Source organism: Rhodanobacter geophilus (genome assembly GCF_040812275.1).
GTDB lineage: Bacteria > Pseudomonadota > Gammaproteobacteria > Xanthomonadales > Rhodanobacteraceae > Rhodanobacter_A > Rhodanobacter_A geophilus.
Genome location: NZ_JBFOHL010000003.1, coordinates 1 through 54390, shown reverse-complemented (window position 1 = coordinate 54390; position 54390 = coordinate 1). Strand labels below are relative to the sequence as shown.

Genomic DNA, 54390 nt, shown 5'->3' with positions numbered 1-54390 from the left:
GGTGCGTGGATGGCGTGCGTGCGGCGATCTCGCAGGGCATCGCCGAGCGGGTCCGCGACGCGCATGACGCGGCGCTGCTGCAGGCGTTCTCGGTGGGTGACACGCGCGGACTGAGCCAGCACGACTGGGAAGTGGCGCGCGCCAACGGCATCCCGCACCTGATCGCGATCTCCGGCTTCCACGTGGGCGTGGCGGCGGTGTTCGGCGTGTGGCTGGCCGGAGCGCTGTACCTGTTGTGGCCGGGGCTGGCGCTGCGCTTGCCGCGGGTGCAGGCGCAGGCGGCAGGTGCGTTGCTGGTGGCTGCTGTCTACGGCGCGCTGGCCGGTTTCGGCCTGCCTACCGTGCGTACCCTGCTGATGATCGCGGTGGTGGCGCTGGCGCGCTGCGGCCGGCGCGGCGGCCATGGTGCGCAATCGCTGGCGCTGGCCTTGATCGCGATCCTCGCCGTCGATCCGCTGGCGGTGCTGGCCGCGGGGTTCTGGCTGTCATTCATCGGAGTGGCGCTGTTGCTGCTGTGCCTGCAATCGCGCGGGCGCGGCCTGCGCGCCTTCCTGCACGAGCTCGGTGCGGGGCAACTGCTGATGACCGTGTCGCTGCTGCCGCTGACGCTGTGGTTCTTCGGCGAGGCTTCGCTGGTGGGCGCGCTGTCCAACCTGGTCGCGGTGCCGTTCGTGAGCTTCGTGATCGTGCCTTGCGCACTGCTGGGCATGTTGTGCCTGGGCCTGTGCCCGCCGCTGGCCACGCCGGTGCTGCGGCTGGCGGCGCAGCTGGCGCATGCGCAATGGTGGCTGCTGGAACGCATGGCGACCTGGCCGGGCGCGCACTGGCACCTGCCGCAGCTGACGCCGTGGGCACTGCTGCTGGCCACGCTGGGGGCACTGTGGCTGTTCCTGCCGCGCGGCGTGCCGCTGCGTGCGCTGGGTCTGCTGCTGTTCCTGCCGCTGCTGTGGCCGCCGCTGGCCAAGCCGGAAGCGGGGGCGTTCCAGGCCTGGGTGCTGGACGTGGGGCAGGGCTTGTCGGTGCTGCTGCGCACCCGCGAACACAGCCTGCTGTACGACACCGGTGCGCGCTATCCCTCGGGCTTCGACCTGGGCGAGGCGGCGGTGCTGCCCGCGCTCCATGCCCTGGGCATCACCCGGCTGGACACGTTGATGGTGAGCCATGCCGACAACGACCATGCCGGCGGTGTGTCCGCCGTGGTCACGGCGTTTCCGCAGGCGCGCCGCTATGCCGGTGAACCGGAGCGCATGCCAGTGCCGATGTCGGCCTGCCTGACCGGGCAGGCCTGGGAATGGGACGGCGTGCGCTTCCGCGTGCTGAATCCGGCACCCGGCGCGACCGGCAAGGGCAACGACCGCTCCTGCGTGCTGCTGGTGGAGGGCAAGGGCGGCAGCCTGCTGCTCACCGGCGACATCACGGCGAAGGTCGAGCCGCGGGTGGCGGCGGCGCTGGGCGGGAAGACGTCGCCGGTGCTGCTGGTGCCGCACCACGGCAGCAAGACCTCGTCCGGAACGGATTTCATCGCCGCGGTGCGGCCACCGTTCGCCATCGTCTCGGCGGGCTGGCGCAACCGTTTCGGGCATCCGAAGCCGGAGGTGATGGCACGTTACGCGGAGGCTGGCGTGCCGGTATTGGACACGGCCGACAGCGGCGCGATCGGCATCGAGTTTCCTGCCGGCACCCCGGCGCGCGCAAGCGCACGCTGGCGCCTGCGCGATCCGCGCTACTGGCGCGAGCGGCCGTAGCCATGGCGTTCAGGTACTGCCACGCCTGCCACGGAACCGGCCGGGCCGGCTGCTATGATGCGGCCTCTCCGTTTTGAACACCCGCTGGGGACGAACGTGCTCGATATCCTGATGGCTGGCGGTTGGGCGATGCTGCCCATCCTGGTGTGCTCGCTGGTGGCGCTGGCGATCGTGCTGGAGCGGTGCTGGACACTGCGGCGCAAGGCCGTGCTGCCGCCGGGGCTGGGCGAGGAAGTGCGCCAGTGGGCGCGCGCCGGCCAGCTCGACCCGAACCATCTGCAGGCGCTGTCGAACGGTTCGCCGCTGGGCGAGCTGCTGGCCGCGGCGCTGGCGGTGCGCGGGCAGTCGCGCGACATCATCAAGGAGCGCATCGAGGACACCGGCCGCCACGTGGTGCACGAGATGGAGCGCTACCTCAACACGCTGGGCACGATCGCGCTGATCGGCCCGCTGCTGGGCCTGTTCGGCACGGTGATCGGCCTGATCCGCATGTTCATGCAGGTGATGGCCGGCGGCATCGGCGACCCGGCGAAGATGGCCGGCGGCATCGGCGAGGCGCTGATCTGCACCGCCTCCGGTCTCACCGTGGCGATCCCCGCCTACGTGCTGCATCGCTACTTCCGCTCGCGTGTGGCCGGCTACTGCGTGCAGATGGAGAAGCAGGCCACCGCGCTGCTGGACGAGCTCACCCTCACGGCACCCACGGCCGCGCCTGCACGCGCGCGTCGTGCCGCGGCCGTGCCTGCCACACCGGGCGCGGGCTGAAGCGCATGCGCATCGGCAACGACCGCCGCCGGGACGAGTTCGAGATCAACGTGGTGCCGTTGATCGACGTGCTGCTCACCCTGCTGATGTTCTTCGTACTCACCAGCACCTTCATCCAGCACTCGCGCATGCAGGTCACCCTGCCCAATGCCAGCACGCAGGACCGCGACATGAACGCGCCTGCGCTCACCATCATGGTCGACCGCGACGGCCGCTACTGGGTGGGCAGCGACGCGGTGCCGGGCGAGGGCATCGACGCGCTGAAGCAGGTGATAGCGCGCAACGCGAACGGCGACCACGACCGCCCGGTGACGATCCGCGCCGACGCGGTGTCCTCGCACCAGAGCGTGGTGACCGCGATGGATGCGCTGGGCCAGCTCGGCTTCACCCGCCTGTCGATCGCCACCACGCCGACCAAGCCGGGCGAGGCGCAATGAGCGGCGGCAGGACCGCGATCTGGGACGTGCAGACCTGGCGCGTCTACAAGCGCCTGCTCGGATACAGCAAACGCTATTGGGCGGTGGGCCTGGTCGCGCTGGTCGGCATGATCCTGGATGGCGGCGGCCTGGCGGCTTTCACCAAGCTGCTCAAGCCGATGATCGACAATCTGTTCGTGCAGAAGGATCCCTACCTGATCTTCTGGATGCCGATCTGGATCATCGGCATCTTCTTCCTCCGCTCCTGCGGCACGTTCGTCAGCAGCTACGGCATGTCCTACATCGGCCGGCATGTGGTGCAGGCGATCCAGAGCGACGTGTTTGCATCCTACCTGCGCCTGCCGGCGGCGTATTTCGGCAGCGAACCTTCGGGCCAGCAGATCTCGCGTATCACCTACACCAGCGAGCAGGTGGCCTCGGCCTCCAGCGACGCGGCGAAGATCGGGGTGACCGACGGGCTCACCGTGGTCTTCATGTTCTACGTGATGCTGAGCACCAGCGCCTACCTCACGCTTTCCCTGCTGGTGATGGTGCCGGCGATCGCCTTGGTCGCCACCGTGGTGAGCCGGCGCTACCGGCAGATCAGCCGCCGCATCCAGGGGACGATGGGTTCGGTCACCGGCACGGTGGAGGAGGCGGTCGGCGCCAACCGCGAGGTGCGCATCTACGGGGGGCAGGCGCACGAAGCCGGCCGCTTTGACGAAGTGACCCGGCATACCCGTCGCCTCAACCTGAAAATCGCCGCGACCAATGCCGCATCCAGTTCCACCATCCAACTGGTGGCAGCCTTCGCGCTGGCGGTGCTGGTGTTCCTGGGCACCCGGCCGCAGGTACTGAACCAGATGTCGCCGGGCGTGTTCTTCGCCGTGCTCACCGCGATGGGCACGATGCTGCCGTCGCTCAAGCGGCTGACCAACGTGCAGGCCAACATCCAGCGCGGCATGTCGGCGGCGGAGGATCTGTTCGAGATCATCGACCTGCCGCCCGAGACCGACCATGGCGTCCGTGAGCTGGGGCGCACGAAGGGCGACCTGCGTTTCGAGGACGTGCGACTCACCTATGCGCGCAACGAGTTCGAGGCGTTGCGCGGCGTGGACCTGCACTGCGCGCCGGGCACGGTCACCGCCCTGGTGGGTCGTTCCGGCAGTGGCAAGAGCAGCCTGGTCAGCCTGTTGCCGCGCTTCAACGAACCCAGCGGCGGCCGCATCGTGCTGGACGGCGAGGACTACCAGGACTACACGCTCGCCTCGCTGCGCCGGCAGATCGCCTGGGTGGGACAGAGCGTGGTGCTGTTCGACGATACCGTCGCCAACAACATCGCCTACGGCGAGTTGGCCGGCGCCAGCGAGGCCGAGATCGTGGCCGCGGCGGAGGCGGCCAACGCGATGGAGTTCATCGCGCGCCTGCCCAAGGGCATCCACAGCCACATCGGCGAAAGCGGCAACCAGCTCTCCGGCGGCCAGCGCCAGCGCATCGCGATCGCCCGCGCCATCCTCAAGAACGCGCCTATCCTGGTGCTGGACGAGGCCACCAGCGCGCTGGACACCGAATCGGAGCGGCTGATCCAGCAGGCGCTGCAGCAGCTGATGCGCGACCGCACCACCCTGGTGATCGCGCACCGCCTCTCCACCATCGAGGGCGCCGACCAGATCGCGGTGATGGAGCAGGGCCGCATCGTGGAGCGCGGCACCCACGCCGAGCTGCTGGCGCTGGGCGGCCATTACGCCGCGCTGCACCGCATGCAGTTCCATGACGCCAGACTAGGCGCCGACTGAGGCGCACATGGCGCTCGCCGAAACGCTCGAATCAGCCTGGTACGGCAACGGCCGCAGCCCGTGGTGGACATGGCCGCTGGCCGGGCTGTACGGCGCGCTCACCGCATTGCGTCGGGGGTTGTACCGCGCCGGCGCGCTGCGCAGCGTGCGCCTGCCCGTGCCGGTCATCGTGATCGGCAACCTCACGGCGGGTGGAACCGGCAAGACGCCGCTCGCCATCGCGCTGGTGGCGGCGTTGCGCGCGCGCGGCTTCCGCCCCGGCGTGGCGAGTCGCGGCCATGGCGGCAGGCAGCGCGAGCCGATGCTGCTGGGCGAAACGCCCGATCCATCCGAAGTGGGCGACGAGCCCTGCCTGATGGTCGCCTGCGGCGTGCCGGTGGCGATCGGGCGCGACCGGCCTGCGGCAGCGCAACTGCTGGCAGCGAGCGGCTGCAACGTGGTGATCGCCGACGACGGCCTGCAGCACTACCGGCTCGCGCGCGACGTGGAGATCTGTGTGATCGACGGTGCGCGCCGTTTCGGCAACGGCCGACTGTTGCCCGCCGGCCCGCTGCGCGAACCGCTGCGCCGCTTGGCGCGGGTGGACTTGCGCGTGTGCAACGGTGGCACGCCGCAGGTTGACGAGTACCCCATGCAGCTTGCGGGTGGCGACGTGGTGACGCTCGATGGCGTACGGCGGCAACCGCTGCCGGCTTTCGCGGGCCGGCGTGTGCACGCGGTGGCGGCCATCGGCAATCCCGCGCGCTTTTTCGCCAGCCTGCGCGATGCCGGCATCGACGTGATCGAGCATGCGTTTCCCGACCACCACGCCTTCGCCGCCGCCGAACTGGACTTCGGCGACGACCTGCCGGTGCTGATGACCGACAAGGATGCAGTGAAGTGCCGCGGCTTCGCCCAGCCGCAGTGGTGGCGCGTGCCGGTGCGTGCCGAACTGCCCGCGGCGCTGGTCGATGCGGTGATCGCGCGCCTGTCCACGCGCGCGTAGGAGGGGCTTCAGCCGCGATGCCTCCACCACAATCCGCACCGCGGCGTCGCGGCTGAAGCCGCTTCTACAAGGGACGGCCGTCGAGCCAGATCTGCCGTACCAGCGAGCCGCCGATCCAGTAGCACAGCTCGGCAGGCTGCTTCGCGTGCCACGCCACCAGATCGGCGCGCTGGCCCACGGCCAGCGTGCCGCGGTCGGCCAGGCCCAGTGCGCGCGCCGCGTTGACGGTGACGCCGCGCAAGGCTTCCTCCGGCGTAAGCCGGAACAGCGTGCAGGCCAGGTTCGCGGCCAGCCGCAGCGAGAGCAGGGGCGAGGTGCCGGGGTTGCAGTCGGTGGCGATGGCGATGGGCACGCCGTGCGCGCGCAGCGCCGCCACCGGCGGCAGCTGCGTCTCGCGCAGCGCGTAGAACGCGCCGGGCAGCAGCACGGCCACGGTGCCGGCCTGCGCCATCGCGGCGATGCCCGCTTCGCCGAGGTGCTCCAGGTGATCGGCGGAAAGGCCGTCGAAACCTGCCACCAGTGCCGCCCCGCCCTGGTCGGAGAGTTGTTCCGCGTGCAGCTTCACCGGCAGGCCGAGCTGCGTGGCACGCTCGAACAGGCGGCGCGTTTCGGCGGGCGTGAAGGCGATGCGTTCGCAGAACGCATCCACCGCATCGACCAGGCCTTCGTCCGCGAGTGCGGGCAGCATCGTGTCGCACACCAGCGCCACGTAGTCGTCGCGGCGCTCCCGGTATTCCGGCGGCAGCGCGTGCAGGCCGAGGAAGCCGGTGCGCACGCTGATGCCCAGCGACTCGCCGATGCGCCGTGCCACGCGCAGCATGCGGCGTTCGGCTTCGAGGTCCAGCCCGTAGCCGGACTTGATCTCCAGCGTGGTCACGCCGTCGGCGAGCAGGGCGCGGGCGCGCGGCAGCGACTGGGCGAACAGTTCGTCCTCGCTCGTTGCGCGGGTGGCGCGCACGCTGGAGACGATGCCGCCGCCGGCGCTGGCGATGGTCTCGTAGCTGGCGCCGTTGAGGCGCATGTCGAATTCGTTGGCGCGGTTGCCGCCGAACACCAGATGGGTGTGGCAGTCGACCAGGCCCGGCGTGAGCAGCGCGCCGCCGAGATCCTCGACGTGCGTGGCCAGCGCGTCGGCGGGCAGGTCGCGCATCGACCCGATCCAGGCGATGCGCCCGTCGACGCAGGCCAGCGCGCCGTCCCCGATCAATCCGGATGGCGCGTCACCGGCGAAGCTGGCCAGCGTGGCGCGGGTCAGCAGCAGGTCCCAGCGGCGGGCGCTCATGGTTCCGGTTTCTCCGTGGCGGCGTCCGCCGGCATGGCAGGCTCGGCATAGGCACTGGTGGCGCCGGTGGCGGGAGGCGGTGCCGCGGCGGCCGCGCGCATGGCCTGCTGCTGCTCGAAATCGCGCACCATGCGTTCGGCGAAATCCTTGTACACCGGCGTGGGGCTGAAGATCGACGCGGCCGCGCGCGCGAGCAGGCAGGCGGCCATGATCGGTATCACCATCGCCTGGTTGTCGGTCAGTTCCATCGCGATCACCGCCGAGGTGAGCGGCGCGCCGGTGACGCCGGACAGATAGGCGCTCATGCCCAGCAACACCACCGCCGCGGCCGGGGCGTGCGGCAGGAAGTGCGCGATGTTGTGGCCGAGGCCCGCGCCCACCGCCAGCGCCGGCGAGAAGATGCCGCCGGGGATGCCGGCCCAGTACGACACCACGTTGGCGGCGAGCTTGGCGATGCCGAAACTCTCGCCGGGCGTGGTCGCCGCCTCCTGCACGAAGGCACGGGCCTGGTCATAGCCGGTGCCGTACACGCTGCCGTGCGAGAGCACGCCGATCACCGCCAGCGCCAGGCCGCAGCCGGTGGCGAACAGCACGGGGTTGCGCGAGCGCAGTCGCCCGAGCAGTGCCAGCGGGCCGCGGCGGCTGAGCAGGATCAGCCGCGCGAACAGGCCGCCCAGCAGGCCGCAGATCACGCCGCAGAGCAGCACCGCCAGCCAGGCATGGCCCAGCGGCAGATCGGTCTGCACCTCGCCGAAATACGAGTAGTTGCCCATGATGCCCAGCGACACCACGCCGCCCACGAACACGGCGGTGAGCAGCAGGCCGCTGAAGCGGTGCTCGAAGGTGCCGGCCAGTTCCTCGATCGCGAAGATCACTCCGGCCAGCGGCGTGTTGAAGGCGGCGGCAATGCCGGCGGCGCCGCCGGCGAGGATGAAGCGCGAGATCGCCTTCGCATCGGTGAAGCCGAAGCGCCGGCCCAGCGAATAGAACAGCCCCGCACCCACATGCACGGTAGGCCCCTCGCGGCCGATCGAGGCGCCCACGCAGAGCGCGAGCAGGGTCATCGCCATCTTGCTCACCGCCACCGGCAGCGCCAGCATGCGCGCGCGGAAACCTTCGTCTTCCACGTGCAGGGTGGCGATGGCCTGCGGGATGCCGCTGCCGCGCGCGGCACGCAGCCGCCCTTCGGTGGCCCACGACAGCAGGCCGAACACCAGCGGCGTGAGGATCAGCGGTATCCACACGCCATGCGCCAGGATGCGCAGGAACAGCTGGTATGCCCAGGTGCTGGCCTTGGCGAACACGATGGCCGCCAGCGCCACCAGCACCGCGCCGCTCCACAGCGCGATGCGGCGTTTCCACTGGTGCGGCGCGAAGAATTCGTGGCCCAGCACGGCCTGCAGGCGCGGGTTGGATGATTCCGGTGGCGGTTTCGGCGCGGTCATCCCGCGATTATCGCAGAGCGCGCGGCCGCTCCGTCAGCTCGGTTTCGGCAACCAGCGTGTCTCGTACAGGTCGAATCGGCGGTCCTTGAGGTTCTGCACCGCACCGGCGTTGCGGGCGCTGGCCAGGCTTTCCAGGTGCAGGTCGGCGAACAGCACGGTCTCGCTGTTCGGGGTGGAATCGGCGGCGATGCCGTCGCGCGCGAACGGGAAGTCGCTGGGCGTGAGGATGCAGCTCTGCCCGTACTGGATGTCGAAGTTGTTGACGCCGGGCAGGTTGCCCACGTTGCCGGACAGCACCACGTAGCACTGGTTTTCCACCGCACGCGCCTGCGCGCAATAGCGCACGCGCAGGTAGCCCTCGCGCACGTCGGTGCAGAACGGCACGAACAGGATCAGCGCGCCCTGGTCCACCAGGTGCCGCGCCACCTCGGGGAACTCGCTGTCGTAGCAGATCATCACGCCGACCGGGCCGCAGTCGGTCTGCACCGTGGCGGCGCTGTCGCCGCCCGAGACGTTCCAGGTGATGCGCTCGCTGGGCGTGGGATGCAGCTTCTCGCGCTCGTGGATCGAGCCGTCCCGCAGGCACACGTAGCAGACGTTGTGGATGTCGCCGTTGGCCTGCTCGGTGGGGTGGGTGCCGGCGATGATGTTGATGTTGTAGTGCACGGCCAACCGGCCGAACAGCTCCTTCACCTGCGGCGTGTACTGGCTGAGCTTGCGGATCGTCTCGGTGGCCGGCAGCTCGGTGTTCTCGATCGACAGCAGCTGCAGCGTGATCAGTTCGGGGAATACCACGAAGTCCGCGTTGTAGTCGGCGGCGATGTCGGTGAAGTACTCGACCTGGGTGGCGAACTCCCCGAACGAGGCGATGCGCCGCTGCAGGTATTGCACCGAGGCCACGCGCACCGTGGTGGGCAGCTGGCGCGCAGAGGTGGTCGAGGGAATGTCCGGCTGGTCGAGCAGCAACGGGTTGCGCCACACCAGGTGCACCGCCCAGCCCAGCGAATCGTGGTCCGAGGGCACGTAGTTGCGCAGCAGGCCGATCACCTCGAAATCGTTGGCCAGCTGGAAGCTCAGCGTGAGGTCGCGGCGGCGGCCTTCCTGCACCGCCTGCACGTAGGCCTCGGCGCTGCCGCAGCGCTGGATGTTGCGCGCCAGCCCCGGGATGCGCCCGCCGAACACGATGCCGCGCAGCTTCAGGTCCATGCACAGCCGCTTGCGCGCCTGGTACAGGCGCTGGCCGATGCGCATGCGGCGATAGTCGGGATGCACCACCACCTCGATGCCGTACAGCCAGTTGCCGTCGGGCTTGTGGCGCGAGGCCATGCCGTTGGCGGTGATCTGGACCCAGGTGTGCGGCGCCAGCGCGGTGGCCTCGTCGATGCGGAAGGTGGCGCAGTAGCCCACCACCTTGCCCTCGTACTCCACCACGAACTGGCCCTGCGGGAAGTGCGTCTGCTGGGAGCGCAGCATTTCCGCCGAATAGCCGTTTTCCGGCGTGTAGACGCGCGCGGTGAGTTCGGCCAGCGCCGGCACGTCGGCGGGCGCGGCCAGGCGCAAGCGCAATTTCGGAATGCGTTCGCCGGTTTTCCTTGCCATGCGCGCATGCTGCGATGGCTGCGGTGAAGCGGATGCGAGCGTGCCGGCTACAATGTCCGGATGGACACGAACATGCGCATGCGCCACCCGCGGCAGGTGAAGCGATGAACGGCTGGAGCGGTCGGGTCGACCTGCCGGAAGGCCCCGCCACGCGGCGCTGGCACCAGTGGGTGCGCGAGCCCGTGGCCGGCGCCGCCCCCGGCGTGGCGGTGCTGGGTTTCGCCAGCGACGAGGGCGTGCGCCGCAACGGCGGGAGGGTGGGTGCGGCGGAAGGTCCCGCCGCCTTGCGCGCGATGCTCTCCAACCTGCCGCTGCTGGACGACACGCCGCTGTACGACGCGGGCACCGTCGAGGTGGCCGACGGCGACCTCGAAGGCGCGCAGCAGCGCTATGCCGAACGGTTGGCCGCGCTGCTCGACGCCGGCCACCTGCCGGTGGGCCTGGGTGGCGGACACGAGATCGCGTTCGCCACTTATCAGGGCCTGGCGAAGCACCTGGGCCCGCGCCGTCCGCGCGTGGCCATCGTCAACATCGACGCGCATTTCGACCTGCGCCGGCAGGATCGCGGCAGCTCCGGCACGCCGTTCCTGCAGGCCATCGAACACGCGCGGGCGCTGGGCCTGCCGCTGGACTACTGCGTCTACGGCATCAGCGCCTCGGCGAACACGCGCGTGCTGTTCGACACCGCAGGGGAACTCGGCGTGCACCATGTGCGCGACGACGAACTGGGCCTGCTCGACCTGCCTGCACGCATCGCGGAACTGCAGGCGAGGCTGGCGCGCGTCGACGTGGTCTACCAGACCATCTGCCTCGATGCCTTGCCGCATGCGGTGGCGCCCGGCGTCAGCGCTCCCAGCGCACGTGGCGTGCCGCTGGAAGTGGTCGAGCCGCTGCTCGACGCGATCGCCGCCACCGGCAAGCTGAAGGTGCTGGACGTGGCCGAGCTGTCGCCACCGCACGACCGCGACCACGTCACCGCCCGCGTGGCCGCGCGGCTGATCCATCGCGTCACGCATGCAGTCAGGCGCCAGCAAGCTGCCTGAACGATGGCATGTCCGTGGCTGAGGGCGTGCTGAATCCCGGCCGCTCCGCGCCGCGACAGGCGTCACCGCAACGCGTGGCGGGACGTTTCCAGCAGCACGTCCACCACGAGGAGTGCGCCATGCGTCGTTTCCTGTCCACCTGCCTGATCGCCATCGCCCTGCTGGGTGGCTCCGTTGCACTGACCGGCTGCGTCATGGTGGCGCCCCGCCCGGCACGCGTGTGGGTGCCTGGCTATTGGGGCGGCGGCCATGTGTGGGTCGGCGGCCACTGGCGCTACCGCTGAGGCGTGCGCCGGGTGCGCGCAAGGCGTCGCGCTCCCGGCGCGGCTTCGGCCGCCTGCCTGCGTTCGCGCAGGAAGTCGATGAACACACGCAGCTTCGGCGGTACCTGGAAGCGGCTGGGGTAGTACAGGTGGAAACCGTCGAAGGACGGCAGCCAGTCGTCCAGCACGCTTTCCAGCCGGCCGTCGTCCAGTGCCTCGCGCGCGAACGGTTCCAGCACGCTGGCCAGTCCCGCGCCTTCGATCGCGGCACGCACGGCCAGCGGAATGTGGTTGACGGTGAGGCGGCCGTTCACCGCGATCTCGAACCAGCGGCCCTTGCGCGGGCCGTTCTTGTGCGCGAACTCCCAGCGGTAGATGGCGCGGCTGCTGACCAGGCGGAAATTGATGCAGTCGTGTGATTCCAGCTCGCGCGGCTGCTTCGGCCGGCCGTGCCGCGCGAAATAGTCGGGCGAGCCGACCACCACCGAACGCATCGGTCCGCTCACCGGCACCGCCACCATGTCGCGCTGCAGGCGTTCGCCGAGGCGGATGCCGGCGTCGAAGCCCTCGGCGATCAGGTCGCTGAGGCCGTTGTCGACGTGGATGTCCAGCTTCACGTCCGGCCAGCGCGCCATGAATTCGCCCAGCAGCGGATCGAGCAGGGCGATCGCCACCACGTCCGGCACGGTCAGCCGCAACAGGCCGGCGGGACGGTCGCCGTGCTGGCGCAGCGCGTCCATCGCCGCATCCAGTTCGTTCAGCGCGGGCGCGATCCGCTGCAGCAGCTCGTGGCCCGCCTCGGTGAGGCCCACGCGCCGCGTGGTGCGGTGGAGCAGGCGCGTGCCGAGCTGGGTCTCCAGCTGGCGCAGGGTCTGGCTCAACGCCGAGGCGGTGACGTCCAGCGCCGCCGCGGCACGGGTGAAGCTGCCGTGCCCGGCGATGGCGCGGAAGGCGCGCAGGGCGTAGTCGTCGCGCATGGCAGGCTCCCGGATTGATTAGCCACACTTCAAACAGCATGAAGATGCTGGCGGTTTTTCGCGGCAATCGCAAGGCGCAGACTGCACCCCGTCCACCACCGCGGGAGTTCGCCATGTCGCTCGACAAGTACTACACCCTGGGCCGTTCCGGCCTGCGCGTCAGCCGCCTCTCGCTCGGCACCATGACCTTCGGCGACGACTGGGGCTGGGGCGCGGCGGAAGACACCGCCCGCGCGATGTTCGACCGCTACCTCGACGCCGGCGGCAACTTCATCGACACCGCCGATCTCTACACCGAGGGCACCAGCGAGACGATGCTGGGCAAGTTCATCGAACAGGCCGGCGCGCGCGACCGCGTGGTGCTCGCCACCAAGTTCAGCTACAACGCCCAGCCGGGCAATCCGAACGCCGGCGGCAACGGGCGCAAGAACATCCTGCGCGCGGTGGAGGGTTCGCTGCGCCGCCTGCGCACCGACTACATCGACCTCTACCTGCTGCACACCTGGGACCGCGTCACCCCGGCCGAGGAGGTGGTGCGCACGCTGGACGACCTGGTGCGCGCCGGCAAGATCCGCCATGCCGGCCTGTCCGACGCGCCGGCCTGGTATGCCGCGCGGGCGCAGACCTTCGCCGAGGCGCATGCCTTGTCGCCGCTGGTCAACCTGCAGCTGGAATACTCGCTGGCCGAGCGCCACATCGAGCACGAGTTCGTTCCGCTGGGTCAGCAGCTCGGCATGGGCATCACCGCGTGGAGCCCGCTGGCGATGGGCCTGCTGTCGGGCAAGTACCGGCCTGGCGAGGCGGGCGGCGAAGGCGAGGGCAGGCTGGCCAAGGTCACCGCGGCGCCGGGCTTCGAGCGCTTCACCGAACGCAACTGGCGCATCGTCGCCGCATTGGAGCAGGTGGCGAAGCAGGCCGGCAAGCCGATGGCGCAGGTGGCGCTGAACTGGGTCGCCACGCAGCCGGGCATCGCCTCGGTGATCGTGGGCGCGACCAAGCTGGCGCAGCTCGACGCCAACCTCGCCGCGCTGGATTTCGAGCTGCCTGCCGAACTGCGCGCCCGGCTCGATGCGGCCAGCGCGCCGGAGCGCCCGTTCCCGTACTACATGTTCGCCGACGCGCAGCAGACCCGCCTGCACGGCGGCGTGGCGGTGGGCGACAAGCCGGCCGGCTATGCACCGCCGGTATTCGTCGATGCAGTGCCCGCGCGCGCGGTCCAGGCCGCACGCTGATGTCCCGCCGCGACCGCCAGCATCATTTGCCCGAGGAGCCCGTCATGAGCGCCACCACACGCCAGGTCGACGTCGCCGGCGCACGCCTGCACGTCGAGCACGCCGGTGCCGGCGAAACCGTCACCATGCTGCACGGCTTCCTGGTCGACAGCGGGCAGTGGGACCGCGAGTTCGCCGCGCTGGCGCGCGACCACCGCGTGCTGCGCTACGACGCGCGCGGTTTCGGTCGTTCGACCATCGAACCGGGCGCCTATGCCCATCACGAGGATCTTGCCGCCGTGCTCGATGCCCTCGGCGTGGAGCGCACCGCGCTGCTCGCCTGTTCCGGCGGCGCGGCCACCGCGCTGGACTTCGCGCTGGCGCATCCCGGCCGCGTGAGCGCGTTGATTTTCATCGGTGCCGGTTACTGGGGCCGGTTCGCCGACCGCACGCCCGCGGCACGCGCCTTCCTGCAGGCGCTGGACAGCTACGACGTGGCGGGCATGATCGACAGCTCGCTGCGCGCGTTCACCGACGGTCCGCGCCGCGGCGCAGGCGAAGTCGACGCAGAGGCGCGCCGCCATACGCAGGCGATGACCACGCAGGTGTTCCGCGCCGAGCCGAACTACTGGCGTCGCGCGGCGCAGGACCAGCGCATGCCGCAACCGTCCGCGCTGGCGCGCCTGCACGCGATCGAGGCGCCGACCCTGCTGGTCGTGGGCAGCGAAGACCAGCCCGAGGTGCACGAGCTGTCCGAGGAACTCGCCGCCGGCATCCGCCGTTCGCGCCAACTGGTGGTGCAGGCCGCCGGCCACCATGCGAATCTGGAGGCGCCGGACACGGTGCTGGCCGAGATTCGCGCGTGGCTGGCGCGGCATGCCGCGCGCGACGTGCCCGCGGCTGCTGCATGAGGCCGCGTGACCGGCACGAGCGGATCGTGGCCGTGTCGCCGCCCGCTCCGTCGGGCCGGCCGGTGCCAGCCCCGGATTCCAGTGCAGCCCCGGGATGCCCGCCGGCGTGCCTGCTCCGGCATCAAAAAAGCCGCGCCGGCGAGGGCCGGCGCGGCTTCCCGCTGCGCAGAGGGAGGAGGTTCTGCGTGGCGGATACTCGCCTTACTGGCCGCTCTGCGCGCCGCTGCCCGCCTTCTGCTGGGCCTTGAACTGCTGCCACTGCTGGCGGCGGGCCTGCTGCTGCGCCTTCATCGTGGCCAGCTGCGACTGCTGCGCCGGGGTCAGCACGTTGTAGATCTGCGCGCGGACGTTGGCCATCTGCTGCACGCGGGCCGTGGTGGCGGCGCCTTCGGCCTGGGCCAGCGAGGCCGCGGCCGCCTGGTAGCCCGGGTCGTTCGGGTTCATCGCCTCGAACGCCTGCTTCTGCTGGCGCAGCGCCTGGAACTGGCCCTTGTTCTGGGCGAAGCTGCTCTTCATGATCTGCTTGATGCTGGCCTTCTGGGCGTCGGTCAGGTTGAGCTTGTGCAGCGCCATCATGCCGTGCCGCTCGCCGTGGTGACCCCAGCCGCCGTGGCCGCCCGGGCCGGGGGCGCCCTGGGCCGCGACGGCGAAGCTGCCGATGGCCAGGGCCGAGCTGAGGGCCAGACCGAGAATGAGGTTCTTGCGCATGGTTGTCGCCTCTTGCGTTGGGGGAGTGGAACGTGTGGCTATTGGACGACATCCGGGCGTGTATGTTCTTTGCGGAAGCGTAAAGATGGGTAAAGCCCCCTGCCGCCAGACGCCGCGCGCCGCTAAATAACCGCCCATGTCACGCATCCTGATCGCCGATGACGACCGCGCGCTGTGCAGCCTCCTGTCCGAGTACCTGCAGCGCGAGGGTTTTGCCGTGGACCTCGCCCACGACGGCGGGGAAGCGCTGGCGCGGCTGCACAACGCGGCGCAGCGGCCGGACCTGCTGATCCTCGACGTGATGATGCCGGGCCGCGACGGGCTGGAGACGCTGCGCGAGCTGCGCATGAAATACCGCCTGCCGGTGATCATGCTCTCGGCACGCGGCGAGCCGGTGGACCGCGTGGTGGGGCTGGAGCTGGGCGCCGACGACTATCTCTCCAAGCCCTGCCTGCCGCGCGAACTGCTGGCGCGCGTGCGCGCGCAACTGCGGCGCAACGCGCCGGGCCCCGCCGCCGGAGAGCTGCAACTGGGCGTGCTGCGCCTGCTGCCAGGCGAACGCCGGGCCCTGGTCGGGGAACAGGAACTGTCGCTCACCGGCGCCGAGTTCCAGCTGCTGCTGGCGCTGGCGCAACGCGCGGGCGAACTGGTGGACAAGGCCGCGCTCACCCGTCTCGCGCTGGGGCGCGAACTGGAACGCTACGACCGCAGCATCGACGTGCACGTGAGCCGGCTGCGCCACAAGCTGGCCGAGGCCTCCGCGCAATCGCCGCGCATCGACGCGGTACGCGGCGCCGGCTACGTGCTGGTGGCGGGCGCGCCATGAATCCGTTCAAGAGTTCGCTGTACTGGCGCCTGCTGCTGTGGTTCTGCGCGGTGAACCTGCTGGTGCTGGTGCTGGGCGGCTTCCTCACCCAGCGCTTCGTGGAATACACCACCGAAGTGGAGATCGACTGGACGACGGTGGCGCAATCCGCCGAACAGGTCTACGACCAGGGCGGCCAGCCTGCGTTGGCGAGCTGGATCGGGGAGCAGCGTCACGCAGGCGTCTTCATCGAGGCCACGCTGTTCCAGGACGGACAGCCGCTGTTGCCGATCCGCCTGCCGTCATCGGTCCGCGACTCCTTGCCCGGCATGTTGTCGGCCGACCGCAGCGTGGTGCTGCGGCCGTGGCGCGGTCAGTACATGTATCTGGCAGTGGAGCCCGTGGTCGGTGCGGACGGCCAGCAACGGCAACTGGTGGCGATCAGTCGTTCGCACACGCGTCTGCGTCCGCAGACGCGCGAGAAGATCCTGCTTGGCGTGCAGCTGGCGCTGTCGCTGCTGGGCATCGGCCTGGTGGGCTGGTGGGTGGCGCGCAGCGTGGCGAAACCGGTGCAGGCGCTGCGCGAGGCCACGCGGCGCATGGCTGCCGGCGAGCTGTCGACGCGCGTGGACCATCCCGGTGGTGCTTCGCGCGACGAGCTGGTCCAGCTCGCCGGCGATTTCGACGCCATGGCCGAACGCATCGAGGCGCTGGTGGCGCACGACCGGCGCGTGCTGCAGGATCTCTCGCACGAACTGCGCTCGCCGCTGGCACGCCTGCAACTGATCCTCGACCTGGCCCAGCGCAGTACCGATCCCATGGCGGCGGAGCGCTACTTCCGCCAGGCCGAGCAGGAGATCGCCCGGCTCGACCGCATGACCGGCGACATGCTGGCGCTGTCGCGCATGGAAGGCGGCCTGCCGGGCATGGAACACGAACGCCTGGATTTCGCCGAACTGGCGCGCGAAGGGCTGCAGCAAGTGGCGCTGGAGGCGGAGGCGCGCCACATCGACCTGCAATGGCGGCCTGCCGACGGACCCGTCGAAGTGGTCGGCAGCCCCGTGCTGCTGGAGCGTGCGCTGGGCAACCTGCTCTCCAACGCGATCAAGTACAGCCCCGAGGGCGGCCGCGTGGAGCTGTCGGTATGTGCCGAAGCCGGGCAGGCCGAATGCCTGGTGCGCGACCATGGCCCCGGCGTGCCGGAGAACGAACTGGCATCGCTGTTCCGGCCGTTCTTCCGCGGCAGCAACGCGGTACGCGCCGACGGTCACGGCCTGGGCCTGGCCATCGCGCAGCGCGTGGCCAAGGCGCATGGCGGCGAGATCCTCGCCCGCAACGGCGAGGGCGGCGGCCTGGAAGTGCGATTGAGGTTGCCGCTGGCGACGGGCTGAAAAGTGCGGCCGGGGACATGCGCCGGCCGCCCGGTTTCCACGATCACGGACGATCGCGAGGGCCTGGTCCGGAGCGCTACGCAAACCCCGCGCGATTTGCCACACTCGCGCCTTCCCGACAACGACCCGCCGATGCGCCGCAACGCCCTCGCCGCCGTGGGACTGGCGCTGTGCGCGGCGCTGTTCTTCACGATGACCTATGTGCTCAACCGCAGCCTGGTGACTGGCGGCGGCCATTGGGCGTGGGCGGTGATCCTGCGTTACCTCATCACCTTGCCCTTGCTGGCACTGGCCTTGCCGTGGCGCGGCGGGCTGGGCGAGTTGCCGCGCGAGCTGCGTGCGCATCCGCGTGCGTGGCTGGCGTGGAGCAGCGTGGGCTTCGTGCTGTTCGGCATACCGCTGACCTGGGCCGCCGGCAGCGGGCCGGCGTGGCTGGTGGCCGGCAGTTTCCAGACCACGGTGCTGGCGGGGCCGCTGCTGGCACCACTGATCTACCGCGATGCGCGCCGGCGGCTGGCGTGGCGCACGCTGGCGATCGGTGTGCTGATCGTGGCCGGCGTGTTCGCGCTGCAATGGGGCCACGCCCGCGGCCATTTGCGCAGCGGCGACTGGCTGGCGGCGGGTGCGGTGGTGCTTTCCGCGTTCGCGTATCCGTTGGGCAACCGCATGCTGCTGTTGCATCTGGAAACCAGCGTGCATCGGGTGAACGCCCTGCAGCGCGTGTTCGGCATGACGCTGTGCAGTTGGCCGCTGTGGCTGCTGCTCGCGGCGATCACGCTGTGCACGATGGGTTTGCCGGCCTGGCGCGAAGTGCTGCTGGCCGGTGGCGTGGCCTTGTCCTCGGGCGTGATCGCCACCGTGCTGTTCTTCGCCGCCACCGATCGCGTGCGCACGCAGCCCACCGCGCTGGCCGCGGTCGAGGCGATGCAGGCCGCCGAGCTGCTGTTCACCACCGCGCTGGGCGCGGCCTTGCTGGGCGAGGCGTGGCCGCACGGCTGGGCGGCGCTGGGCGCGCTGGCGATCGTGCTCGGCATCGCGATGTTCGGCTGGGTCAGCGGCCGCGAGGCAGCCGGTGACGAAGCGGCCACGCGCGCGCTGCGCAGCGACCGCAGCGCCTGATGATGCTTCAATTGATTTCGTATTGAATCGTTTTCTTGCGAAAAATCGGCCGACGGGTTACATATCAGGCTTCGATCATCGAGCAAGGGGAACCGCCATGCGCCATCCACGCGCCCTGCGCCATTCGGGAGCACTCGGCCTGCTGGCCTGCAGCCTGCTCGCCGGCGGCACCGGCGCCGCGGTGGCGCAGACGCAGACGCTCGCCGATGGCGTGCAACTGCGCTGGAACGCGGACCAGTACGGCAACCACCGCTACACCGTCGCCGTGGACAAGGCCGCGGTGGCGGTGCAGGTGACGATTCCCTGGCATCGACGCGACCGTCATCCCGAAAGCGTGGCCACCCTCGTCGTCGGCCCGGACGGGCAGGCGGTGGCCAACGTGGTACGCGAGCGCATCGACCAGGCCGAGGGCGTGCTGGTGTTCGAGGCGAAGCAGGCCGGCACCTACGCGATCTACTACCAGCCCTACGTCAGCCGGGGCTCGCGCAACTACCCCACGGTGAGCTACCGCGCGCCGGCGGACACCGCCGACGCCGCCTGGGTGGAGCAGAACGGCCTGGCCGATCCGCGCCGCGTGGCGAAGCTGCCGCAGGCACGCGTGATCGGCTACGAGGCGGTGGATGACTTCGACGCCTACACCGACATGGAGCGCACCGCCACGCCGGCCGAAGTGCAGCACCTGCTGGCGGCGAACCCCGGATCGCCGTGGCTGCTGTTCCCGGAAACGCGCGAACACCCGGTCCGCATGTTCACCCAGCTCCCCGATCGCTGGGCCGGGCGCGGCGCGGGCGGCGCGCTGGCCGACCACGCGCTGCGCGGCGAATACCTGAGCTTCCAGGTCGGCCTGTGGACCGCGCGCGCCGCGGCGCAGGACGTGCGCGTGAGCTTCGGTGAGCTGCGCGGGCCGGACGGCGCGACGATCCCGGCCGCGCGGTTCACCTGCTTCAACCTCGGCGGCATCGACTATGCCGGCAAGCCGTTCGCCGACCGCCTCGACGTGGCGCAGGGTCGCGTGCAGCCGCTGTGGATGGGGCTGGACATTCCCGCCGACGCGAAGCCTGGCGTATATCGCGGCACGCTGACGGTCAGCGCCGACGGCGCGCCGCCACGGCAGGTGCCGCTGGCGATCACCGTGGGGACAGGCAAGGCCGTGGCGCACGGCGACGACAACCCCTTCAAGCTCACCCGCCTGCGCTGGCTGAATTCCACGCTGGCGCAGGACGACACGCTGGTGAAGCCGTTCACCGCGGTGGCCGTGCACGGCGACAGGCTCGGCATCCTGGGCCGCACCGTGACGCTGGCGCCCAGCGGCCTGCCGGCGCAGATCGACAGCCGCTTCGACGAGCGCATGACCGGCTTCGCGAAAACCCCGCGCGCGCTGCTTGCCGCACCGATGCGCCTGCTGGTGCAGGACGCCGGCGGCGCGCATGCATTGAACGCCGCCGGCATGCCCAAGGTCGGGGTCGATGGTCCCGGCAAGGTGCACTGGCAGGTGGCGGGGCAGGCCGGTGCGCTGAAGGGCGAAGTGACTGCCAGCCTGGAGATGGACGGCACGCTGAGCTACGCCATCGCGCTCACCGCCACGCAGGCGGTGAAGCTCGACGACATCCGCCTGGAAATCCCGCTGAAGAACGACGTGGCGCAGTACGAGCTGGGCCTGGGCCGCACCGGTGCGCCCGCGCCGGACAGTTTCGCGTGGAAGTGGAACGTGGAGAACAACCAGGACGGCGCGTGGATCGGCGCGGTCAACGCCGGCCTGGAATTCCACCTGCGCGACGAGCACTACCGCCGTCCGCTCAACACCAACTTCTACCACCAGCAGCCGCTGGTGATGCCGGCCTCATGGGACAACGCCGGGCAGGGCGGCATCGCGTTCGCGCGCGAGGGCGCACGCTATCTCGTCAAGGCATTCAGTGGCCCGCGCACGATGGCGGCGGGGCAGACGCTGCACTACGACCTCGTGCTGCGGGTGACGCCGTTCAAGACGATCAAACCGGCGCAGCACTTCGCCGAGCGCTACTTCCACGCCTACGCCGACCTGGACCAGATCAAGGGCGAAGGCGCGAACGTGGTGAACATCCACCACGCCACGCCGATCAACCCGTGGATCAATTATCCGTTCCTCACCGTGCCGACCCTGCACGGCTACATCAATGCGGCGCACCAGCGCGGCATGGAGGTGAAGATCTACGACACCATCCGCGAGCTGTCCGACCGCGCACCCGAACTGCCGATGCTGGAAAGCCTCGACGGCTGCCGCATCGGCGCCGACGGCAACGCCGCGCCCGGGCCGTGCAGCGAGATCATCAGCGCCGGCAAGGGCGGCGGCTTCTCGTGGCTGCAGGAGCACCTGGACGGCGACTACATCGCCGCCTGGCACGTGCCGGAGAACCGCGACGCGGCGGTGGTCGACGCCGGCCAGAGCCGCTGGCACAACTACTACATCGAAGGGCTGGACTGGCTGGCCCGCAACGTCGGCATCGACGGCCTCTACCTCGACGACGTGGCCTACGACCGCACCACCATGAAGCGCGTGCGCAAGGTGCTGGACGCGCATCGCCCGCATGCGCTGATCGACCTGCACTCGGCCAGCCAGTTCGACGCGCGCGACGGCTACATCAACAGTGCACTGCTCTACATGGGCCTGTTCCCGTACATCGACCGCCTGTGGTTCGGCGAGGAGTTCGACTACGAGCACACCTCGCCCGCGTACTGGCTCACCGAGATCTCCGGCATTCCCTACGGCCTGATGGGCGAGATGCTGCAGAACGGCGGCAACCCCTGGCGCGGCATGGTGTTCGGCATGACCAACCGCCTGCCGTGGACCGGTGGCGACCCGCGTCACCTGTGGCAGTTGTGGGATGCGTTCGGCATCGAGCAGGCCGACATGATCGGCTGGTGGGTGCACGACACGCCGGTGAAGACCGGCAACCCTGACGTGCTCGCCACCAGCTACGTGCGCAAGGGCGACAAGACCCTGGTGTCCATCGCTTCGTGGGCGCCGCAGCAGGTCGCCGTGAAACTGCACATCGACTGGAAGGCGCTCGGCCTGGATCCCTCGCACGTGCGCCTGCTGGCGCCCGCGGTGGAGGGCTTCCAGCCCGCCGCCACGTTCAAGCCGGGCGAGGCGATCCCGGTGGCACCGGGCAAGGGCTGGCTGCTGGAGCTCGACGCGGTGCGTTGAGCGTTGCCCCATGCGCGGCCGCGAAAGCCCGTGACGACCGGCACGGGCTTTCGCCCATCCCGCAGGCGTACACAGGAGCTTCCCCCGGTGCGTGTCCGCGCCGGCCTGCGCCACCCCACGCATCGAGGGCTGCCACGCATGAACCCGACCGGTCGAGCCATACTCTGCGGCGGCTTCATCGCCGGCACCATCGACATCGGCGCCGCGGCGCTGATCAACCATCTCGACCCCGCCATGATCCTGCACGCGATCGCCAGTGGCGTGCTGGGCAAGGCCGCGTTCCAGGGCGGCGCGCCGGCCGCCTGGCTGGGGCTGGGCCTGCAGTGGGCGATGTCGCTGCTGATCGCCGCGATCTTCGCGGCTGCCGCCACGCGCATGGCCTGGCTGCGCGGCCGCTGGCCACTGGCGGGGCTGGCGTATGGCGTGGCGATCTACGTGGTGATGAATTACCTGGTGGTGCCGCTGTCCGCCGCGCCGCTCAAGGCGCCGGCCGCGCCGGTGCCGGTCGTGCTGAACCTGCTCGCCATGCTGCTGTTCGGCCTGATCGTGGCGTTCTTCGCACGGCGGGTGCGCGGGATCGCCTCCTATTGATCCGGTCCGCGAATACGATGCCCGCACCGTTCGTCCTGAGCGTGGCGAAGCGGAGTGGAAGGACATCGGCGGCAACTATTTGCGGGCCGGATCAATAGGGACGCTGCAGGCTCTATCCTTGCAACATCCCCCCATCGATGTCGGCACCGCAGGATGGAAGCTTCCCCCGCAGACCGCGCGACGACCGGCCACGCCGAGCCGTCGGACTGGATCCACCACGGCACGCCCGCGTTCCGCCGCACCAACCTCGCGCTGTTCGCCGCGGGCCTCGCCACGTTCGGCCTGCTGTACTGCGTGCAGCCGCTGATGCCGGAGTTCAGCCGCGACTACGGCGTGAGCGAGGCGGGTGCGGCGATGTCGCTGTCGCTCACCACCGGCGTGCTGGCGTTCGCGATGCTGTTCGCGGGTGGGCTGTCCGACGCCTGGGGGCGCAAGCCGGTGATGGTGGCCTCGCTCGTGTCCTCCGCGGTGCTGGTGCTGACCAGTGCGGCGATGCCGGACTGGGGCTCGCTGCTCGTCGTGCGAACCCTGCTGGGTCTCACGCTGAGCGGCCTGCCCGCGGTGGCGATGACCTATCTCAGCGAGGAGATGCACGCCGAGTCGATCGGCCTCGGCATGGGCCTCTACATCAGCGGCAGCGCGGTGGGCGGCATGGGCGGGCGCCTCGTCACCGGCGTGCTCACCGACTTCTTCGACTGGCGCGTGGGCGTGGCCGTGGTGGGCGTGATCGGGCTGGCCTGCGCACTGGCGTTCTGGCGCGCACTGCCGCCATCGCGGCATTTCACGCGCCAGCCGCTTTCCACGCGCGCGCTGGCCGCGCGCTTTTCCGGCATGTTCCACGACCGTGGCCTGCCGTGGCTGTTCGTGGAAGGTTTCCTGCTGCTGGGCGCCTTCGTCACCGTCTACAACTACCTCGGCTACCGCCTGCTCGCGCCGCCGTACAACCTGAGCCAGGCCGTGGTGGGACTGATCTTCGGCATCTACCTGATCGGCAGCTTCAGCTCGGCATGGATGGGCCACCTCGCCGGCAAGCTGGGCCGGCGCAAGGTGCTGTGGACCGCGCTCGCCTTGATGCTGGCCGGCGTGCTGCTGACGCTGGCCGCGTCGCTGTGGCTGATCATGCTGGGCATCGTGGCGGTCACGTTCGGCTTCTTCGGCGGCCACTCCATCGTCAGCAGCTGGGTGGGCCGGCGCGCCGGCGCGGCGAAGGCGCAGGCCTCGTCGATGTACCTGTTCTGCTACTACATGGGCTCCAGCGTGGCCGGCGCCAGCGGCGGCCTGTTCTATGCCGCGCACGGCTGGAACGGCGTGGCCGCATTCGTCGGTGCCCTGGTGCTGGCGGGCCTTGCGATCGCGCTGGGGCTGGTGCGGCTGAAGCCGCTGGTGAACGTGGCCACGCCACCCACGCCGATGAGCAAGGGCGCGATGCCGTGAAGGCGCCGCTGCCGTCATTCCGGCGAAAGCCGGAATCCAGTGAAATATGCGTGCGAAGCACACGAGACAGCATTGCCTGCTTCGCACGGGCCACTCGACTGGATGACCAGCTTCGCTGTTGTGAAGCACCTCCGGCCTGCACCGGAATGACGGCAGGCGACCGTCAGCGCTCCGCCGGCTTCAGCATGCCCTTCACCGCGTCGTAGTCGCCGTCGTTCGCGGCGGCGGGGATGCCGAGCAGGTGGGTCATCAGCGGGTAGACGTCCACGTTCGGGAACTCAGGCACGGTGAGGCCTTGGCGGAACGCCGGGCCGTGCGCCACGAACAGCGCCCGCATGCGCGGGTCGGCGTTGTCGTAGCCGTGGTCGCCGATGCTGACGTGGCCCTTGTGCTTCGCCTGGTAGTCGGCCGTGGTGATGCGCCAGCCGGTGTCGGCCAGGCAGACCAGCCGCGGCACGCGCGGGTTGCTGCCGTAGTGGAAGCGGGCCGGGATGCGCGTCCTGTCCCAGCAGCGCATGTGCTGCTGCGGCTGTTCCAGCTTGCGCTCGATCGCGGCGAAGCCGTGGCCGGGCTTCGGATTGAAGCCGGCGAGGATGCCGAGGCTGACGGTCTGCACCTCGTCCAGCGGGATCAGCTGCTCGATCAGCACGTTGTTTTCCAGCGGCACGCTGGCCATGCCGTGGTCGGCGAGCACGACCAGGTTGATCTTGCCGAACAGGCCGCGCTGCCTGAGGCCATCCACCAGTCGCGCCAGCGCGGCGTCGGTGTCGCGCAGCGCCTGGTCCACCTGGGGCGAATCCGGGCCGTGCGCGTGGCCGGCGTGGTCGACCTCGTCGAAATACAGGGTGAGGAAACCCGGCCGCTGCCCGGCCGGCAGGTCCAGCCACGCCAGCACCTGGTCCACGCGCTGGTCCGGCGTCACCTTGCCGTCGTAGGGCCTCCAGTAATCCGGGCGCCTGCCGTGGATGCCGGCCTCGCTGCCGGGCCAGAACATGGTGGCGGTGCGCAGGCCGTGCGCGTCGGCGGTCTCCCAGATCGGCGTGCCCTCGGCCCACCAGCGGCCGTCGCCCACCGCCTTGCGGTTGCCCAGCGAGAACTTGCCGAGCACGGGATCGACCATCGTGTTGTTGACGATGCCGTGGTGGTCCGGGTACAGGCCGGTGACCAGGGTGTAGTGGTTCGGGAAGGTCAGCGAGGGGAACGAGGGCTGCATCGCGTCGGCATGCACGCCGGTCTTCGCCAGCATCGCCAGGGTGGGCGTGAGGCCGCGGTCCAGGTAATCCGCGCGGAACGCGTCGATCGAGATCAGCAGCAGCGGCGCGGGGCGTGCGGCGCCCGCGGTGGCGGCCGGTACGGCGCTGGCGGGAGCGGGTGGCTGCGTGGCGCAACCGGCGCTGAATGCCACCAGCGCGGCCAGCAGCAGGCGAAACGGGAATTTCATGCAGGAATCCATACGATGCGAACGTCCTCCCATGATCGCCCAGACGCCATGACCATCGCACGTCACCCTGGTGAAAAAATGCATCGCCTGCCGTCGTGCCTGCTGCTGGCCGGCCTGTTCGCGGCCGCCGGCGCGGCGGCGGCGCAGACGAAGCCGGCGAACGCCCAGTTCCAGCAGGCCGTGCGCCAGCAGCAGGTCAGCGACCAGCTGCAGAAGAGCCAGCAGCAGGAACAGCAGCGGCAGAACGTGGCGAACACGCAGCAGCAGCCGTTGGCGCAGGGCGCCACCGCGCGCAGCCAGCAGGACCAGGCCAATCGCGCGCAGCAGGATCGCGCGAACGCCCGGCAGCAGGATCTCGTCAACCAGTACCGCGACGCTTCCACGCTGCCGGCGCCATCGTCGCAGTCGACGGATTCATCGGCGAAGCAACGCGGTCACTGAGCGGATGCAGGCGGCGCGGCGAACAGGTCGCCGTGCGCGATGCGTTGCTCGAACGCGAGCAGGAAGCGCTTCACCGGCAAACCACCGCCGAAACCGGTGAGGCTGCCGTCCGCGCCGATCACGCGGTGGCAGGGCAGCACGATCGGCAGCGGGTTGCGGCCATTCGCGGCGCCCACCGCGCGCACCGCCAGCGGCTGGTCGATGCGCCGCGCCAGCTCGCCATAGCTGGTGGTGACGCCGTAGGGAATGCGCGCCAGCGCCTGCCACACCGCGAGCTGGAACGGCGTGCCCAGCGGATGCAACGGCAGCGCGAACGTTTGCCGCGTGCCGGCGAAGTATTCCTCCAGCTGCACGCGGGCGAACGCGAGCCTGCCGGCGTCACGTTTCCAATGCGGTGCCGGCATCTTCTGGTGGCGCCCACTCTCGAACCACACCTCGCGCAGGCCTTGCGCATCGGCGACGAGGCGCAGCCGGCCGATCGGCGTGGGCAGCTCGTCGTACCAGATCGTTTCCTGCGTGCTCATGCAGCCGCCCCCTTGCGTTTCGCGCGCGGCGCCGGCGCCGCGTCGGCGCTGCCGCGCCACAGGTGGATCACCGCATACGCGCGCCACGGCCGCCATGCCTCGGCCAGCGCGGTCAGTGCCTTCGCGCCGAGCGCATCGCCGCCGCGCGCGGCCGCCCGGCGCAGGATCAGGTCCGCGGCGGGGAACGCGTCGGGATGGCCCAGCGCGCGCATCGCCATGTAGTGCGCGGTCCAGTCGCCGATGCCGGGCAGCGCGACCCAGCGCGCCACGAATTCGTCCAGCGATTGCTCGGCGCGGAAATCCACGCGGCCATCCAGCAGCGCGCGCGCCATGCTGCGTATCGTTTCCGCGCGTGCGCCGGTCACGCCGAGCTCGCGCAGGTCCGCATCCGCCAGCGCCTCCGGCGTGGGAAACAGCCGGTCCAGGCCCGGCAGCGGCGCCACCGCCAGCGCCACGCCGTGGCGCTGCACCAGGCGCGTGGCCAGCGTGCGCGCCGCGGCCACGCTCACCTGCTGGCCGAGGATCGCGCGCACCGCGACCTCGAAGCCGTCCCAGCTGCCCGGCAGGCGCAGGCCGGGGCGCTTGCGCAGCAGCGGGCGCAGCGTGGCCTCGCCGCGCAGCGCGTCGGCTATCGCGCGCGGGTCCGCATCGAGGTCGAACAGCCGGCGCACGCGCGCCACCACGCCGAGCATCCGCGCCGGTTGCGGGCAATGCAGTTCCAGCTTCAGCGCGTGCTCGCCGCCCGGCCACGCGGAAACGCGCAGCCAGCCCGGCGCGTCCGCCGGGCCGAACACGCGTGCATACGTGGCCTCGTCCACCTGCTCGATGCCGGGCAGCGCGCGGCCGCGCAGGAAGGCCAGCAAGGACGCGAAATCGAACGGCGGCCGATACGCCAGCCGCAACGTCAGCGCATCGCTTTTCGCCGCGCGCGGCTGGCGCCGCAGCTCGCGCGGCGCGATGCGGTTCGCCTGCGCGAACGCGGCGTTGAAGCGGCGCAGGCTGCGGAAGCCGGACGCGAGCGCGACTTCCGTCACCGGCATCGCGGTCTCCGTCAGCAACTGCTTCGCGAACAGCAGGCGGCGCGTGGTGTGCACGCTCAGCGGCGGCGCGCCGAGCCGTTCCGTGAACAGCCGGCGCAGCTGCCGCGCACCGACGCCGACGCGCGCGGCGAGCTGGTCCAGCGAACCTTCGTCCAGCGCACCGTGCCCGATCAGCTTCAGCGCGCGCGCCACCACGTGGTCGCCGCGTTGCCACACGTCGTTGCCCGGCGACAGCTCCGGGCGGCAACGCAGGCAAGGCCGGAAACCGGCCGCCTCCGCCGCCGCCGCGCTCGCGTAATAGCGCACGTTCTCGCGCTTCGGCGACGGCGCGGGACACACCGGCCGGCAATAGATGCCGGTGCTGCGCACGGCGGTGAAGAACAGGCCGTCGAAGCGCGCGTCGCGGCTGAGGCGGGCCTGCTCGCAGGCGCGTGGGTCGGGCAGGGCGATGGTGTTCGGATCGTTCATGACTGCAGGCTAGCACCGCCGCGGCGGCGAAACTCGCCGTTTTCGGACATCAATGCCACGGGCCTTGCGCCAACCGTGAACAACCATTGCGCGAAGATCGCCTTCCAGCCGACCGGCCGACCGACCTGGGTTGCGTCGATCCTCAGCTGCCTGAAGCCCCTCTCCCTTTGGGAGAGCGGTTGGGGAGAGGGGTTGGGGAGAGGGGTTGGGGAGAGGGCCAGGGCTGCGGCGGCACGCGCCGTGCAAATCGGCAGTCCTGCCGATTTGTCTCCCGGAGGGAGAAGGGGAAGGCTGGCTGAGGATCGACACTAGCCAGGATGCAAATCGGAAAGCGTGGACCGGGGACTTTGAACAACCTCAAACCTCGCAACAACCCGTCCCGCATTGACACCAGGCGCAGCCTGCCGAACGATCCGGGACGGCGATCCTGCCGTCCCACGGGGATGCACGCATGACACCTGCTCGTAACAACGCCCACAAGCGGTTCGCCATCGCGCTGATCGCGCTGCTGTCGGGATGCCTGCTGCTCCCGGCCTGCACCGTCCCCACGAAGCCGGTGACGCAGAAGTGGGTCGCCACGTGGGGACAGGCGATGACCTCGCAGTACGCACGGGTCGCCGGCCACGGCGGCAAGCCGGTGCGGGATGCCTACGGGCAGCCGGTCGAGCGCGCCCCCACGGTCGATCACCTGACCCTGCGCCAGACCGTGAACGTCAGCGCCGGCGGCGAACGCGTGCGCATCCGGCTGTCGAACTACTACGGCCGCGCACCGCTCACCGTGAGCGCCGCGCGCATTGCGCTGGCCGCCGGCCACGCCGGTGACCTGTCCGCGACCGAGCCCGGCAGCGACCGGCCGCTGAGCTTCGATGGCGGCAAGCCGTCGATCACCATCGCGCCCGGCCGCGAGGCGGTCAGCGATCCGGTCGACCTGCGCGTGCCGGCGCTGGCGGACGTGGTCGTCAGCCTGTACTTCGACGGGCCGACGCAGCTGGCCGATTTCCATCCGATGGAACAGGCGCACACCACGTACGCGGTCGACGGCGATGCCACCCGGCAGCCGTCGCTGGCGCAACGGCCGGCCGCGAAGGCATTGCCGCGCACGCGGGACGACCACATCTACCTGCTGGACGGCGTCGAGGTCGAGGCGCCGGCGGACACGCGCGGCATCATCGCGTTCGGCGACTCGATCACCGATGGCGCCCTCGCCAGCGCACCCACCGCATCCTGGCCGGCGGTGCTGGCCCGCATCGCCCAGCGCAACGGCGACGCGGCGGCGGTGGTGAACGCCGGCATCAGCGCCGACGAGCTGGCCACCGACCAGATCGGCGCGCCCGGCGCCGGCGCCTCCGGCCTGAAGCGCTTCCTGCGCGACGTGGTGGATCGCCCCGGCGTCACCGACGTGGTGGTGCTGTTCGGCGCGAACGACATCAATCGCGGCATCGATCCCGCCGGCTACCCGAACGGCGCATCGGCCGGCGATCTCATAGCGTCCATGCGCATGCTGGCCGACGTCGCCCACCAGCATCACCTGCGCATCTACGCCGGCACGGTCACGCCATTCGCCGGGCTGGCGGACTGGTACAGCCCGCAGCGGGAAGCCGTGCGGTTGCAGTTCAACGCGTGGATACGGCACTCCGGCCTGTTCGACGGCGTGGTCGATTTCTCCGCGGCGGTGGCCGGCGCGTACACGCCGCCGCCGCTGGCCGCGAAGCAGTCCCCGCTGCCGGTCGGCATGGCGACCGTCTGCGCGGGCGACGCCGGCCTGCATCCGAACGACCGCGGCTACGCCGTGATGGGCACGCTGGCCTACAACGTGCTGTTCCATGCAACGCTGCAACCGCCCCAGGGTTGTCGCTGAGTTCCGCGCATCCGTATCGCGCCGAAGTGCTCACGCGCAGTCGAACAAGGCCATGAAGCCGAAATCCATGTGCAATTGCATGTGGCAATGGAACAGCGACAGGCCCAACTGGTCGGCGGTGAAATCCGCTTCCATCGTCTGGTAGCCGCCCAGCATCGCCACGTCCTTGCGCACGCCCGCGGTGGGCTGGCCGGCGAGGCTGGCGATCTCGAACGTGTGGCGGTGCAGGTGCATCGGGTGGATGTCGTCGCTGGCGTTGTGCATGCGCAGACGGTAGCGGCGTCCGTGCGCGAGGCGGAAGCGCGGCGTGCCGGTGCGCATGTCGAACGCCTGCCCGTTGATCGTCCAGCGGTTGAAGCCGCCGTCGGCGGCGTTCTGCTTCGCGAACGTCATCTCGATCACCTCGTCCGGTGGCGCGGCCGTCGCGCCGGGTTTGGCGAAAAGGCGGTAGTCCCAGCCGAACGGTGGCGGCGCTTCCCAGCGCGGTGCGCCGCGCTGGCCGGCGTACTCCACCACGATGCCCATGCCATGCGCGCGGTCGTCGTCGGCCAGGTCGCCCAGCACCCACACGCCGGGGCGGCGCATCTCCACCACCGCGCTGATGCGCTCGGCCGTGCCCAGCCACAGCACCGGCACCTCGGCCGGGTGCGGCACCGGGTTGCCGTCCAGCGCCAGCACGGTGAAGGTGTGGCCGGGCAGGGCGAGGCTGCGGATCTCGGTGGCGCTGCCGTTGAGCACGTGGAACAGCACGCGCTCGCCGGCCTTCACCCGGATCGGCTCACCGTGGCCCAGCATGCGGCCGTTGATCGCGAACGCCTGGTAGCCCACCTCGTAGCCGCGCTGGTCGCCGCGCGCCAGCGAGGCCTGCATCGCGCGCTCGCCGCGCGCCTTCAGCACCGGGTCCGCCGCGTCAGGGCGCAGGAAATCCATCGCCATGTCGCCGCCCTGGCTGAAGAACGGATCGAACTCCTTCAGCGTCAGGAACACTTCGCGGTCGTACGCGCCGGGCTCGTGCCGGGGCTCGATGTACACCGGGCCCACCTGGCCGCTGTACTGGCCGCGCGTGAGGTCGGAGCCCGCGACCACATGCGTATGGTAGAAGCGGAAGCCCGCCGGCCCCGGCACGAAGCTGAGCCGGCGCATGCCGTGCGGCGGGATGTACGGCGTGCCTTCCTCCGCCGCGCCGTCCACGTCCACCGGCAGGAACTGGCCGTGCCAGTGCAACTGCTCGGGCAGGTCGGTGTCGTTGTGCACGTCCACCACCACGCGCCGGCCCTCGCGCAGGCGCAGCAGCGGGCCGGGCACGCTGCCGTTGTAGGCGGTGGTGGAGACGATGTGGTCCGGCGCCAGTTCCACCAGGCTGCGTGCGATGCGCAGCGTATGGTCGGCGCGGCCGACAAGCGGCGGGGCTGCCGTCGATGTGGCGCCCGCCTGTGAAGTGGCCTGCGCGCCGGCGCCGGCAGCCAGTGCCCCCAGCCCGGCGAGCTTGAGGAAGTCGCGTCGATCCAGCGCCATGAGCGATCTCCGGGACGATGCTTCGCCAAGCTTACGGCGTTGGCCGCCGCAGGTTTTTCCGCCCCATGCGGCACCGCCTCTTTCCACGCGGGGAGGCGCTCGCCACAATCGGGCTTTCCGCTGGTTTCCCGAGATCGCCATGAACGCCCCCACCCGCATCGACACCACCCGCACCATCCGCGCACCGCGCGGCACCGAGCTGAGCTGCAAGAGCTGGCTCACCGAGGCGCCGTTCCGCATGATCCAGAACAACCTCGACCCCGAGGTGGCGGAGAACCCGGCCGAGCTGGTGGTGTACGGCGGCATCGGCCGCGCCGCACGCAACTGGGAATGCTTCGACGCGATCCTGCGCAGCCTGCGCGAGCTGGGCGACGACGAGACCCTGCTGGTGCAGTCCGGCAAGCCGGTGGGCGTGTTCCCCACGCACAAGGACGCGCCGCGCGTGCTGATCGCGAACTCCAACCTGGTGCCGGCGTGGGCGAACTGGGAGCACTTCAACGAGCTGGATAAGAAGGGCCTGATGATGTACGGCCAGATGACGGCCGGCTCGTGGATCTACATCGGCTCGCAGGGCATCGTGCAGGGCACCTACGAAACCTTCGTGGAGATGGGCCGGCAGAGCTACGGCGGCAGCCTCAAGGGCAAGTGGATATTGACGGCAGGCCTCGGCGGCATGGGCGGCGCGCAGCCGCTGGCGGCCAGCCTCGCCGGCGCGTGCAGCCTCAACATCGAGTGCCAGCAGAGCCGCATCGACTTCCGTCTCAAGACCCGCTACGTGGACGAGCAGGCCACCGACCTTGACGACGCGCTGGCGCGCATCGCGAAGTACACCGCCGCCGGCGAAGCGAAATCCATCGCGCTGCTCGGCAACGCCGCCGATGTACTGCCGGAACTCGTGCGCCGCGGCGTGAAGCCCGACGCCGTCACCGACCAGACCAGCGCGCACGACCCGGTCAACGGCTACCTGCCCAGCGGCTGGACCGTGGAGCAGTGGTTCGAGCGCCGCAAGAGCGACCCCAACGGCACCCGCGATGCCGCCAAGCGATCCATGAAGCAGCACGTGGAAGCGATGCTCGCGTTCCACGCGCAGGGCATCCCCACCTTCGACTACGGCAACAACATCCGCCAGATGGCCAAGGACGAAGGCTGCGACAACGCGTTCGCCTTCCCCGGCTTCGTGCCCGCCTACGTGCGCCCGCTGTTCTGCCGCGGCGTGGGCCCGTTCCGCTGGGTGGCACTGTCCGGCGACCCGGAGGACATCTACAAGACCGACCAGAAGGTGAAGGAGCTGATCCCCGACGACGAGCACCTGCACCGCTGGCTGGACATGGCCAAGGAACGCATCAACTTCCAGGGCCTGCCCGCGCGCATCTGCTGGGTGGGGCTGGGGCAGCGCCACAAGCTGGGGCTGGCGTTCAACGAGATGGTGCGCAAGGGCGAACTGAAGGCGCCGGTGGTGATCGGGCGTGATCATCTGGATTCGGGGTCGGTGGCGTCACCGAACCGCGAGACCGAGGCGATGAAGGACGGCAGCGATGCGGTGTCCGACTGGCCGTTGCTCAATGCGCTGCTCAACACGGCGGGCGGCGCGACTTGGGTCAGCTTCCACCACGGCGGTGGCGTGGGTATGGGTTACAGCCAGCACTCCGGCGTGGTGATCGTGTGCGACGGCAGCGCCGAGGCGGACAAGCGGATTGCGCGGGTGTTGTGGAACGATCCGGGGACCGGGGTGATGCGGCATGCGGATGCGGGGTATGACGTTGCGATCGAATGTGCGAAGGAGCAGGGGTTGAAGTTGCCGATGGTCTGAGCGACGAAAGGCCAAGTTTGAAGTCTGGCCTTTTTTGTTGGCGTTGGCATCTTCGTTCCTGAGTTGACCTATGCGACCATGCCGTTGCTATCGTCTTCAAATCGAGAGAAATGCACGTGGCTATAACAGAGGCGCACATGACCCATTTTGATGAAGAACCGAATCTCGATTACGCACTCATTCCGAACGATCAGCAGGAAAGTGAAGAAGATCTGCAAACAAAGATCACCTTCAAAGATGCAGTTGTGATGAATGCAGATTGGACGATAGAAACAATCGACACTCAGATCAACAAAGGCAACATCAATCTTCAGCCAGGCTTCCAGCGACGAGTAGCATGGGATGATGCTCGGAAGAGTCGTCTGATTGAATCGATTATCGTCGGGATGCCGGTTCCTAATATTGTTCTTGCAGAAAACAAAGATCACCGCGGGCGCTTCATAGTTATTGATGGCAAGCAGAGGCTAGTGGCGATCAACGGCTTTCTAAAGGGCGAGTACAAACTTCGCGGCCTCGACATCCGAAAAGATTTGAACGACAAAATCTATGAAGATTTGCCGAGCGAGGACAAGGAGTATTTGGATAACAGCACATTGCGCCGACGTCCCCCCACTTTTGAGTAGCACCACGGTTTGGAGTCCAATCCCCCCACTGAAGGAGATTGGACGTGAAGAAGCGTTTTACCGAAGAACAGATCATCGGCTTCGATGTACGCGTTCTGGTTCGGCTTGCCCGGTTCGATCAGGCGCAACTGCACGCCGCGCTCGTGCGCCCAGGCGACCATCGCCTTGCCGCAGAACTCCTTGCCGTTGTCGGTGCGAATCGTCTTGGGAAGGCCGCGAATGATCGCCAGGCGATCCAGCACGCGCGTCACGCCCGTACCGGAGATGGCTCGCTCGACTTCGATGCCCACCGACTCATGCGTGGCGTCGTCGACGATGGTCAGGCACTTGAGGACGCGGGCGTCGGCGGTGCGATCGAACACGAAATCCATCGACCACACCTCGTTGGACGCCGATGGACGACACAGCGGTTGCCGCTCGCTCACCGGCACTTTCTTCCGCTTGCGCCGACGCACCTGCAGCCGTTCCTCCCGATACAGCCGTTCCACGCGCTTGTAGTTCACCGGCTCGCCGCCCTCCTGCCGAAGCTTCAGGTGGATCATCCCCACGCCGTAGCGCTTGTACCGCTGCGCCAGCTCCACGATCCGCCGCCGCAGCGCCACGTTGCGGTCCGGCTGCGCCTGATAGCGGTATGCGCTGGCGCTCATGCCCACGACGCGCAATGAGCACCGCTCGCTCAGCCCCTTGTCGATCATCTGGCGCACCAACGCTCGCCGGGCCGGTGCGCCTACGGTTTTTTTCGCAGAACGTCCCGGATCACCTCGTTCTCAAGCATCTGCTCGGCCAGCAGCTTCTTCAGCCGGGTATTCTCCGTCTCCAGCTCCTTCAGGCGCTTGGCGTCCGGCACGCTCATGCCGCCGAACTTGCTGCGCCACAGGTAGTAGGAGGCCTCGCTGAAGCCGTGCTTGCGGCACAGCTCCTTGATCGGCAGGCCGGCATCCGCCTCGCGCAGGAATCGTTCAACGGTCGCCTGCGCGATGAGTGCCTCAACGAACACTGGTTTCCCAGCCTGCTGCACGCCCGCACCGAGATCGAACGCTGGCGGCGGGAATACAACGAGGAGCGACCGAAGAAGGCGTTGGGCGGGCTGACACCTGCCGCCTACGCGAAGCAGTTAAAGTAACCGCGGACTCTGAATCGACCCGCTACTCAAAGCGGGGGGACGTCGATGTGATAGTGCCGTCACTTTCGAGCTAACCACCGCGCGAAAAAGAGAGCTCAGAGGCAATTAAGCCGCAATCAGGGGTCAATTTCCTCGTTTGCGAGCCTCCCTCGCCGGTTGACTTTGGGGTGTGCGAGTCTGGCTATTGGCTCTGCCGGGCACACCTTGGCGAAGCGGCCCGGCAGGTTCGCGTTTGGGCTCAATACGGCACGTCGCCCGGATGAAATAGCGCGGGCTGGGGCAGAGGCAACTGGCTGAGCCGTTCGGCCTGTTCGCTGAGAAAGTACAGGGCGGCGAAGAGGCCTTCGGTGGTGGGCGCATCCAGTGGGCAGCAGCTGGGTTCGATGGTGTCGCCCTGGCTGTTGGTGTGGAGGTCGCGGAAGGCTTCACTGTTGGTGAGGACGCGGGCGAGGGCGTGGATGGCGGTGGTGAGGCCGGCCAAGGTGGCGGCGTCCTGCTGGCCGGGGTCGGCTTCGGCGAGGGTCCAGTAGGGGCGCGAGAGCGGGTTGGTGGGGATGCGCGCGTCGTCGGGCGCGACTGCCGTATGATCGGGCTTAGCCATGATCAACTCTCCAGTAGTTGGTTGTGGTCAGCGGGCCGCATGGGTTGCCGCCCATGCGGCCCGCGCTGCTTTCGCCTTGCGGGTTTTCTGCGGCCAACGGCGGATGCCGTCGGCGCATGTCATAGTAAATAAATGAAGCGGGAAAATCTGTAGGAAAAGGACTTTATTATGTAATCCACGCTTTTGATTAATAGGTTTGTTGTGTTGATGAAAGCGAAATGATGGATATGGTCTGGGATTGCGAATGAAGATAAGACGCCATGTGCTTTCCAAAGGATGGGCTGCTGGTGCGGCGTCCCGGTCTGCTGCGCGCCGCTTACAGGAGCATGCGCCACGCGCAGGTGGTGGATATCGACGTGGCTTTGCCTGCTGAACTTGCGAGCACACTACGGCTGGATCCGGCCAGGCGTGGCCTGTATCGCGTTTTTCCGCCCGACCTCAATGCCGACGAGCGCGCCGTTGCCGAGAAACTCGATGGCGATCCGCAGGTGACGTGGTGGCATCGCAATCCGCCGAAGACGGGCGTGGGCCTGTACCGTTGGGACGAAGGGGAGGGCTTCTATCCGGATTTCGTGGTGTGCCTGGCTGGACGCTCAAGTCCGCGCATTGCGCTGCTGGAAATCAAAGGCGCCCATCTGTGGGGATTGGACAGCGAAGTGGACAAGAGCCGTGCCGTACATGGCGATTACGGCGCCGTATTCATGGCAGGTCGCAAGCGTGGCGAGAAGGATTTTGTCTTTCTGCGCGATCTGGATGGCCGGCTGCAGAGCGCTGGTGCGTTTGGCGTCGATCGTTTGCGGTTTGTCTGAAGGCTGATAACGGAGCAGAAACAACAACGACAGCCACTGGCTGAACTGGAAACATCGCACCTGCCCACCCCGTGACGGGCCGCTCCTCCTGTTGATGAACGGCCAGGTACGGATGGATTGACTGCCACGCCCACATCGCCACACGTTATGCTGTCGCCATGAGCATCGCCACGCCATCGTTGCAGAACCTGCAGGCCCACCACGAGGACTTGGTCGCATTGTGCCGCCGCCACGGTGTGCGCCGGCTGGCGGTGTTCGGCTCGACGGCGCGTGGCGAGTCCGGCGCCGGCAGCGATTACGACTTCCTGGTGGAGTTCGACGCCTTGCCGCCGGGCGGTTACGCCACGGCTTACTTCGGCCTGCAGGAGGATCTGCAAGCACTGCTGGGCGCGCCGGTCGAACTGGTCGTGGAGCGGGCCATCCGCAATCCGTATTTCCGCCAGTCGGTACAGGCGCAGCGCCGCGAGTTGTATGCGGCTTGAAACCGCCAAGTATCTGTACGACGTGCAGAGCGCGGCCGCCACGCTGGCCGGGTTCGTGACCGGGTGCGACTGGCCCGGGTACCAGCGCAATGCCATGCTGCGCGCCGCCGTGGAACGTCAGTTCGAGATCATCGGCGAGGCACTGGCCCAACTCGGCCGCCACGACGGCGCGCTGCTGGCGCGGATCGACCACCACCGCCAGATCATCGCGTTCCGCAACGTGCTGATCCACGGTTATGCCGAAGTCGACGACGCCCTGGTTTGGGACGTGGTGCAATCTAGGCTGGAGCCACTGCGTCAACAAGTGGATGCGCTGCTTGCGGGGCTCTGAAGGCAACGTTCGCCCACGTTACGGCAAGCTGATCCGCATCGACCGTCGATCAGTTGCGCGTGCAAGTCAAGACCGCCTGAAGGTTCTCCCGATGCTTGCCACGCGCACAGCGCAGTCCTGCCTGTCGCCGCGAGAACGGTGGATGGCCTGGTCACCGTCGCACGTTCACGGCGTCAGCCGCTCGATCGCCTGCGCCGGGGTGAGGATGGCGAGGCCGCGCAGCGGTGCGAGCACGTGCAGGTCGGCGTCGCCGGTGACCAGCGCGTCGGCTTTCGCGGCGAGCGCCAGTTGCGGGAACGGCAGGTCGTGCGGGTCGCGGCATGGCGGCGTACGGGGCGGCGGGTCGGGGATGCGGAAGGTCTCCGTCCACGGCAGGTAGTCGGCGAGGAGGCCGTGCTGTTCGTCGGGCGCCAGCTTGAACCTGGGGTAGGCGAGCACGCGGATCAGCTCGGCGACGGTGGCGCGGCTGGCCAGTGGCACGCACAGGGCCGCCTGCCAGGCGAGACGCAGGCGGCCGCTGACGCCGCCGGGACGGATCAGCGCCGACAGCACGACGTGGGTGTCGAGTACCCAGCGCGGTGTCCCGCGTGCTGGCGGACTCACGGCTTGCGCCGCGGCGCGGGTTTGCCTGTGCTCGACGGTTTCGACTCGTGGCGGCCTCGCGGTTCGGCGACACGGGCGGCGAGGCGCGCCCAGGCGACTGCCGCGGCGAGATCGTCGTCGCCAAGCTTCAGCGCGGCAAGCCTGGCGCGCACGGCATCGGCACGCTGGATGCGTACGGGCGTCAGCACCAGTTGCCCGGCGCGCGCTTCCACCTCGAAATACTCGGCATTGCCGGTGGCCTCGACCGCGGCCTTGGGCAGCGTCAACTGGTTCTTGCTGGTGAGCTTGGCGAGCATGGGTGGGACCTTGTGTAAGGATGCCTTGCCCTAGGCCGCGTCGCTGGCACCTGCAAGTTTGTCGCCGGATTCGCTCGACGCCCGCTTGACTTGCGGCGGCGGGGCCATCGCGGTTGTGCACGCAGGCTCGTGAATAAGCAATCTAAAATTGTTGACATCGCCACTTTTAAATTGCATTGTTGCGGCCGTGCATCGCACCGCGACCGTCCATCCTGCCCGGCAGGTCGCGGCTCGCTTCGACGAGGACTGTTGCCGTCGCGCTCCGCAGTGACACCAGAATCCCCGTAGGGGACTGGGATTGCTCTGCATCTCTCCCGCAGGCATCGGCTCCCGTTTCATTGGCTGCGATCCCTTCATCCCGTCCGTCGTCATTCCGTGGGCGGGCACTTCGTGGAACCGGGAGGCGACCATGACGACGTTCGATTCGGATGATCTGGAAACGACGGGCTATTTCCTGCCGGAGGACAGCCAGCTGCGGCTGAAGAAGCTGCGCGAATACGTCGAATTCCTGTCGCATCTGGCACAGCCGCGGATGGCGGACGAGGAGCAGGAATGTCTCCCTGAGATCCGCGTGGGCAAAGTGGCGATATGCCTGGAATTGCTGGAGGAGCAGATAGGGCGGCTGTTGGACGAGATCTCGTGGCCGGCGTACCGGAGCGAAAGGGCGGCTGCGGCGGCCGGCACGGAGCCCGAAACCGCGGAACCGGAAGTGGCGAAGTTTGGAGCTGATGGCAGAGGTGCCCCCTACCTGTTCGGCGTCACCTTGGACCAGATCGATGAGATCAACCTGCTGCTCGATATGATCCGGGCCCATGGCGATGTAGTGATCGCCAGCCATGACGCCGAGTTCGCCGACCACACGCTGTCGCAGATGGGGCAAGCCATCTTCAGCGGCGTGGAGAAGCTGCGCGGGATCATCCGCGACGTGGATTCGCAGCAGCTCGGGCCAGTGCGTGGCACGCGAACCGGCGTACGCGAGTGGCCGGCCGCCTACCATGCTTTAGCCCCGCGTTTTCCCATGCCCAGCGCGTCGCGCATCGCGCAGCAGCTGTCCACCTGCCAGTAGGGAAAAACGGGGTCAGGTTCACTTATCTAGGGTTGCCTAGGAACTGGACCTGACCCCGTTAGCTGACTCTGACCCCTGTTTTCATCCCGTATTGATGTCGGCAGCCATTTGTGCCATATTCGTCACCAAATTTGGAGACGAATATGGAAGCCATCCTGGCCGGCGCGAGCATCAGCATCACCGAGCTCAAGCGCAATCCCAGTGCCGTGATCGAGGCGGCCGACGGCGAGTCGGTCGCGGTGCTGGTGCACAACAAGCCCAGTGCCTATCTGGTGCCGGCCGAGACGTATCGGCGGCTGCTGGAGCGACTGGAAGACCTGGAGCTGGCCGCACTGGTGCGCGAGCGCAGCGGCGAGAAGCGCGTGAAGGTCAAGCTCGATGAGCTATAGCCTGGCGTTTGTCGAGTCGGCGCTGAAGGAATGGCGCAAGCTGGCGCCAGCCATTCGCGAGCAGATGAAACGCAAACTGGCCGAGCGGCTGGAGCAGCCACACGTCCCATCCGCGCGCCTGCATGGCATGCCGGATTGCTACAAGAGCAAATTGCGCACGGTCGGCTACCGACTCGTCTATCAGGTGGACGACAAGGTCGTGGTGGTCACCGTGATTGCGGTAGGCAAGCGCGACAAGGGGCTGCAAACCTCAGGGTCAGAGTGCACTTTCTTGAAACAAATGTTGTAGAAAATCGACTCTGCCCCCGGAAATAAGGGGATGGAAGCAATTAAAATCGTCATAAATACCTCCGTCCCCTTTATGCGGGAAAGTCAGCCCTGACTTCTGTTTCGCCTGTTTTGATGGCGTGAAGTAGGCGGTAGCTTGCGTGCCGACTCAGTGCGGCGACGCTTCTGGAGAGTCGCCGCATGCGTTTCAGTGGATGCCGGCCAACAATTGATCCATCACCGGATCAATTTTGGCCTTGGTGCCTTTCCATTTACCCAAATCCAGGCCGCCTTTGCCATTCAGATGGTACGTTGCCGAGGCAACGGACATCCCGCCCTCCACAATGCGAATTTCCGCATGGGAAAGATAGGGCGAGAAATCCCAAGAGCGCAGTGCCGTGTATTCAACCTGGTATCGGCAGTTCTCTGGCGCTTTATCAGCAAAAGTTTCGGTGCTGATCCCATGCCGCTGGAATCCATCCTCCATGACCAAGACAAAGTCATCGACTTTGACGGCTGGGTTGAGGTGTATGCAGACGTGCTTCATGGCGGCGCTGCGATTCACTGGCTTGACGTTGACGCTCGTGCAAGCTGCAAGCACCAGCGCGGCTCCTATGATTACGGTGTGCTTCATCGACTTCCCCTGTTTTGATGCCCGTCGACAGTGACCTTCGGGCCGCGGGAGGTTAGTGTGCCAAGGAAGCGTGGCGCAACATTTTCTTGCGGTTTGGCATCGAGCAGGTGCGCCGTTGCCTGACAGAAGGAAATGAGGGAATGGACCGAAAGTCGTGATGCTTGTCGCATGGGGGCTGGCCACAAGTGCTGTGGGGAATGCCTGGGCGACCAGCAGGGCCGGCGCCCGATGCCAGGGGCAATGCACCGTCTTCCCGACGTGTCGATCCGCAGCTCCGCCGTTCGTCGTTCCTCCGAAGCCGGCATCCGGCCAGCCGCGATCCACCACGCCAGACCCCAAGGAGAATCCACCATGCGCCTTGTCACCCTTGTGCTGCTGGCCACCATGCCGGTCATGGCAACGGCCACGCCGATGCACTTCACCCTCGATCCGGACCACACGTACCCCAGCTTCGAGGCCGATCACATGGGCCTGTCGATCTGGCGCGGCAAGTTCGACCACAGCACCGGCACCGCCACGCTCGATGCGGCGGCCAAGACCGGCACGGTGGATGTCACCGTCGATATCGCCAGCATCGACTTCGGCAACCCGGCGTTGAACAAGGTGATGCTGGGCGCCAAGGCGCCGATGTGCCAGACGGAGTGCGGCACCTTCTTCGTGGAGAAATACCCGACGGCGCGCTATCGGGGCAGGCTCGCGGATTTCGTCGATGGCGCGCCGACGAAAGTCATCGGCACGCTGACGATGCGCGGGGTGACCAGGCCGCTGACACTCAGCATCGATCGCTTCAAGTGCGTCCCCGATTTCATGCTCAAGCCGCGGCTGCGTTGCGGTGCCGATGCGCTGGGAACGTTCGAGCGCGACGCCTTCGGACTCGATGGCGGCAAGTCGTTCGGCATGGACATGAAAGTGACCCTCCGCATCCAGGTCGAAGCGGTTCAGGACAAATGAAAGCGGTCGAAACGGCGCAGATCGGGCCGGCCTGGACTGACAGGCCGCCCGGATGCCATTCCGGGGCGGCTTCCGCCTGACGCGGACAGAACCAGGCTGACGGGTCGATTGTTGATCCAGCCCGCGAATACGATGCCCGCACCGTTCGTCCTGAGCGTAGCGAAGCGTACGCGGAGAGCGGCCATGGATGGTCGCAGCTTCGAGGAGCGCGGAAGTCGAAGGACATCGGTGGTAGCTATGGGCGGGCCGGATCAATAACGGCCAGTCGGTCATAATGGCGGGTCTTTTTTTCCGTCAGCGAGCTTTCCCGCGCATGAAACCCCCCGCCAGCCTGCAGGTGCTGATCGACGACGGCGTGATCGACGAGGTCCTGCGCCCGCTGAAGAGCGGCAAGGAAGCGTCGGTCTATGTCGTGCGCTCGGGCGACGAGGTGCGTTGTGCCAAGGTCTACAAGGACATGGCCCAGCGCAGCTTCCAGCAGCGCGTGCAGTACCAGGAAGGCCGCAAGGTGCGCGGCAGCCGCCAGGCGCGCGCGATGGGCAAGGCCAGCAAGTTCGGGCGCAAGGAAGCCGAGGCGGCCTGGAAAAGCGCCGAGGTGGATGCGCTGTATCAACTGGCGGCCGCGGGTGTGCGGGTGCCCCGGCCGTACGGCTATTTCGGTGGCGTGCTGGTGATGGAGCTGGTCACCGATGCCGAGGGCCGTTCGGCACCGCGGCTGGGCGAGGTGGAGCTGTCGGCGCAGACGGCGCGTGAATACCACCGCTTCCTGGTCCGCCAGATCGCGTGCATGTTGTGCGAGGGACTGATCCACGGCGACCTGTCCGAATACAACGTGCTGGTGACGGCCGATGGTCCGGTCATCATCGATCTGCCGCAGGTGGTCAGCGCCGCCGGCAACAACGCCGCGCGCACCATGTTGCGGCGGGACGTGGGCAACATCACGATCAGCCTGTCGCGTTTCGCGCCGGAACTGCTCGATAGCCATTACGCCGAGGAAATGTGGGCGCTGTTCGAGCAGGGCGAACTGCGGCCGGACAGCGAACTGACCGGCCACTTCGAGTTCGACGAGGGCGCGGTGGACATCGATAGCGTGATGCAGTCGATCATCGACGCGCGCGAAGAGGCGATCATCCGCCAGCAGGGACGCGAGGCGGCGCAGGCAGCGGATTGAAGCCGGCGCTGACCGCTGCGCGACGGCGCCTGCTCAGCGCTTGGCGGCCTTCTTGGCTGCCTTTTCGGCTTTCTTTTCCTTGGCCGTCTTCAGGGGTTTCTTCTTGTCGCCCTTTTTCTGTTCCATGCCTTTCATGGGATGCTCCTGCGCACGGGGATTCGCCGCAGCGGCATAGTGGCACTTTTGCGTGGCGGCTGGGGCCGGAACCTGTTCAAAACCGCTTTCGCGACGATGAAATTATTCGCGGGTCGCCTCGCTTTCCCGTAGGAGCGGCTTCAGCCGCGATGCTCTTGGCACAGGTGACGAAAAACATCGCGGCTGAAGCCGCTCCTGCCGGGCACCTCGAAAAATCTCCGTCGTTCCCGCGAGGCGCCTTTCAACAGCCGAAGGCTGGTCAAGCAGGAAGCCGGTGCCTTTCAGCCATTGAGTCCAAGGACGCCGGATGGATCGGCCGGGCTCAGGCGGCGGCGTAGTCACCCATGCGGATGTCGGGGCGGATCGCCAGCGTGGTGTCTCCGGCGATCAGCTGCAATTCGCCGTCCTGGATCAGGCATTGCAGGCGCATGGTGCGTTCGCACAGGGCGGCGAGTTTCTGCATGTCGACGGGATCGATGGCGAGCACGCTGAGGTTGTCGTGGCGGGCGAGCGTATTGGCGATCTTGCTCCACCAGATGTCGGCGGCGTGGCCACCGTAGGCCAGCACCACCACTCGCCGCGACTGGTTGCAGGCCTTGTGCAAGCGCGTGTCGTCGGGCAGGCCGACGTCGATCCACAGTTCGATCTCGTCGGTGTACGCCTTGCGCCACAACGCCGGTTCGTCGGTGTCGCTGAGGCCCTTGCCGAACTCGAGCCGTTCGTCGGCATACAGCGCGAAGGCGAGCAGACGCGCCATCAGCCGTTCCTCGGTTTCCGAAGGATGCCGGGCCAGGGTCAGCGGATGGGTGGCGTAATAGTGCCGGTCCATGTCGCTGATCGACAGCTCGGCCTTGTGGATGGTGGCGGTGAGAGCCATGGGGATGCCAGGAAAAGGTAACCGCCCATTCTACGCCCTGGGCGCTTGTTCATGGCCTCCACGCAACTCGCGCGGGAAAGGTGCCAGGGACAATTCCAGGGTGGTCCAGCAGCGGACGGATGGTCCTCGGCCGTCTTTTCTACTTCGGTGGCCGCATCGATGGCTTTCGGCCGCCGGCGGGTGGAGAGGTGTCCCAGGCAGCGACGAGCCGGCCACGCACAAGGCGGCCGGCAGGGATTTCCGCGCGTCTTTTATTACCTCGCACGTCATTGCTGGCAGGCGGCATGTCGCGGATAGTGGCTTCACGCCCGACGAAACGATGCGCATCGACTGACATTCGGGTCACTCCGGGCACCTTGCCAGGTGCCCATCCAGATACCCAGGAGAGACGCGATGACCACGATGACTTTCACCCGCAAAGAACCGCCGCAATGGCTGCTCGATTTCTGGAAGGAGATCGACGACAAGACCTTCGGCAAGGGCTTCGACTGCTTCGCGCACGATGCCGTCTGCAACCTCGGCGTGGCCGACTGGCATGGCCGCGACAGCATCCGCGAGAACCTTCGCCAGTTCATCGACCGCGGCTTCACCGCCCGCCACGACGTGGTGGAGTACTGGGATGGCGGTTCGATCAAGGTGTTCCACGGCAAGGTGCAGATGAGCTTCGACGATCCGGCCCTGCCGGTCGTGCGGCCGACGATGACGCACTTTTTCTACATGGACGAGAAGGAGCCGGCCAAGGTCCGTCGCTGGCTCGGTGCGGTAGGCCCGACGGCGTTCTGATGCGGCGCGGTGGATCATGCGATGCCGGAGTGCATGTATCGGGGTTCCGGTGCGCACTCGGGCGTCGCATGATCCCCCGGCGCCGCTTCCCTCGTACGGACGTTGCAGGTGACATCGCATGACCATCCGACCGACCGGGGCCGCCGCAGGCGGCGAACTGGGCGAACTGCTCCGCTACTGGCGCGGCACGCGCGGCAAGAGCCAGATCGAGCTGTCGCTGGATACCGGCGTATCCCAGCGCCATCTCAGTTTCATCGAAAGCGGCCGCAGCGCGCCGGGCCGGCAGACCCTGATGAATATCGCGCAGGGACTGGAGGTGCCGTTCCGCGAGCGCAACCGCCTGCTGCTGGCCGCGGGTTTCGCGCCGATCTACGACGAGGATGCCTGGAACGCCGGCGCGATGAAGAGCGTGAACGCCGCGCTGGAGCGCGTGTTGCGCCAGCACGAGCCCTTTCCCGCGGTGGTGATGGACCGCTACTGGAACGTGTCCATGACGAACGCATCGACGCCGCGCTTCTTCGGCACGTTCGTCGATCTTGAGGCGTGGCCGAAGCCCCGCAACCTGCTGCAGCTGATGTTCGACCCCGCCGGCCTGCGTCCCTTCATCGCGCACTGGGATCGCACCGCGAAGAGCCTCATCCAGCGCGTGCATCGCGAGTCGGTGGGGCACGTGACCGACGAACGCACCCGGGATCTGCTCGCCACGCTGCGGGCCTATCCGGAAGCGGGAGATGCCTTGCGGCAGGACGACACGGCGATGGCGGAGCCGACCTTGCCGATGGTCCCGCTGGGCTTCGTCAAGGACGGCCGCGTGCTCAACTATTTTTCGATGGTCACCACGGTCGGCGCGCCGCAGACCATCGCAACGCAGGAGTTGCGCATCGAGTGCATGTATCCGGCGGACGAGCAGACCGACGTGCTTCATCGCGCGCTGATGGCCGGCGCGATGAAGCCCTGACGCCTTGCCCTCTCTTCGCTCCTCAAGGCCGGCGCCATCCACGACGCCTCGCTGCATGCCCGCAAGCGGGAGAGGGGAGCAACGACGGGCCCCGGCCTGGATCGGGGGTTTCCCTAGAGATGGCTGGCGAAGAACGCCTCCGCGGTGGCGATCGCGGTGGCATGGGTTTGCTGCTGCAGTACGCGGATGTGCCGGCACAGCGGTTCCTGCCGTTGGGCCAGTGCGGTGCAGTCGGCGAGGAAGTCGTAGTGGCCGACGCCGGGGAGCGTTTTCAGGGTGGCATGGGGCAGCAGTGTCGCGGCGAGCTTGCCGTTGCTGGCCGGCGGGGCCACCGGGTCGGCAGCGCCGAGCAGGATGCTCACCGGGGTGGCCAGCGTGCGCAGGCTGGCCGGGGCCAGCGCCTCGATGCCGCCCGGCGCCATCACGAACACCGCGCGGATGCCGGGAATCGCGTAGTCGTCGCCGGCGTGTTTCGCCAGCGCCGCCATCGCCGGCGCCTTCAGCGCCTGCTCGCGCGCCGCCATGGTCTGGTCGGGCGCCTCGGCCTGCGCCGCGCACGTGGCGTCGGCGGCATGCGATTGGCAGAAGCGGATGATGTGGTCGAGGTCGACTCGCGCGCCGGCGCTCACCAGGGCCGTGAAGCCGCCCATCGAGAAGCCCGCCACGCCCAGCCGCCGCATGTCCAGATGCGGGCCGATGCGCGCATCGGCGCCGGCCGCATCGAGGGCCGCGCGCAGATCCACCGCGCGATCCCATACCAGCAGGCTGCCGGCCATGGTGACCGGGTCGCGCGCGTTGGTGCCGGGATGATCGACCGCGATCACCACGTCGCCGGCACGCGCCAGCGCGGTGCCGAACCAGGCCATGATCCGCGCGCTGCCGCCGAAGCCGTGCGAGAACAGGATCACCGGGTGCCGGCCCGGCGCGAAGGGCGCGTCGGCCGCGGCGCGGCCGGCGTCGAACAGCGGCTGCTCCGGCGGGCCGATCTGCAGCGGCGTCTCGGCGGGGTTGCCTGCGGCCGGATACCACACGGTGATGCGCAGTTCGTCGCGGTGCTGCGCATCGCGCAGCGCGGCGCTCGGCGTGTGCGCCACGCGATGGGTCTCGCCCACCGCGCCGGCGCGGGCCAGGGTGCAGACGCCCAGCGACGCGGCGGCCAGGGCGATGAGAAGGGTGCGAGCAGTCATGCGGTCCTCGTCGAGGGTGATGGCGGGAGGGTCAGCTTTGCAGGGGCAGCCAGATCTCGACATCGCCGATGCCGCTGGTGTCGTCGAAATCCGCGCCGTATTTCTCGAATTCCGGTGCATCGACGAGCTGCAGGCCCGAGCGTGGCAGCCAGTCGCCGACGAAGGCCTGCCAGGTGTGGCGGATCTCCGAGATGTGGCCGTGGTGGGTGGCCACCACGTACGCGCGTGCCGGCAGCCGCAGGGTGCTGAGCGCGGGGTCCAGGCCGCCGAAGCCCGGCACGTCCACGCCGGCGATGTACTCGAAGCTGCCTTCGTCGTCGCTGTTGCAGCACACGCCGTACGCGGTCTGCCGCTTCGGCAGCGCGGCCGCGTGGTGCAGGGACAGGCGTTGCCACTGCGCCGGGATGCCCTGCGTGGTGTCGGGCGTGTAGCGGCAGCCGAGCCCGGCGATGAGGCGCGTGCCGTCGTGGGCAAGGCGCGGCTCGTCCAGCGCCACCTGCACGCCATCGGCGGTGCGCCACGGTTCGACCAGCGCAAGGCCGGCCACCGAACCGCGCTCGCGCACGCTGGCCGGGCTCAGGCCGAACTGTTCGCCGAAGGCCCGCGTGAATGCCTCGTGCGAACCGTAGCCGCTGGCCAGCGCCACCTCCAGGATGTCCGGCGCGCCGGCGGCGAGGCGGCGCGCGGCTTCGGTCATCCGGCGTGCGCGCAGGTAGCGCACCACAGAGCAGCCGGTCATCGCCTGGAACAGCCGAGCCAGGTGGAACGGCGAGACCCCGGCCACCTCGGCGATGCGGCCGAGCGACAGTTCCTCGCTGTAATGGCTTTCGATGAACCAGAGCGCTTTTTCGGCAGCGGCCATCCGTGCAACCTGGCGGTGGAGTCGGGGATGCAGGGTAACCGCAGCCTCGCCGGCCGCGTTTGATCGTTCTTGCGGGCGGCCCGGCCTGCGGGTGAAAAGGCAGCGAACGGGTGGGGCGTCGGGCCGGATCGAAGGAGCGGCTTCGGCGCATAGTGGCGCGGAGCACGACGCCTGCCGGGGCCACGGTGCCGTGCGTGCCGGGGAAAATCCAATGTCACCAGGTGATGCGAGTTTTTCGCCGAGCCGGCGCGACGTGCTGCGCATGATCGGCCTGGGGGCCGGTGGTGCGGCGATGTACCAGGCCATGTCGGCGCTGGGTTTCGCACGTGAATCCGCACGCATCCCCGCGCGGCTCGGGCGGGCGCCCGCGGGAGCCTCCGTGCTCATACTCGGCGCCGGGCTGGCTGGCATGACGGCCGCCTACGAATTGCGCGAGGCGGGCTACCAGGTGCGGGTGCTGGAGTACAACGGCCGCCCGGGCGGGCGCAACTGGTCGCTGCGCGGCGGCGACAGCTATGTCGAACTGGGCGGCGCACGCCAGGACTGCCGTTACGACGAGGGCCTGTATATCAATCCGGGGCCGTGGCGGATTCCGTACCATCACGACAACCTGCTGCACTACTGCAAGCTGCTGCGCGTGCCGCTGGAGGCCTTCGTCCAGGTCAACCACAACGCCTACCTGCATGACAGCAAGGCGTTCGGTGGCAAGCCGCAGCGTTACCGCCGCATCGATGCCGACTATCGCGGCAGCGTATCGGAGCTGCTGGCCAAGGCAGTGAACCAGGGAGCACTGGATGCGCCGCTGGGCAAGGAGGACCGGGAAAAACTGCTGTCGAGCCTGCGCAGCACCGGCGCGCTGGACGCGAACTACCGCTACGTGTGCAGCAACGCCAGCAGCGCCGTGCGCGGCTACCGGAAGGACCCGGGCGGTGGCCTCGACGGCAAGCCGGTGTATTCGCAGCCGATCGACACGCACGAGCTGCTGCAGTCCGGGCTCTGGCGGCAGCTGTTTTGGGCCAATATCTACGAGATGCAGACCACGCTGTTCCAGCCGGCCGGCGGCATGGGGCGCATCGGCGAAGCATTCGGGCGCGAGCTGGGCAACGCGATCGAGTACCACGCCAAGGTCACGCGCATCCGGCAGGACGCGCAGGGCATGACGGCCTCCTACGTGGATGCGCGCAAGCCGGGGCCGCCGCGCCAGGCGCGCGCCGACTGCTGCCTGTGCACGATCCCGCTGTCGGTGCTGGCGCAGATTCCGATGAACGTGGGAGCCGCCATGGCGGAGGCCATCGCCGCCGTGCCGTATGCGGCCGCGTTCAGGCCGGGCTGCAGTTCAAGCGCCGGTTCTGGGAAGAGGACGATCACATCTTCGGCGGCAACACCTATACCGACCTGCCCATCGGCAACATCAGCTATCCGTCCTGCGATTACCAGAGCCCGGGCAAGGGCGTACTGCTGGGCGCCTACGCCTGGGGCACCCCGGCGCTCGAGTTCACTGCCATGACGCCCGCGCAACGGTTGCGCGAGGTCGTTCGCCAGGGTGCGCAGATCCATCCGCAGTACGAGCGCGAATTCGACAACGGCGTGACCGTGGCCTGGAACCGGGTGCCTTTCGTGATGGGCTGCTACGGCGAATGGAGCGACGCGCTGCGCGCGAAACATTATGACGACCTGTGCCGCATCGACGGTCGCATCGCGCTGGCCGGAGAACACGCATCCCGGCTGCCGGCCTGGCAGGAGGGTGCCATCACGTCGGCGCTGGACGCGATCGGGCGCCTGCACCAGCGTGTCACGGCAGGAGCGTCGGCATGAACACCATATCCCGCACGCTTCTCGGTGTGCTGGTCGCTTGCGTTGGAACGGTTGCCGGCGGCACGTCGAATGCTGCCGACCAGGCTGGTCCGATGCTCGATGCCGGACAACTGGCACAGGCCAGCGGGCAGCAGATCTTCGAGCACATCTGCCAGGCCTGCCACATGCCCGATGCACGCGGCGCCAGCGGCGCCGGGCGGTTCCCCGCGTTGGCCGGCGATGCGCGCCTGCCTCGGCGGATTACGTGATGGCCATGGTGTTGAACGGCAGGGACGACATGCCCTCGTTCGGGCCGCGCCCGGACTATCGCGGGCTGGAGGCCTATGCGCACACCGGCCTGGACGATGCCGCGATCGCGCGCGTGGTCAATTACGTGCGCAGCCACTCCGGCAATCACTACCGCGACACGGTCACGGCCGCCCGGGTCGCGGCCCTGCATCCCGCAACCAAGGGGCCGCCGTGAAACGGGCGCCTGCCGTGTTGCCGGCGCGGCTCGAATCCGGCATGCGGGCCGAGGCCGGCGAACTCGCGCGGCGGACGGGTCGATGCCCGCGCGCGGAAGCGCCCGGGACCAGGCTTGCCGAACCGCATGACATCACTCACCGCACACGGAGCACGCCATGACGAGGAAGGTTTTCTTCATCGGACTCGCGTTTCTGCTGGCCATGGCCGGCCTTGGAAGTATCGGGCCGGCCCGGGCGGCAGCCGCGAGCAGCGACGTCACCGCCATCGACCAGGTGATGGATCAGGCGCAGGCGGCGTGGAACCGCGGCGACGTGGTCGACTTCATGCACTGCTACAAGGATGCGCCCGACACCACCTTCGTCGGCAACAGCGTGCACAAGGGTTACCAGGCGGTTCTTGCCGACTACCGCAAGTCCTACGCCAACCGGGCGCAGATGGGCCGGCTCGCATTCTCCGCACTCGACGTGCGCCTTTTGCCCGGTTCCGGCGGCGAGGTGCGCTACGCGATCATGACCGGCCACTACCACCTCGACCGCAACGCCCACGGCGAAGTGAGCAAGGATGACGGCGTGTTCTCGCTGGTGTGGGAGAAGACGCGCGATGGCTGGAAAATCATCCTGGATCATTCCAGCTGAGGCAGCCGTCGATTCGCCGACCTGGGCGATGCCTGCATCGCGCGTACGGCGCACTTGCATGCGCAGCCGCCTCGGCAGCCACCGCCTCGCCACGGTCACGGCCGAGATGGTTCCCGACACGACTCTTCGGGCGCATCCATGTCAGCCGGTTGCCGCCTTGCCGGTGAACACCGCCCGTTGGGCGGCGAAAGCACGCTTGAAGGCCGGCCGTGCTTCGCCGCGGGCGACGTAGGCGGCGAGGTTCGGGTACTCGTCCAGGATGCCGGAGGGCCTCAGCCGCAGCAGCGCGTGCACCATCACGAGGTCGCCCGCGCTGAACGCGCCGGCCAGCCACTCGGCCTCGCCCAGGTAAACGGAAAGTTCGCCCAGCCGGGCGCGGATGCGATCCTTGACGAGCTGCAGGCGTTCCGCGGCCCAGGGCTTGTCGCCTTCCAGGAACCTGGCGGTCTGCAGGTCGAGGATGGGCGGCTCCACCGTGTTGAGCGCGGCGAACATCCAGGTGATCGCGCGTGCCCGGGCGTTCGCCTCGTCCGGCAGCAGGCCCGCGTGGCGCTGCGCGATGTGGAACACGATGGCGCCCGACTCGAACAGGGCGAGCCCGTCTTCCTCGTAGGTGGGAATCTGCCCGAACGGGTGCAGCGCGCGATGCGCGGGTTCCTTCATCGCCTTGAACGAAACGAGGCGAACCTCGTAAGGCTGGCCCGCTTCTTCGAGCGCCCAGCGCACGCGCATGTCGCGCGCGAGCCCCTGGCCGCGGTCGGGGGAGGTTTTGAAGGCGGTGATGGTGGGGGGCATGGGGAGGCTCCGGGTGATGTCGTGACGTCATGAATAACGAGGTGTAGTCGCGCCTGCCTGGCGGTCATCCGACTCCCAACCGTTCACGCCGAGCGTCGCCCGCGCTGCGGGCGGAGTCGAAGCGCCGCCGAGTGTGGCCAGGCCATCGCCGGCGTGTCCTTCGACTTCGGCCTTCGGCCTACGCTCAGGAGAACGGGCGTTCGTCAGCCGCGCCGTGCCGCCTCGATCGCGGCGATGTCGATCTTCGTCATCGTCATCATGGCGTCGAACGCGCGCTTGGCTGCGGCGGGATCGGGGTCGGCGATCGCGGCCATCAGGGCGCGCGGGGTGATCTGCCACGACAGTCCCCACTTGTCCTTGCACCAGCCGCAGGCACTGGGCTGGCCGCCGTGGTCGACGATGGCGTTCCACAGGCGGTCGGTTTCGGCCTGGTCGGCGGTGGCCACCTGGAACGAGAACGCGTCGGTGTGCGGAACGCCCGGGCCGCCGTTGAGGCCCAGGCACGGGATGCCGATGACCGTGAACTCGACCGTCAGCACGTCGCCCTGCTTGCCCGCGGGGTAGTCGCCCGGCGCGCGATACACGGTGCCCACGGCGCTGTCCGGGAAGGTCTTGGCGTAGAACGTGGCGGCATCCAGTGCGGTGCCGTCGTACCAGAGGCAGATCGTGTTCTTGCGGGTCATCCCGGTTCTCCAGGTTCAGGGCGGCAGGGGGTTCTCATTTCTTCGACGAACGAAGGCTGCGCAGATCGACATCGACGATGTGCACGCGGCCCTCGTGATGCCCGGGCTCACGCATGCCCGTTCGCGGCGGCCCTCACGAAATCGACGAACGCGCGCAGCGGCGCGGGCAGGTGCTTGCGGCCGGGGTAGTAGAGGTACGGGCCGCTGAAGGCTTGCCACCAGGGCTTGAGCAGCGGCACCAGCGCGCCACTGTCCAGGTGCGGCTGCAGCCAGGCCTCGAACAGGTGGATGATGCCGAGGCCGTCCAGCGCGGCGGCGACGGCGAGGTCCACCGACGCGCCCAGGCGCACCAGCAGGGGGCCGTCGGGATCGACGCGCAGGATCTCGCCCTTGCGCTCGAATTCCCAGGTCGGGATGGCGCCGCTGGCGAATTGCCCCCGCAGGCAGGCGTGCTGCAGCAGGTCGCGCGGGTGCCGCGGGCGGCCGCGCGCTTCCAGGTAGGCCGGCGCGGCGGCGGTGGCCATGCGCTGCATGCGCGGTCCGATCGGCACGGCGATCATGTCCTTTTCCAGCCGTTCGTCGTAGCGGATGCCGGCGTCGCAGCCGGCCGCCAGCACGTCCACGAAGCTGTCCTCGACGATCACTTCCAGCCGGATGTCCGGGTAGGCCTTGAGGAAGGGCGTGACGATGGCGGGCAGCACCAGCCGCGCCACCGTGGCCGGCACGTTGAGCCGCAGCGTGCCGGCGGGACGATCGCGGTAGTGGTTCACCACGTCGAGCGCGCTTTGTACCTCCCCCAGCGCGGGCGACAGCCGTTCGGCCAGGCGCTGGCCTGCCTCCGTGGGCGCGACGTGGCGCGTGGTGCGGTGGAGCAGGCGCACGCCGAGGTGCGCTTCCAGCCGGCGCACGCTCTCGCTCAGGCGCGAGGCCGACATGCCGCTGCCGCGTGCGCCTTCGCGGAAGCCGCCGGCGCGCACCACCGCGAGGAAGGCGAAAAGATCCCGCAGCTCTGTGTCCATTGTCCTGATTCCCGCACGGCCCGTGCCGATTACGCCGGATTATCAACCAGGAATCCGCGGCGTACAGTGCGGGCCTCGGCGCCATCCGGCCGCCCTTGTCTGGAGACGATCATGAGCAAGCTGACGAACGCGGGCACCTTCGCCCTGGGCCGCCGCACGCTGAACCGCATGGGCTACGGCGCCATGCAACTGGCCGGCCCGGGCGTGTTCGGCCCGCCGAAGGACCACGCCGCGGCGCTGGCGGTGCTGCGCGAGGCGCTGGCGAGCGGGGTGAACCATATCGACACCAGCGACTTCTACGGCCCGCACGTGACCAACCGGCTGATCCGCGAGGCGCTGCATCCGTACCCGGACGAGCTGGTGATCGTGACCAAGGTCGGCGCGGTACGCGGCGCCGATGCCTCGTGGAACCCGGCGCAGAGTCCGGCCGAGCTTGCCGCCGCCGTGCACGACAACCTGCGCAACCTGGGCGTGGACGCGCTGGACGTGGTGAACCTGCGCGTCATGGGCGACGTGCATGAGCCGTCCGAGGGCTCGATCGAGCCGCAGTTCACCGCGCTGGCCGAACTGCAGCAGCGCGGGCTGATCCGCCAGCTCGGCCTGAGCAACGTCACCGCGACGCAGCTGGCCGAGGCGCGCGGCATCGCGGAGGTGGTCTGCGTGCAGAACCATTACAACCTCGCCCACCGCGGGGACGATGCGCTGATAGCCGAACTCGGCCGCGCGGGCATCGCCTACGTGCCGTTCTTCCCGCTGGGCGGCTTTACCCCGCTGCAGTCGGACACCTTGTCGGGCGTGGCCCGCCGGCTGGGGTTCACGCCGATGCAGGTGGCGCTGGCATGGCTGCTGGCACGCGCGCCGAATATCCTGCTGATCCCGGGCACGTCCTCGCTCGCCCACTTGCGCGAGAACCTGGCGGCCGCAGCGATCCGGCTCGACGAGGCGGCGCTGGCCGAGCTGGCGACGATAGGCGCCAGCGTGTGACGGCAGCGGTCTGCCGCGGGTCAGTGCCCGGGCACCAGCTCGCCCGTCACCTTGCCGCTGCCGTCCAGCATCTGCAGTGACGGCGAGCCGTCCGCGGCGACCTTCATCACGATGCGCGGGTGGCCCTGCAGGTCGTTCATGGCGAGCTGCACGCTGCCATCGGTGTTGCGGCCGAGCACCATGCGCCGGGTCGGGCCGCCGTGCTCGGCGAAGAAGGCTTTCATCCGGGCCTGCTGCTGGCCGGGCGGCAGGTTCTTGATGGAAGCCATGAGCCGGATTTCCTCCAGGATCGAATAATCCGGGTAGTCGTTGAACTGCAGCCTGGTGTAGCGGCCGTCCTTTTCCTGGTGGGAATCCAGCGCCATGGTCTGGTCCTGCTCGTAGGCGTCGAAGGACAGGTGGCCGTGCGATTCCCGGGTGCCGTCCTTGTCCTTCTCGCCGCCGAAGATCAGCCCGCCGTTCTCGGTGCCTTCGTCGTTGTAGAAGATCATGCCGGCGGCCTTGCGGTCGGGGTGCGGGTATTCCTTGCCCTTGATGATGATGCCCGGTGCGGTGGCGGCGTCGGAGATCACCAGCCGCAGCGTGCCGTCGGGTTCGCGCACGTTGATGCGGTGCACGTCCAGTTCGTCTAGCGAGAGCTTCTTCGGTGTCTGTGCAAAGCCGCTCAGCACCGTGGCGGCGAATACCACGGTGAGCACGCCGGCATAGATCGCCAGGAAACGCTGGCCGATGGGTTTCATGGACTTGCCTCTTCGCTGTTGGACGGGACGGCGGGCATGGTCACACGGACCGTCCGGACAGCGAAATCGGCAGGGAAGCACGGGGAAGGTCGAACCGGGCGATCCGGTCCCTGGTCAGCGAAGGGTATCCCTCGGTGGCGAACGCATGAAAAGGCGCCGGGAACCTTGTTCCAGGCGCCTTTTCACGGCCAACCACCCCGCCCGTTGCCGGCGGGACTAGACCAGCAAGGGAGTCCCCCCGGCTCTGCCGGGGAGGCTGTAGAAGTTTGACGTATGCAGGAGTCCATCGGGGAAACTCCGAACGTGAGCCGCCAAGCACACGAAACGGAGCATCCCGAT

The 54390-nt window shown here is 68.6% G+C and carries 52 protein-coding genes and 4 pseudogenes (1 of these 56 only partly in view); 35 read left to right on the top strand and 21 right to left on the bottom strand.

Annotated elements, in window-relative coordinates; all coding sequences use genetic code 11:
* The 5 genes from ABQJ56_RS04360 to lpxK all read left to right on the top strand — a co-directional run.
* Positions 1 to 1745, top strand: the 3' portion of a protein-coding gene (locus tag ABQJ56_RS04360; RefSeq protein ID WP_367843765.1) for a DNA internalization-related competence protein ComEC/Rec2. Its footprint begins 574 nt before the window's first position; only the last 1745 of its 2319 coding nucleotides appear in the window; its start codon lies off the left edge, out of view; it ends in the stop codon at positions 1743 to 1745.
* Between the two features lie 96 nt (positions 1746 to 1841).
* The gene (locus ABQJ56_RS04355; protein WP_367843764.1) at positions 1842 to 2510 is read left to right on the top strand and encodes a MotA/TolQ/ExbB proton channel family protein; all 669 of its coding nucleotides are present in this window, start codon (positions 1842 to 1844) and stop codon (positions 2508 to 2510) included.
* A gap of 5 nt (positions 2511 to 2515) precedes the next feature.
* A complete protein-coding gene (locus tag ABQJ56_RS04350; RefSeq protein ID WP_367843763.1) occupies positions 2516 to 2947 on the top strand; it encodes an ExbD/TolR family protein in 432 nt (143 codons plus the stop codon).
* A complete protein-coding gene (msbA, locus tag ABQJ56_RS04345; RefSeq protein ID WP_367843762.1) occupies positions 2944 to 4722 on the top strand; it encodes a lipid A export permease/ATP-binding protein MsbA in 1779 nt (592 codons plus the stop codon). Before ABQJ56_RS04350 ends, msbA begins: the two co-directional genes overlap by 4 nt.
* A gap of 7 nt (positions 4723 to 4729) precedes the next feature.
* A complete protein-coding gene (lpxK, locus tag ABQJ56_RS04340) occupies positions 4730 to 5707 on the top strand; it encodes a tetraacyldisaccharide 4'-kinase (RefSeq protein WP_367843761.1) in 978 nt (325 codons plus the stop codon).
* 64 nt (positions 5708 to 5771) lie between these two features.
* Here lpxK and hutI read toward each other — a convergent pair whose 3' ends face one another.
* Genes hutI through ABQJ56_RS04325 form a run of 3 tightly spaced genes read right to left on the bottom strand, consistent with a single transcriptional unit; the run spans position 5772 to position 10033 of the window.
* Entirely contained in the window at positions 5772 to 6989 is a 1218-nt protein-coding gene (hutI, locus tag ABQJ56_RS04335; RefSeq protein ID WP_367843760.1) for an imidazolonepropionase, read from the bottom strand.
* Positions 6986 to 8434 (bottom strand): chloride channel protein, encoded by a 1449-nt coding sequence (locus tag ABQJ56_RS04330; RefSeq protein ID WP_367843759.1) that lies wholly within the window; start codon positions 8432 to 8434, stop codon positions 6986 to 6988. Before ABQJ56_RS04330 ends, hutI begins: the two co-directional genes overlap by 4 nt.
* A gap of 33 nt (positions 8435 to 8467) precedes the next feature.
* Positions 8468 to 10033 (bottom strand): GNAT family N-acetyltransferase, encoded by a 1566-nt coding sequence (locus ABQJ56_RS04325; protein ID WP_367843758.1) that lies wholly within the window; start codon positions 10031 to 10033, stop codon positions 8468 to 8470.
* A gap of 104 nt (positions 10034 to 10137) precedes the next feature.
* Between ABQJ56_RS04325 and hutG the strand changes: the two genes are divergently transcribed.
* Both hutG and ABQJ56_RS04315 read left to right on the top strand, forming a co-directional pair.
* Positions 10138 to 11076, top strand: a complete 939-nt coding sequence (gene hutG / locus ABQJ56_RS04320) for a formimidoylglutamase (protein WP_367843757.1) — start codon at positions 10138 to 10140, stop codon at positions 11074 to 11076.
* An 8-nt stretch (positions 11077 to 11084) separates the two neighbouring features.
* Complete coding sequence (locus ABQJ56_RS04315) at positions 11085 to 11360, top strand: hypothetical protein (protein ID WP_367843756.1); 276 nt, start codon at positions 11085 to 11087, stop codon at positions 11358 to 11360.
* Here ABQJ56_RS04315 and ABQJ56_RS04310 read toward each other — a convergent pair.
* Positions 11351 to 12316 carry a LysR family transcriptional regulator gene (locus ABQJ56_RS04310; RefSeq protein ID WP_367843755.1) on the bottom strand — a complete coding sequence of 322 codons (966 nt, stop codon included), beginning with the start codon at positions 12314 to 12316 and terminating at the stop codon, positions 11351 to 11353. The two genes, ABQJ56_RS04315 and ABQJ56_RS04310, sit on opposite strands and share 10 nt — an antisense overlap.
* Positions 12317 to 12429: 113 nt before the next feature.
* Between ABQJ56_RS04310 and ABQJ56_RS04305 the strand changes: the two genes are divergently transcribed.
* Together ABQJ56_RS04305 and ABQJ56_RS04300 are read left to right on the top strand one after the other, a co-directional pair.
* Complete coding sequence (locus tag ABQJ56_RS04305; protein ID WP_367843754.1) at positions 12430 to 13548, top strand: aldo/keto reductase; 1119 nt, start codon at positions 12430 to 12432, stop codon at positions 13546 to 13548.
* Between the two features lie 44 nt (positions 13549 to 13592).
* A complete protein-coding gene (locus ABQJ56_RS04300; protein ID WP_367843753.1) occupies positions 13593 to 14438 on the top strand; it encodes an alpha/beta fold hydrolase in 846 nt (281 codons plus the stop codon).
* A 201-nt stretch (positions 14439 to 14639) separates the two neighbouring features.
* Here the strand turns inward: ABQJ56_RS04300 and ABQJ56_RS04295 are convergent, their stop codons facing one another.
* Complete coding sequence (locus ABQJ56_RS04295; RefSeq protein WP_367843752.1) at positions 14640 to 15146, bottom strand: Spy/CpxP family protein refolding chaperone; 507 nt, start codon at positions 15144 to 15146, stop codon at positions 14640 to 14642.
* 136 nt (positions 15147 to 15282) lie between these two features.
* Between ABQJ56_RS04295 and ABQJ56_RS04290 the strand changes: the two genes are divergently transcribed.
* The 6 genes from ABQJ56_RS04290 (at position 15283) to ABQJ56_RS04265 (ending at position 23670) form a co-directional block, all read left to right on the top strand.
* Entirely contained in the window at positions 15283 to 15972 is a 690-nt protein-coding gene (locus ABQJ56_RS04290) for a response regulator (RefSeq protein WP_367843751.1), read from the top strand.
* Positions 15969 to 17342, top strand: coding sequence for a sensor histidine kinase (locus ABQJ56_RS04285; RefSeq protein ID WP_367843750.1), 1374 nt, complete (start codon positions 15969 to 15971; stop codon positions 17340 to 17342). Before ABQJ56_RS04290 ends, ABQJ56_RS04285 begins: the two co-directional genes overlap by 4 nt.
* A gap of 132 nt (positions 17343 to 17474) precedes the next feature.
* Positions 17475 to 18461 (top strand): multidrug resistance efflux transporter family protein, encoded by a 987-nt coding sequence (locus ABQJ56_RS04280; protein WP_367843749.1) that lies wholly within the window; start codon positions 17475 to 17477, stop codon positions 18459 to 18461.
* Between the two features lie 97 nt (positions 18462 to 18558).
* A complete protein-coding gene (locus tag ABQJ56_RS04275) occupies positions 18559 to 21645 on the top strand; it encodes a glycoside hydrolase domain-containing protein (protein ID WP_367843748.1) in 3087 nt (1028 codons plus the stop codon).
* A 138-nt stretch (positions 21646 to 21783) separates the two neighbouring features.
* On the top strand, positions 21784 to 22236 hold the full coding sequence (locus tag ABQJ56_RS04270) for a hypothetical protein (RefSeq protein ID WP_367843747.1): 453 nt from the start codon (positions 21784 to 21786) through the stop codon (positions 22234 to 22236).
* 153 nt (positions 22237 to 22389) lie between these two features.
* Positions 22390 to 23670 carry an MFS transporter gene (locus tag ABQJ56_RS04265; RefSeq protein WP_367843746.1) on the top strand — a complete coding sequence of 427 codons (1281 nt, stop codon included), beginning with the start codon at positions 22390 to 22392 and terminating at the stop codon, positions 23668 to 23670.
* 163 nt (positions 23671 to 23833) lie between these two features.
* Here the strand turns inward: ABQJ56_RS04265 and ABQJ56_RS04260 are convergent, their stop codons facing one another.
* Entirely contained in the window at positions 23834 to 25111 is a 1278-nt protein-coding gene (locus ABQJ56_RS04260) for an alkaline phosphatase family protein (protein WP_367843745.1), read from the bottom strand.
* A 78-nt stretch (positions 25112 to 25189) separates the two neighbouring features.
* On the opposite strand from ABQJ56_RS04260, the gene ABQJ56_RS04255 reads away from it, so the two are divergent.
* Positions 25190 to 25552, top strand: coding sequence for a hypothetical protein (locus tag ABQJ56_RS04255; protein ID WP_367843744.1), 363 nt, complete (start codon positions 25190 to 25192; stop codon positions 25550 to 25552).
* Here ABQJ56_RS04255 and ABQJ56_RS04250 read toward each other — a convergent pair.
* A complete protein-coding gene (locus ABQJ56_RS04250) occupies positions 25546 to 26076 on the bottom strand; it encodes a methylated-DNA--[protein]-cysteine S-methyltransferase (protein ID WP_367843743.1) in 531 nt (176 codons plus the stop codon). The genes ABQJ56_RS04255 and ABQJ56_RS04250 overlap by 7 nt on opposite strands.
* Positions 26073 to 27584, bottom strand: coding sequence for a DNA-3-methyladenine glycosylase 2 family protein (locus tag ABQJ56_RS04245; protein WP_367843742.1), 1512 nt, complete (start codon positions 27582 to 27584; stop codon positions 26073 to 26075). Before ABQJ56_RS04245 ends, ABQJ56_RS04250 begins: the two co-directional genes overlap by 4 nt.
* Before the next feature lie 451 nt (positions 27585 to 28035).
* Between ABQJ56_RS04245 and ABQJ56_RS04240 the strand changes: the two genes are divergently transcribed.
* A complete protein-coding gene (locus ABQJ56_RS04240; protein WP_367843741.1) occupies positions 28036 to 29442 on the top strand; it encodes a GDSL-type esterase/lipase family protein in 1407 nt (468 codons plus the stop codon).
* A gap of 30 nt (positions 29443 to 29472) precedes the next feature.
* Here ABQJ56_RS04240 and ABQJ56_RS04235 read toward each other — a convergent pair whose 3' ends face one another.
* Complete coding sequence (locus ABQJ56_RS04235) at positions 29473 to 30957, bottom strand: multicopper oxidase family protein (protein WP_367843740.1); 1485 nt, start codon at positions 30955 to 30957, stop codon at positions 29473 to 29475.
* Between the two features lie 139 nt (positions 30958 to 31096).
* On the opposite strand from ABQJ56_RS04235, the gene hutU reads away from it, so the two are divergent.
* Together hutU and ABQJ56_RS04225 are read left to right on the top strand one after the other, a co-directional pair.
* Positions 31097 to 32767, top strand: coding sequence for a urocanate hydratase (gene hutU, locus ABQJ56_RS04230; protein ID WP_367843739.1), 1671 nt, complete (start codon positions 31097 to 31099; stop codon positions 32765 to 32767).
* Between the two features lie 137 nt (positions 32768 to 32904).
* Positions 32905 to 33390: a DUF262 domain-containing protein gene (locus ABQJ56_RS04225; RefSeq protein WP_367843738.1), complete on the top strand. Its 486-nt coding sequence runs from the start codon at positions 32905 to 32907 to the stop codon at positions 33388 to 33390.
* A 77-nt stretch (positions 33391 to 33467) separates the two neighbouring features.
* On the opposite strand, the pseudogene ABQJ56_RS04220 reads toward ABQJ56_RS04225, so the two are convergent.
* A pseudogene (locus ABQJ56_RS04220) lies at positions 33468 to 34369 on the bottom strand (IS3 family transposase); the annotation flags it as partial.
* Here ABQJ56_RS04220 and ABQJ56_RS04215 point away from each other — a divergent pair.
* Positions 34343 to 34513: pseudogene (locus tag ABQJ56_RS04215) on the top strand (integrase core domain-containing protein); the annotation flags it as partial. The pseudogenes ABQJ56_RS04220 and ABQJ56_RS04215 sit on opposite strands and share 27 nt — an antisense overlap.
* A 238-nt stretch (positions 34514 to 34751) precedes the next feature.
* Here ABQJ56_RS04215 and ABQJ56_RS04210 read toward each other — a convergent pair.
* Positions 34752 to 35114 carry a hypothetical protein gene (locus ABQJ56_RS04210; RefSeq protein ID WP_367843737.1) on the bottom strand — a complete coding sequence of 121 codons (363 nt, stop codon included), beginning with the start codon at positions 35112 to 35114 and terminating at the stop codon, positions 34752 to 34754.
* A 275-nt stretch (positions 35115 to 35389) separates the two neighbouring features.
* Between ABQJ56_RS04210 and ABQJ56_RS04205 the strand changes: the two are divergent.
* The 3 genes and pseudogenes from ABQJ56_RS04205 to ABQJ56_RS04195 all read left to right on the top strand — a co-directional run.
* Positions 35390 to 35923, top strand: a pseudogene (locus tag ABQJ56_RS04205) (helicase SNF2); the annotation flags it as partial.
* Positions 35924 to 36081: 158 nt separating this feature from the next.
* Positions 36082 to 36405: a nucleotidyltransferase family protein gene (locus ABQJ56_RS04200; protein WP_367843735.1), complete on the top strand. Its 324-nt coding sequence runs from the start codon at positions 36082 to 36084 to the stop codon at positions 36403 to 36405.
* Positions 36395 to 36736, top strand: a complete 342-nt coding sequence (locus ABQJ56_RS04195) for a HepT-like ribonuclease domain-containing protein (RefSeq protein ID WP_367843734.1) — start codon at positions 36395 to 36397, stop codon at positions 36734 to 36736. The genes ABQJ56_RS04200 and ABQJ56_RS04195 overlap by 11 nt, the downstream gene beginning before the upstream one ends.
* 165 nt (positions 36737 to 36901) lie before the next feature.
* Here ABQJ56_RS04195 and ABQJ56_RS04190 read toward each other — a convergent pair whose 3' ends face one another.
* Together ABQJ56_RS04190 and ABQJ56_RS04185 are read right to left on the bottom strand one after the other, a co-directional pair.
* Entirely contained in the window at positions 36902 to 37339 is a 438-nt protein-coding gene (locus ABQJ56_RS04190; RefSeq protein WP_367843733.1) for a putative toxin-antitoxin system toxin component, PIN family, read from the bottom strand.
* A complete protein-coding gene (locus ABQJ56_RS04185) occupies positions 37336 to 37635 on the bottom strand; it encodes an AbrB/MazE/SpoVT family DNA-binding domain-containing protein (protein WP_367843732.1) in 300 nt (99 codons plus the stop codon). Before ABQJ56_RS04185 ends, ABQJ56_RS04190 begins: the two co-directional genes overlap by 4 nt.
* 409 nt (positions 37636 to 38044) lie before the next feature.
* On the opposite strand from ABQJ56_RS04185, the gene ABQJ56_RS04180 reads away from it, so the two are divergent.
* The 3 genes from ABQJ56_RS04180 to ABQJ56_RS04170 all read left to right on the top strand — a co-directional run bounded on the left by ABQJ56_RS04180 (position 38045) and on the right by ABQJ56_RS04170 (position 39379).
* Positions 38045 to 38701, top strand: coding sequence for an XAC0095 family protein (locus ABQJ56_RS04180; RefSeq protein WP_367843731.1), 657 nt, complete (start codon positions 38045 to 38047; stop codon positions 38699 to 38701).
* A gap of 143 nt (positions 38702 to 38844) precedes the next feature.
* Entirely contained in the window at positions 38845 to 39090 is a 246-nt protein-coding gene (locus tag ABQJ56_RS04175) for a type II toxin-antitoxin system Phd/YefM family antitoxin (RefSeq protein WP_367843730.1), read from the top strand.
* Positions 39080 to 39379 carry a type II toxin-antitoxin system RelE family toxin gene (locus ABQJ56_RS04170; protein WP_367843729.1) on the top strand — a complete coding sequence of 100 codons (300 nt, stop codon included), beginning with the start codon at positions 39080 to 39082 and terminating at the stop codon, positions 39377 to 39379. Before ABQJ56_RS04175 ends, ABQJ56_RS04170 begins: the two co-directional genes overlap by 11 nt.
* Positions 39380 to 39565: 186 nt before the next feature.
* Here the strand turns inward: ABQJ56_RS04170 and ABQJ56_RS04165 are convergent, their stop codons facing one another.
* Complete coding sequence (locus ABQJ56_RS04165; protein ID WP_367843728.1) at positions 39566 to 39991, bottom strand: Sbal_3080 family lipoprotein; 426 nt, start codon at positions 39989 to 39991, stop codon at positions 39566 to 39568.
* A 240-nt stretch (positions 39992 to 40231) separates the two neighbouring features.
* On the opposite strand from ABQJ56_RS04165, the gene ABQJ56_RS04160 reads away from it, so the two are divergent.
* Both ABQJ56_RS04160 and ABQJ56_RS04155 read left to right on the top strand, forming a co-directional pair.
* Positions 40232 to 40942, top strand: coding sequence for a YceI family protein (locus ABQJ56_RS04160; RefSeq protein WP_367843727.1), 711 nt, complete (start codon positions 40232 to 40234; stop codon positions 40940 to 40942).
* A 313-nt stretch (positions 40943 to 41255) separates the two neighbouring features.
* Positions 41256 to 42113: a PA4780 family RIO1-like protein kinase gene (locus ABQJ56_RS04155; RefSeq protein WP_367843726.1), complete on the top strand. Its 858-nt coding sequence runs from the start codon at positions 41256 to 41258 to the stop codon at positions 42111 to 42113.
* A gap of 457 nt (positions 42114 to 42570) precedes the next feature.
* Here ABQJ56_RS04155 and ABQJ56_RS04150 read toward each other — a convergent pair whose 3' ends face one another.
* Positions 42571 to 43125, bottom strand: coding sequence for a YaeQ family protein (locus tag ABQJ56_RS04150; protein ID WP_367843725.1), 555 nt, complete (start codon positions 43123 to 43125; stop codon positions 42571 to 42573).
* Between the two features lie 393 nt (positions 43126 to 43518).
* On the opposite strand from ABQJ56_RS04150, the gene ABQJ56_RS04145 reads away from it, so the two are divergent.
* Together ABQJ56_RS04145 and ABQJ56_RS04140 are read left to right on the top strand one after the other, a co-directional pair.
* Positions 43519 to 43908 (top strand): hypothetical protein, encoded by a 390-nt coding sequence (locus tag ABQJ56_RS04145; RefSeq protein WP_367843724.1) that lies wholly within the window; start codon positions 43519 to 43521, stop codon positions 43906 to 43908.
* 118 nt (positions 43909 to 44026) lie between these two features.
* Entirely contained in the window at positions 44027 to 44866 is an 840-nt protein-coding gene (locus ABQJ56_RS04140; protein WP_367843723.1) for a helix-turn-helix domain-containing protein, read from the top strand.
* A gap of 113 nt (positions 44867 to 44979) precedes the next feature.
* On the opposite strand, the gene ABQJ56_RS04135 is transcribed toward ABQJ56_RS04140, so the two are convergent.
* Positions 44980 to 46053, bottom strand: coding sequence for an alpha/beta hydrolase family protein (locus ABQJ56_RS04135; protein ID WP_367843722.1), 1074 nt, complete (start codon positions 46051 to 46053; stop codon positions 44980 to 44982).
* Positions 46054 to 46084: 31 nt separating this feature from the next.
* On the bottom strand, positions 46085 to 46915 hold the full coding sequence (locus ABQJ56_RS04130) for an AraC family transcriptional regulator (protein WP_367843721.1): 831 nt from the start codon (positions 46913 to 46915) through the stop codon (positions 46085 to 46087).
* A gap of 211 nt (positions 46916 to 47126) precedes the next feature.
* Between ABQJ56_RS04130 and ABQJ56_RS04125 the strand changes: the two are divergent.
* The 4 genes and pseudogenes from ABQJ56_RS04125 to ABQJ56_RS04110 all read left to right on the top strand — a co-directional run bounded on the left by ABQJ56_RS04125 (position 47127) and on the right by ABQJ56_RS04110 (position 49830).
* Positions 47127 to 48730: pseudogene (locus tag ABQJ56_RS04125) on the top strand (flavin monoamine oxidase family protein).
* A complete protein-coding gene (locus ABQJ56_RS04120; RefSeq protein WP_367843720.1) occupies positions 48727 to 48978 on the top strand; it encodes a c-type cytochrome in 252 nt (83 codons plus the stop codon). The pseudogene ABQJ56_RS04125 and the gene ABQJ56_RS04120 overlap by 4 nt, the downstream one beginning before the upstream one ends.
* Positions 48978 to 49193 (top strand): hypothetical protein, encoded by a 216-nt coding sequence (locus tag ABQJ56_RS04115; RefSeq protein WP_367843719.1) that lies wholly within the window; start codon positions 48978 to 48980, stop codon positions 49191 to 49193. The genes ABQJ56_RS04120 and ABQJ56_RS04115 overlap by 1 nt, the downstream gene beginning before the upstream one ends.
* A gap of 157 nt (positions 49194 to 49350) precedes the next feature.
* Positions 49351 to 49830: a YybH family protein gene (locus ABQJ56_RS04110; protein WP_367843718.1), complete on the top strand. Its 480-nt coding sequence runs from the start codon at positions 49351 to 49353 to the stop codon at positions 49828 to 49830.
* Positions 49831 to 49971: 141 nt separating this feature from the next.
* Here the strand turns inward: ABQJ56_RS04110 and ABQJ56_RS04105 are convergent, their stop codons facing one another.
* The 3 genes from ABQJ56_RS04105 to ABQJ56_RS04095 all read right to left on the bottom strand — a co-directional run bounded on the left by ABQJ56_RS04105 (position 49972) and on the right by ABQJ56_RS04095 (position 52327).
* The gene (locus tag ABQJ56_RS04105; RefSeq protein ID WP_367843717.1) at positions 49972 to 50625 is read right to left on the bottom strand and encodes a glutathione S-transferase family protein; all 654 of its coding nucleotides are present in this window, start codon (positions 50623 to 50625) and stop codon (positions 49972 to 49974) included.
* Positions 50626 to 50828: 203 nt separating this feature from the next.
* Positions 50829 to 51308 carry a VOC family protein gene (locus ABQJ56_RS04100; RefSeq protein ID WP_367843716.1) on the bottom strand — a complete coding sequence of 160 codons (480 nt, stop codon included), beginning with the start codon at positions 51306 to 51308 and terminating at the stop codon, positions 50829 to 50831.
* Positions 51309 to 51415: 107 nt separating this feature from the next.
* Positions 51416 to 52327: a LysR family transcriptional regulator gene (locus ABQJ56_RS04095; RefSeq protein ID WP_367843715.1), complete on the bottom strand. Its 912-nt coding sequence runs from the start codon at positions 52325 to 52327 to the stop codon at positions 51416 to 51418.
* Positions 52328 to 52438: 111 nt separating this feature from the next.
* Here ABQJ56_RS04095 and ABQJ56_RS04090 point away from each other — a divergent pair, with 111 nt between their 5' ends.
* Positions 52439 to 53311, top strand: coding sequence for an aldo/keto reductase family oxidoreductase (locus ABQJ56_RS04090; RefSeq protein WP_367843714.1), 873 nt, complete (start codon positions 52439 to 52441; stop codon positions 53309 to 53311).
* A 20-nt stretch (positions 53312 to 53331) separates the two neighbouring features.
* Here the strand turns inward: ABQJ56_RS04090 and ABQJ56_RS04085 are convergent, their stop codons facing one another.
* Positions 53332 to 54051 carry a hypothetical protein gene (locus ABQJ56_RS04085; RefSeq protein WP_367843713.1) on the bottom strand — a complete coding sequence of 240 codons (720 nt, stop codon included), beginning with the start codon at positions 54049 to 54051 and terminating at the stop codon, positions 53332 to 53334.
* Positions 54052 to 54390: the final 339 nt, after the last annotated feature.

Bases quoted from the DNA above. Each gene is read 5' to 3' on its own strand.
- ABQJ56_RS04130 (WP_367843721.1), bottom strand. From the start codon at position 46,915: ATGGCCGCTGCCGAAAAAGCGCTCTGGTTCATCGAAAGCCATTACAGC.
- ABQJ56_RS04200 (WP_367843735.1), top strand. From the start codon at position 36,082: ATGAGCATCGCCACGCCATCGTTGCAGAACCTGCAGGCCCACCACGAG.
- ABQJ56_RS04330 (WP_367843759.1), bottom strand. From the start codon at position 8,434: ATGACCGCGCCGAAACCGCCACCGGAATCATCCAACCCGCGCCTGCAG.
- ABQJ56_RS04240 (WP_367843741.1), top strand. From the start codon at position 28,036: ATGACACCTGCTCGTAACAACGCCCACAAGCGGTTCGCCATCGCGCTG.
- ABQJ56_RS04120 (WP_367843720.1), top strand. From the start codon at position 48,727: ATGAACACCATATCCCGCACGCTTCTCGGTGTGCTGGTCGCTTGCGTT.
- ABQJ56_RS04350 (WP_367843763.1), top strand. From the start codon at position 2,516: ATGCGCATCGGCAACGACCGCCGCCGGGACGAGTTCGAGATCAACGTG.
- ABQJ56_RS04095 (WP_367843715.1), bottom strand. From the start codon at position 52,327: ATGGACACAGAGCTGCGGGATCTTTTCGCCTTCCTCGCGGTGGTGCGC.
- ABQJ56_RS04100 (WP_367843716.1), bottom strand. From the start codon at position 51,308: ATGACCCGCAAGAACACGATCTGCCTCTGGTACGACGGCACCGCACTG.
- hutG (WP_367843757.1), top strand. From the start codon at position 10,138: ATGAACGGCTGGAGCGGTCGGGTCGACCTGCCGGAAGGCCCCGCCACG.
- ABQJ56_RS04180 (WP_367843731.1), top strand. From the start codon at position 38,045: ATGACGACGTTCGATTCGGATGATCTGGAAACGACGGGCTATTTCCTG.
- ABQJ56_RS04170 (WP_367843729.1), top strand. From the start codon at position 39,080: ATGAGCTATAGCCTGGCGTTTGTCGAGTCGGCGCTGAAGGAATGGCGC.
- ABQJ56_RS04210 (WP_367843737.1), bottom strand. From the start codon at position 35,114: ATGGCTAAGCCCGATCATACGGCAGTCGCGCCCGACGACGCGCGCATC.
- ABQJ56_RS04300 (WP_367843753.1), top strand. From the start codon at position 13,593: ATGAGCGCCACCACACGCCAGGTCGACGTCGCCGGCGCACGCCTGCAC.
- ABQJ56_RS04185 (WP_367843732.1), bottom strand. From the start codon at position 37,635: ATGCTCGCCAAGCTCACCAGCAAGAACCAGTTGACGCTGCCCAAGGCC.
- ABQJ56_RS04155 (WP_367843726.1), top strand. From the start codon at position 41,256: ATGAAACCCCCCGCCAGCCTGCAGGTGCTGATCGACGACGGCGTGATC.
- lpxK (WP_367843761.1), top strand. From the start codon at position 4,730: ATGGCGCTCGCCGAAACGCTCGAATCAGCCTGGTACGGCAACGGCCGC.
- ABQJ56_RS04135 (WP_367843722.1), bottom strand. From the start codon at position 46,053: ATGACTGCTCGCACCCTTCTCATCGCCCTGGCCGCCGCGTCGCTGGGC.
- ABQJ56_RS04270 (WP_367843747.1), top strand. From the start codon at position 21,784: ATGAACCCGACCGGTCGAGCCATACTCTGCGGCGGCTTCATCGCCGGC.
- ABQJ56_RS04105 (WP_367843717.1), bottom strand. From the start codon at position 50,625: ATGCCCCCCACCATCACCGCCTTCAAAACCTCCCCCGACCGCGGCCAG.
- ABQJ56_RS04115 (WP_367843719.1), top strand. From the start codon at position 48,978: ATGGCCATGGTGTTGAACGGCAGGGACGACATGCCCTCGTTCGGGCCG.
- ABQJ56_RS04225 (WP_367843738.1), top strand. From the start codon at position 32,905: ATGACCCATTTTGATGAAGAACCGAATCTCGATTACGCACTCATTCCG.
- ABQJ56_RS04285 (WP_367843750.1), top strand. From the start codon at position 15,969: ATGAATCCGTTCAAGAGTTCGCTGTACTGGCGCCTGCTGCTGTGGTTC.
- ABQJ56_RS04290 (WP_367843751.1), top strand. From the start codon at position 15,283: ATGTCACGCATCCTGATCGCCGATGACGACCGCGCGCTGTGCAGCCTC.
- ABQJ56_RS04160 (WP_367843727.1), top strand. From the start codon at position 40,232: ATGCACCGTCTTCCCGACGTGTCGATCCGCAGCTCCGCCGTTCGTCGT.
- ABQJ56_RS04085 (WP_367843713.1), bottom strand. From the start codon at position 54,051: ATGAAACCCATCGGCCAGCGTTTCCTGGCGATCTATGCCGGCGTGCTC.
- ABQJ56_RS04245 (WP_367843742.1), bottom strand. From the start codon at position 27,584: ATGAACGATCCGAACACCATCGCCCTGCCCGACCCACGCGCCTGCGAG.
- ABQJ56_RS04250 (WP_367843743.1), bottom strand. From the start codon at position 26,076: ATGAGCACGCAGGAAACGATCTGGTACGACGAGCTGCCCACGCCGATC.
- msbA (WP_367843762.1), top strand. From the start codon at position 2,944: ATGAGCGGCGGCAGGACCGCGATCTGGGACGTGCAGACCTGGCGCGTC.
- ABQJ56_RS04110 (WP_367843718.1), top strand. From the start codon at position 49,351: ATGACGAGGAAGGTTTTCTTCATCGGACTCGCGTTTCTGCTGGCCATG.
- ABQJ56_RS04325 (WP_367843758.1), bottom strand. From the start codon at position 10,033: ATGGCAAGGAAAACCGGCGAACGCATTCCGAAATTGCGCTTGCGCCTG.
- hutI (WP_367843760.1), bottom strand. From the start codon at position 6,989: ATGAGCGCCCGCCGCTGGGACCTGCTGCTGACCCGCGCCACGCTGGCC.
- ABQJ56_RS04310 (WP_367843755.1), bottom strand. From the start codon at position 12,316: ATGCGCGACGACTACGCCCTGCGCGCCTTCCGCGCCATCGCCGGGCAC.
- ABQJ56_RS04255 (WP_367843744.1), top strand. From the start codon at position 25,190: ATGCATCGCCTGCCGTCGTGCCTGCTGCTGGCCGGCCTGTTCGCGGCC.
- ABQJ56_RS04280 (WP_367843749.1), top strand. From the start codon at position 17,475: ATGCGCCGCAACGCCCTCGCCGCCGTGGGACTGGCGCTGTGCGCGGCG.
- ABQJ56_RS04175 (WP_367843730.1), top strand. From the start codon at position 38,845: ATGGAAGCCATCCTGGCCGGCGCGAGCATCAGCATCACCGAGCTCAAG.
- ABQJ56_RS04195 (WP_367843734.1), top strand. From the start codon at position 36,395: ATGCGGCTTGAAACCGCCAAGTATCTGTACGACGTGCAGAGCGCGGCC.
- ABQJ56_RS04275 (WP_367843748.1), top strand. From the start codon at position 18,559: ATGCGCCATCCACGCGCCCTGCGCCATTCGGGAGCACTCGGCCTGCTG.
- ABQJ56_RS04165 (WP_367843728.1), bottom strand. From the start codon at position 39,991: ATGAAGCACACCGTAATCATAGGAGCCGCGCTGGTGCTTGCAGCTTGC.
- ABQJ56_RS04295 (WP_367843752.1), bottom strand. From the start codon at position 15,146: ATGCGCAAGAACCTCATTCTCGGTCTGGCCCTCAGCTCGGCCCTGGCC.
- ABQJ56_RS04140 (WP_367843723.1), top strand. From the start codon at position 44,027: ATGACCATCCGACCGACCGGGGCCGCCGCAGGCGGCGAACTGGGCGAA.
- ABQJ56_RS04090 (WP_367843714.1), top strand. From the start codon at position 52,439: ATGAGCAAGCTGACGAACGCGGGCACCTTCGCCCTGGGCCGCCGCACG.
- ABQJ56_RS04315 (WP_367843756.1), top strand. From the start codon at position 11,085: ATGTCCGTGGCTGAGGGCGTGCTGAATCCCGGCCGCTCCGCGCCGCGA.
- ABQJ56_RS04265 (WP_367843746.1), top strand. From the start codon at position 22,390: ATGGAAGCTTCCCCCGCAGACCGCGCGACGACCGGCCACGCCGAGCCG.
- hutU (WP_367843739.1), top strand. From the start codon at position 31,097: ATGAACGCCCCCACCCGCATCGACACCACCCGCACCATCCGCGCACCG.
- ABQJ56_RS04260 (WP_367843745.1), bottom strand. From the start codon at position 25,111: ATGAAATTCCCGTTTCGCCTGCTGCTGGCCGCGCTGGTGGCATTCAGC.
- ABQJ56_RS04150 (WP_367843725.1), bottom strand. From the start codon at position 43,125: ATGGCTCTCACCGCCACCATCCACAAGGCCGAGCTGTCGATCAGCGAC.
- ABQJ56_RS04145 (WP_367843724.1), top strand. From the start codon at position 43,519: ATGACCACGATGACTTTCACCCGCAAAGAACCGCCGCAATGGCTGCTC.
- ABQJ56_RS04305 (WP_367843754.1), top strand. From the start codon at position 12,430: ATGTCGCTCGACAAGTACTACACCCTGGGCCGTTCCGGCCTGCGCGTC.
- ABQJ56_RS04235 (WP_367843740.1), bottom strand. From the start codon at position 30,957: ATGGCGCTGGATCGACGCGACTTCCTCAAGCTCGCCGGGCTGGGGGCA.